Genomic DNA, 54317 nt, shown 5'->3' on the forward strand with positions numbered 1-54317 from the left:
ACAGGGATAGGGTTTGCGGCCAGTGCCTCGTTGAACTGGTTGATCAGTTCATGCTCGTTTGGCCCTTGGTTGGCTCGTATTGGTACGACGCGGTCAACCAGGACTTCGGTTGTCGCTGTCTCCAGTTTTTCCAGGGTCTCTTGAATGAATTCGTCCAGCGGCATGGCGCGTTCATCACCACTTTTGTGAATCAGATCGGTGTCGACCCATGGCGGTGCGATTTCCAGAACCTTGACGCTGGTATCGCGCAGGGCAAAACGTTGCGATAGTGAGTAGGAGTGAATCGCCGCTTTGGTCGCTGAATAGAGGGCTGTCGCGGCCAGTGGCAGATAGGCCAGTACCGAGCTGTTGTTGATGATGTAGGCATCGGGTTGGCGCTTGAGATGTTCTACAAACGCTGCGCTAACACGCACCGGGCCCAGCAGGTTGGTTTGCAGCAGCCCTACCGCCTGCTCATCGTCATAATCGCCAGAGCCTGGGTTGTCGAAAGGCATGATGCCGGCATTGTTGATGATGACGTTCAGCGAGGGATGGCGACGGATAACCTCTTGTGCGACATCCTTGATCTGCTGGGGATCATTGATATCAAGCTGAACGGTGTCGATGCCGGGATTGGAGCTGGCGATTTCATCCAGCAGCGATTGGCGTCGGCCCGCGATGATGACTTTGTTTCCACGCTGGTGGAACGCTTCGGCCAGAGCGCGGCCGATGCCCGAGGTGCCGCCAGTAATGAAGATGGTGTTCGCGCTAGTTTTCATGATTTGTATCCTTTCAATTGATTGATTAAACGCCGTAACGCGGAGCGAGTTTGTTGCTGGAGAGATGTCCGAACAGCGCCTTGCGGCTGCTTTCGTACAGCTCGAAATGCTGTATGTCCTGCATGGAGGGGATGGAGATCAGGACACCGTTGTCGAAGTCTTGAAGGGCGCCATCCACCAGATCGGTTGCTGACATCACGATGTTGGGATCAAGGTTCTCGACGGGCAGTCCCCCGATTTCCCAGAAATCGGTAGCCGTAGCTCCTGGCAGTACCGCCTGAATCTTGATGCCCTGTTCTGTCAGCTCCTTGTGCAGCGACTGAGTGAAGGCCGTGACGTAGGCTTTGCTTGCGCCATACACGCCATTCAGAATTTCCGGTGCCAGGCTGACGATTGATGAGATATTGATGATTGCGCCCTGTTGGCGAGCGATGAAGCCCGGAACTGCGGCGTAGGTCAGTCGAGTGAGTGCCGTGACGTTGAGGCTAATCATCTCGGCCATTCGCTCCACATCGCTGTCCAGCAAACGGGTGTGAGTACCGATGCCTGCGTTGTTAACCAACAGATTGATGCTGGCGTCTTCGCGCAATTTGCGTTCCACTCGCGCCAGGTCCGCTGCGTTGGCCAGGTCTGCGGGGAAGACTTCAACGCTCTGCTGAGTCTCGTTGGTGATGCGGCTCGCAAGAGCGTTCAGGCGATCACGATTGCGGGCGACCAGAATCAGGTCATAACCACGTTGAGCCAGGCGGTCTGCGAAAATTGCGCCGATGCCGGTGGATGCGCCTGTGATCAGGGCGGTGCCTTTGTATTCCTGAGTCATGGTCCAGCTCCGTTGTTTGGGTGTGGAGCCATGATGCAAAAAAATAGATTTGTCTTAAACGACGCATATGGTCATGTTTTAGGACGTCGCAATCGGAGCACAGTTATGCATCGAATCGGCTACTTGGTCACGGATGGATTTCAGGTGATGTCTCTGGCCACCCAGGCGGTTTTTGAATTCGCGAACATGGTCGCGGGCGAGCCTGTGTACCGGATTCAGAACTACTCGGTGTCAGGAGGGACCATTCGATCATCCTTGGGTATGCACATCGATACGCTGGCTTTGGATGATCCAGGGCTTGCAGATAGCTGGATGATCACAGGGACACTCACTCCGCTTACGCCTCCCGCTGCAGAGGTTCTGTCCAGCGTGCAGGGATTTGCCCAGAGCTCTAGGCGCATCGCGGGCATCTGCACAGGAGCGTTCGTCTTAGCTCAAGCGGGTGTCCTCGATAACCGACGTGCGACTACTCATTGGGCATATGCCAAGACTCTTCAAAGCATGCACCCGAGCATTGAGGTGGAAGAGGATCGAATCTTCATTGTGGACGGCCCTGTTTGGACCTCTGCAGGAATGACCGCGGGCCTCGACATGGCATTGGGGATGGTGGAGAAGGATTTGGGAACGGAGCTTGCGAAATCGGTGGCCCATAAGCTCGTAATGCACCAACGCCGATCAGGAGGGCAGTCTCAGCACTCTGAATTGCTTGCTCTGGCGCCCAAGTCTGATCGCATTCAGAGCGCTTTGGATTATGCACGTAAGCATTTGAACAGGGCACTGAGTGTTGAAGAGCTCGCGGAAGTTGTTCATCTGAGCCCAAGGCAATTCACGCGCGTCTTCACTGCCGAAACCGGTCAATCACCTGCGAAAGCGGTGGAGAGTCTACGACTAGAGGCAGCTCGGCTAATGATCGAGCAGAGTCGCCATAGCCTGGACACGGTAGCAAGGGAAACCGGGTTCAGGGATCGTCGACACATGCGCGAGGTCTTCATCCGAGGTTTTGGGGTTCCCCCGCAAGCCGTTCGCCGCGATGCTAGGCGAGTCGGATAGAAATCGCTTTCCTATCCAACCGAACGGTTCGATACTGGGATCATGTCGACCGTTTAGGTACCGAAAATGGGACGCCCTCGAAAATTCAATCGTGAGACGGTTCTGGAGAAGGCACTGCCCGTGTTCTGGCAGTACGGCTACTCCGGCACCTCTCTTCATCATCTTGAGCAGGCTACGGGCGTGAATAAGTCAGGCCTGTATTCAGAATTCAAGGATAAGGATGATCTGTTTCTGAGCGCTTTGGCGTATTACTACGCAAACCGCGGAGCACCAGAAATCCTGATTGCTCAGCCGCAAGGATGGGCAAATATCGAGCGTTTTCTTCGGCTTGGCGACCCTCAAGATAACGGGTGTATGGGCTGCTTTTCGGTCAATGCGCTACGTGAGTTTCCCGTGCTTTCCGATCAGGTCCGTCAACTGCTCGTGGATTGTCATCGTCGCCTGCTCCCGCAAATCGCTGACAACGTAAGGGCTGAGAAGACCCGACTGGCTCCAGAGATTGTTGCGGACATCATCATGGTGTTTTTCTCTGGGGTGTGCGTTGAAAGCTGCTTGCCTGCTGATGGGACTGGCGATCGGGTCAGCCACTTCATGGAAGCGTTGCGGGCTCTCTGAGCAACACCTATCACCTTTTTGAACCGAATGGTTTTTTTCTCTTGCGCCTGAGTTTGGGTCGCCCTATATTGAACCGATCGGTTCTTAATGGGGCAGTGCAAGACGGTACTTACCCGTCCTGACGGTCTGTCTTAACCCAAGCGTCGCCTGCAAGGAGAATCACCATGGCACTGAAGATCCATCCTATTAACCTCGGAAACATGCAGATGGATTCGAGCGGTCTGGTCATGTTCCGGAACCCCGGCGAGCACGTCACCATCCCGGTTCTGGGTTTTCTTATTACTGGAGGGGAGGAACCGATCCTGGTCGATACGGGGTCACGCAATGCCCAGCAGTATGAAGATTATGGACTGACGTACGAAGTGACGCCGCAAATGACGCTTGAATACCATCTGGCCCAGCATGGGTTGCGGATGAAAGACATCCGGCACATCGTCCACACGCATGCTCATATCGATCATGTCGGCATGACTGATCTCTTCCCGATGGCGACTACTGTCGGCATCTCCCGTCGTGAGCTGGAGTTCGCTGCATCCGGCATCATGGGACCGCTCATGTACACCGCGGCTGATACCAAGCATTTGATTGATCGTCTCCACACTCGAGGCGCAATTCGCCTGTTCGATGTCGACGGCACGTTCGAAGAAGAGGTTATCCCTGGCGTAGCAGTTCGACTGTCAGGGGGACACACGCCAGGCTCGATATCGGTCCTGGTCGAAACTGACGAAGGAATGGCGAATATCTGCGGCGACATCGCCTATGACATCCACGACCAATTGATTGAGCCCATTCTCGATCAAGCGTCCCATGAGCCGACGATTACAGCGAATCGTGCCATGTCCACACTGGATGAAAAGAGAGCTCTCAAGAGGGCGCTTGCAGACAGCAAATTCCTGCTTCCAAGTCACGACGCCCCTGCCTTGATCAAGGGCGGAAAAGTCGTAGGGCGTATGCTCGATGCGATTTCTAATCCACAAGCTGACGCTACAAAAGCGATCAACTATTCGCTTTTGGCTTCAGTGTGACGCATGGCTTTCATCACCTTTGCACGCGCTCGCCCTTGGCGAGCCGTGCGCTTCGGGACGGGAACACTGGTATTTGCGATGGGCGTATGCCTGTTGATCAACCGCTTACTGTGAGCACAAGTCATGGACCAGATTCTGATAACCCCTGGAATAAGCATTGCCAATGACGACAAGCAGCGTCTTGGCCCGCGGACTCGTTTTGGGCTGCTTGCTTCCATCACAGTGACTTTCCTGGCTGGATCCAGCGTACCTACGCCGTTGTATCCGATCTATCAGGACCAGTGGCATTTCACTGCGATGGGCATCAGCTTTATCTTCAGTATTTATGCCATATCAGTACTCGCCGGACTGCTAGTGTTTGGACGGCTGTCCGACTATGTCGGTCGTCGATCAGTACTGTTGTGGACGACTGTTTTGCAATTGGTGGCCATGTACATGCTGGGTGTCGCTGATGGCTTCACGGATCTAGTGCTTGGCAGGCTGATTCAAGGCGTGTCGACAGGAGCTGCTGTTCCAGCGGTAGGCGCAGCCTTGATTGACCTCAACCACAAGCGCGGCGCGGTCGTGAATGCCCTCACTCCTGCCATCGGCAGCGCTGTTGGCGCTCTGATGGGTAGCGTATTCGCACAGGCATTACCGTACCCCACTCATACCGTGTTCGCGGCGCTAGCTTTTATTTTGGCCATTCAGGGCGTTGGTCTACTCATCATGAGGGATGTCCGCGCAAGAATACCTGGGGCTGCCCGGTCACTGATGCCTCAATTCAGCATACCCGTGCATGTGCGCGGACCAATGATCATTGCATCGTCGCTGTTCGTTGCTGGCTGGGCTGTCGCCGGTTTCTTTGCTTCGATGGGGCCACGGCTAATTGAGCAGCTCTTTGCGCTACCCGCGTCATGGGCAGGAGGATTGGTGTTGGCGGCTTTCGCTGGAGGTGGGGTAGCTGCTATCGGGACATTCGTTAATCGGTCAATGCATACCCTCTCCTGGATTGGTGCACTGGGGCTGCTGACCGGTATGGCTATGGTCTTGGCCTCATTGATCACCGGTTCGCTCACACCCTTTATCTTTGGCGTTGTGATTTCCGGAGCTGGCTTTGGTGCTGGTTTTCAAGGTGGCATCAGACTGGTTTTATCCAAGTCACGTGCCGAGGAGGTCGCGGGTGTATTGTCCGTTGTCTTCCTCTGTTGCTACCTCGGTATGGGTGTTCCGGCGATGATCGCTGGGTACGCGGTAGCTAGCGGATACGGCGTCTTCGATACCGCAATAGTCTTCGCCATTCTAGTAATGAGTCTTTCATTCGTAGCGGTTTACAGGATGATGAATGGTGGCGGTAAGGTATGACGCTAGTAGAAAAGTAGAAAAGGCCACATTAAGTGGCCTTTTCTATGTGCAGCTTCTGGTTAGCGACTCCGCGACGAATGCCCCGATGTGCCTGGCAGCGGCGATGGGGTATTGCATGTGGGGGCCGTGCCCGGCATTCGGCAAGCTGAGTTCTACGGGAAATACCGGGTTCTCCGGAGCGTCGCCGAGTTGCTCTGCGGCCCAGGCAGTTGGCACCTGCGGACGAATTCAGTCCCTTTCGTGTTGGTACGACTCCTGGCTCCCGCACCAGGCCCACCCTTTCACCCTCCCAGGCGCATCTCCGAACTTCCTCACCTTCTGTTAGCGCTTAGCTTCCTTGAAGGTTGGCGCGAGCCCACTGCTCGGCGGTCGTGACGTGAATCGCCTGCTGTTCATTAAAGGTGCCCGCTTTCGGCCAGGCCACGCCTCGGCCCTGGGCAAACACGGCCCGGTACTTCTTGATGTGATGAGTCGGGTCTTTTTCCAGTTCGTCCATCAGATACGGAACCGTCCATTCGTTACGTTTGAAAGGTCGTCCAAGGACACGTTCGAGCAGCCCAGCAACTTCATCGTAAGTAACCGTGTCGCCCGAGAGGTACACGATTTCGTTGCGCAAGCGGGGCTCGAAGAAAACGATTTCTGCTGTCAGCGCTCCGATGTCATCGGGTGTGGTCAGGGTGACGCTGTTATCCAGGCCGCCCAGCGCGTTCACCGTGTCATTCTCGAAGTCCACCACTTCAAAAATGGGCTCAAACATGAAGCTGGTGAACATGCCCGTCGAGATGATGACCCACTCAGTCTTGTCTTGAGCCCTCAGCAACTCGCGGACGTCAAGCTGGGCATCGAAAAGGTCCTGCGGGCTTCCGCGTCCAATCACCTCAAAATCCACGCCGAACTGCCACGGGAAATAGCGCTTGACGCCGGATTTCAGAGCCGCAGTGGCAAGCTTCATCGGAGTTTCTCGGCCTGCAACCATCCCTGCGCAGCCAATGACGGTATCGAATTGAGCGAATACCGCCGCCAGCTGGTCGATGGAGTCGCTCACCAGATCGGCAGCGACCATCTGAATGCCGAGGCTACGAAGTTCATCGATTTCGGCCTTTTTTGCCGGGACTTGGGTGTTGATGGTGGATTCGCGCAGTAGCACGCTGACCGTTGAGCCTGGGGCTCGTTCTGCAACCCGAGCAAGGTTGCGAAGCACGGGCAGCCCAAGCTCTCCTGCGCCTAATACGAGGATCGATTGAGGGGTTGGCTGGGTGGGATGGGTCATGATTTGTCCTGGTTAAAGTTGCCTGTAAGATGGACAAATGCTTGCACGACTATGCAGCGCTCGTAAGAAGGCACACGCGTGATACCAGGGGGAAGCATGGCCGATCATGAAGCTTTGAGGCAGGCGCAAGCCATCTGCCAGACGCTTAGAGAGGATGACGATGGGGTCAGGCGTGAGGTACTTGCACATGCGGGCAGTCGCTGGTCTCTGGGCATTCTGCATGCGCTAGGTGTCTACGGCACGATGCGCCACGCCGATATCAAACGGCAGTTGCGTGGCATTACACAGCGCATGCTGACCAAGACACTGCGATCACTTGAGCGGGATGGCTTGGTCAGCCGACACGAGTTCCAAGAGATTCCGCCCCGTGTTGAATATGACCTGACTGCACTGGGGATGCAGCTGCTGGTCCGCATGTCGCCTATTTGGACGTGGGTGGTTGAAAACGTGGAGCAGATCCGCGAGGCCCGCCACAGGTTCGACAGTCAGGACGGAAAGACACCGTTCTGGCAAGAGCCTGTCCCGATGCCTGCGAGTTCGGTTACTGGCTATGACAGCCCGCTGATAGAGCAGGCTATAACAGCGAAGAGAGACAAATGATTGTTGCGGACACATCGAGAGCTCGCCTCGAAAGTGTCTGGCCCGCGATACCCTCATGGCGGCTAACGCTTCCGCTTACAACGTCCACAGCCACGTCCTGTCCACATGGCGGGGCTTAGCGCTGTAACCTGTAGATCGGATCTGTGCTCGACCAACAAGCAGATCGAGCACCTGAATTTGGTCTTCATCGGAACCCGCCCGTCCCGAAATCAGCTCGAACGGCGCCTCGTTCAATAATCCGCGGGCTATGTCCAGGCGTATCGCGTATGGTGGCCCACGTGTGCCTGTGCTGGCACAACAGTCACGTTCAACCGCTGCGCAAACCACAGTCGTACCCCGCTTGTCCCATGACTCACCTAATCTTTCGGTAGATTGGGCGGTCATTCGCTACTAATCGCCAACTACCCAGGATTTTTATGACCCTGCAGAAGCGTAACAACGTGCATATTGCTGGGGACGGAGGGGCAACCTTGATCCTGGCGCATGGGTTTGGCTGTGACCAGAGCATGTGGCGGTTGCTGGTGCCACATTTCTCCGAGAGCTTTCGCGTTGTCACCTACGATCTGACCGGCGCCGGACAGTCTGACCTGGGGGCGTACGATCATGGCAGGCACGCGTCGCTGTGGGGGCACGCAGCGGATCTTAACGAGATCATCAACGAATTTGCGAAAGGCCCCGTGATCCTGGTCGGGCACTCGGTCAGCGCGATGATTTGTGCCTTGGCCACTGTGCAGTCGCCAGAGCGGATTGCTGCACTGGTGATGATCGGCGGTTCGCCTTGCTACGTAGACAAGGGTGACTACACCGGCGGATTCTCGCCGGATGAAGTGCTGCAAATGCTGGCCACCATCGACGACAATTATCTCGGATGGGCCGGGACCATGGCGCCTGTCTTGATGGGGGCACCTGGGCAGCCGGGGCTTCACGAAGAGCTGCTGGAAAACTTTGCCCGCACCAACGCCTTTATCGCCAGGCATTTTGCCCGTGTGATTTTCCTGTCCGATCACCGGCAGGACATTTGCGGGCTGTCGACACCCACGTTGATCCTGCAATGTCCCGGCGACGTGGTCGTGCCAATGGGGGTTGGCGATTATCTGCACCGCGTGCTGCCCGACAGTCAGTTGAGCATCATCAACAACATTGGCCATTACCCGCAGTTGAGCGCGCCCAGTGCTTGCACGGCTGCAATGGATGCTTTCTTCGTAGAACGTGGGTTCAGTGATGGATGACGCCGTGCAGTTGTTCACAGCATCGTATTTCGAGAATGCCCCGTGCGGACTGGTTGTCATGGCCGTGGATGGCGCCATCATCCGCGCCAACCAGACGTTCTGCGATTGGCTGGGATACGACGCGACGCTGATGCACGCGTGCAGTTTCGACCAGTTGCTGACGGTGGCTGGGCGTGTGTTCCAAAGCACACACTGGAAGCCATTGATGGACATGCAGGGCTCTGTTGCGGAGGTTAAGGTCGACCTGCAACACCGCAATGGAACAGCCGTTGCCATGTTGCTGAATGGTGTACGGCAGGCAAGTGAAGACGGTGTCGTCTACCAGTTGGCGTTGTTCGGCATTAGCCAGCGAGACCGCAATGAGCGGGGGATATTCTTGGCAATGCAGCGCGCCGAGGAACTGCTGGCGCAGAAGGCCGCCGCCGAATCGGCTTTGCAACGCGCCCAAGTCGAGTTGGCCGCGGCCTATGAAGATGTGCAGCATCGGGCACTGCTCGCTGAACGAATGGTCGCTGTGGCTAGTCATGACCTGAAGAATCCGATGACGGCCATCAAGATGGCTACAGAGTTGCTTGCACGCGATGTCCAATCCGACCGGGGGCGTCGCCTGCTGGGCAGCATTGGCACTTCTGCCGAAAGAGCGCAGCGCATGATCGTCGATCTTCTGGATTTCGCGTCGATCAAACTCGGGCAGGGCATCGGCATCCGTCGCCAACAAGTTGATCTTCTGAAGGCCATGGACCAATCCGTGAGTGAGCTCAGGATTGTTTTTGGCAATGCAAGCATTCGTCATCTATCTCGTGGGCAAGGGACACTCGAGGTGGACCAGGACAGGTTGCAGCAGATGATCGGTAACCTGGTCGCCAACAGTGCGGCATATGGGGACCTTCGCTATCCCATCACGCTTACTACCGAGTTCTGCGGCAACGGTGTGGTTTTGGGCGTTCACAACCACGGCCCTGCCATCGCCGAGGAACTGGTGCCGAAGTTATTCGAGCCGATGACGCGTGGTAGCGACCGGCAAGATGCGCTGCGTTCGCTCGGGCTTGGTTTGTTCATCGTCAAGCAGATCGCCGAAGCTCATGGTGGCCGGGTTACCGTGACGTCCAACCCAATCTATGGCACCACCTTCATCATCCACTTGCCCTATTGATCTGGCGGCACTGCTGCACATTCCTTCATGGATTCAGCATCACCCCAAAGCCTCAGTCGTCAGTCAAACCTTTCCCCATCGCTGTGTATTCAAGCGTATGGCGCTGGCCTTTGGAGTCTTCGTAGATCATGCGCGCGGGCACCAATTCGCGCACGTCGGGCACTTCGCTCACGGAGATCACTCGGGCAATGTCCAGGTGCTGCGAGTAGTTGTACCGCTCAACCGGCGGCTGCTTGAAATCCTGCGCCACTTCATTGGCCATTGCCGTGCTGCAAAGGCCGCCAAACACCAATGCCACTAACGCTTTCATTTTCAAGTTACCTGTCTGTCGTGAAGGGGGCTTGGGGCGCCGCGAGCGCCGAGTTGCACCCAGTGTTCTGCAGGCGGATTAGTTGAGGGTTAACAGACCAGGGGCGACGTCTCAACGCGTATGTCGGACTGTTCCCAAAATGCGGCTCACGACTTCTTCTGGCTTCGCCGCGCCTTGCACTGATGCCCCGTTAGGCATAAATTCCCCCAGTCGCGGCAACCTCCGCGACCGGGTTTGGCGACCCGTACGAAAAGGCGCATCGGCGCCCCGATCACGATTGCAGGCGCTTTTTTTTGTGTCCGCAGTTTCGTGCAATGGCGGCTGTGCGTGGGAGACCTTCGGGTCTGCCGGGTTCCTTTTCCTCGGTTCGCCAACCTGCGTACAGCTGCCACCCAATCGTTTGGCGACGATTGACGTGGTGCTTCAACTGAAAAGGATCTCATGCATGTTTATCGCTATCCCTTACAGGATCCTCGCATCCGCTCTCCGCCGCTTGTCGCCGACTCCGGTCTCTCGACCTCATCGCATTTTCCCTATCCACAGTCAGTCCACCCGCGAACTGAGACAGGTGTCCCATGGCTGACCACGAGCGCCTTTCCACAAATCCAGTCCTATGCCTGGACCCTCGAGCTCCTGGGCGAGGCACTGGCTCAATACGATGAACTGCTTGAGTGTGAGCACAACCCGCAGTTGAGCGGTCGAGGTGCGGCGGGGATTCATCAGGCCATCCGCATCATCGGCCGGATGACGGCGGAGGAGTGTGGGAGGTTGATTGATTTGGCGGGGGAGGCGGGGTAGCTGTTGGAGGTGTTGTTGGCCCTCGATTGCTGGGGCCGCTTTGCGGCCCTTTCGCGGCACGAGGCCGCTCCCACACGGATTGGGTTTGAACTACCGACGGAGCTTTTCATAGGCGATCCATTCCTCACGCATTCGCCGGATCACTTGAAGTCTTTTGCACATTTGGCGGTATCTGCGGCTGTTGTAGCAGGCGAGGGCTAATGCTGCCGAGAGCATGCCTATTAGCGAAACGAGTCTCATACCCTGTTCGAAGTAACCTATTCCGCTAGCTACGAGGCACATCACCAGCATTCCAATGATCCAGCAAGTGCCCCTTGATCTACCGCGAGCCACGGAATACTGAGCATTCCCCAGGACAATTGAACACACCATCATCAAAGCGAACATGTATTCAATTTGATTGGGGTGCCTGCGAAAGCAGAGATCGGCTGCCACTCCACACGCGAATGCGATGGCGATCATCGTAAGGAGCGCACCTAACGCTTTAATAAGAAAAAAGCGTTTTATGAACTTGCCCCATGGGATTGTGAGAAACATCATTCCATTATCTCCTCAACCAATGTTATCGCCAGGTTCCGAATTTTCTCACTGCTGGCAAGGCCAATACCGTTATTGATGGATTCTCTAATAAGCTCTGTAGTCGCTTTCTGCATCTGTACGGATGTATAGCGCTTGGGCAAAACACCAAGGCGCTGCTGGAGTTTAAGCTGTTTGCTCGTTAATGATGGATGCCGAATGGAAAGTATCTCTGTCATCAGCTTTTTGCGTTGCTGGCGGCTCAGGCTTCTGCTTGATGCAAACCATCCCAGGCCAGACGCTCGCTTGCGAACTTGGAGATATTTGATCGTATTTAAAGAGGAAGCGGCAATTCCAAGCAGGGCTATAGTGTCGAGAAGAGGAGAAACAATCTTGAACCATGTTTGACCGTCTAGTTCATCATTGTCTTTTGGTTGTTTAAGCTCCAGATACACTCGAGATGCACTTATTACACACTGGAAACCGGAAGCAACTACAGCTGCACGACCAGCTACAGTTATCACAATCCCCATGCCGCCAGTGAAAACACTCACCGCTCCGCCTGACACTATCAGTAGCACCCCAATTATCAATCCTGCACATGCCAATCCCGCATCCGAAATATCCGAAATCAGCCTGGACTGCCGCGGATCCTTCACCTGCTGCTCAAGATACTGTTCAGCCGTAACCGGCCTAGGCAGTTCCTGCAACACCACCCTTTTCGGCAGCACACTGCAAATAGGCTGAAACGCCCGCAAGGTAACCGCGTTGTAATGAGTATCGATGAATACCACCCCCGCCCCAACGATGGCGGGATCGCGGTCGATTGCGGCATACAGTTTGGAAAGATCAATCGAACTTTCGATCCGCTCTCGGGCGAAAGGCTTGAACGGGTTGCCACCTAATTCCGTGATGGGCGGGCGAGGCATGACGGGTCCTGAGCGGGGCGTCAGGAGAGACCGTTGGGTCAGCCGCTAGCCCGCGAGTGAGGGACTCGCGAGCATAAGAATGCGGCATTGGTGGGTATGTCGGACTGGTCCGAAACAGCTGTCGGAGGTGGCTTGTATCGGTTTCTCGGTATTCGCAGAGACAGGGCCTAGCCCGAACGCTTACCCTCGAAACTCACCTGCGCCGCCTCCTTCAGCATTTCCCCCGCCAACACCCGGAACCTCTGGGTCAGCAGATTTTCAGGACGGTCGGATGACAGCAGCAAGTAGGTATAAAAACGTAATTCCGGTGTAAACGGTCGAATGTCGATACCGGTATGCAAGTACTCGGTCGCCACCAGCGGGCTGACCACGCTGATCCCTAGGCCCCGGCCTACCAGCGAGCACACCGTGGCGGCGTGCGTGGCGTCCAGATTCAGCACGCGTGGGTCTTCTTCGGCAAAGAGGCGGTCGAGCCGCGTGCGAGAGCCGTCCGTGTGGGAAAGCGAGATGAACTCCTCGCCCTTGAGGTCCGCCGAGGTCACCACGTCCAAGGCGCTGAGACGATGCCCCCTGGGGAAGATGCACACGCCGGGCACGTCGCAGATGATTTCGGAATGCACCCCGGCCATGTCTTCGGCCACGTAGGACACCAGGCACACATCGCAGAAACGCGTGGCTGCCCAGTGGGCCACGTTCGGAGAGTCATTGGTGTGGATGGAAATGTGGACGTGCGGGTTCTGCTGGCGAAAGCGCTGGATGATGGCCGGTAGCAGGCCGTGAGTCAGGGAGGGCACTGCACCGATGCGCAACCGGCCAGTGCCGCCACGCTTGAGGTTCTGCGCGGAGGTTTCCAGGCTTTGCAGCCCGATGAAGGCACGCTCCACGTCGGCGAAGAACTGTGCACCTTCGTCGGTAGGCACCAATCGGCCACCCACCCTCTCGAACAATTTGAAGCCATTGGTCCGTTCGAGTTGCGCGATCAGGCGGCTGACGTTCGGCTGCGAGGTATGCAACGCCTGTGCAGCGGCCGTCATTGAGCCGCTGAGCATCACTGCCCGAAAAGTCTCGATCTGCTTGAAGTTCATGGCCATATCATTTCTGCATGATGGGTTGACGTATTGTCATTTGATTGCATGGTTCGGAAATTTTATAACTAGAACCACATCGACGTCTGCCCCGACGCAGCGCGATGCACGTCGAGCACATAACGGCAAAAACACAACAAAGCCGGTGCTCCAGCCACTTTTCAGTTCTGCCCTTGTACTCATCGTTTCGCCGCACGCTTGTGCGGCGATGCAGCCAGGTAATCAGGAGGCATCATGTCGTTCTCGTATAAGAAACTAAGCGCTGCACTGGCAGTGTCGTGCATGTCGTTGGTGGCGGTGTCCGCTGCTCAAGCCGTCGATATGCCCGCCGTGCCTGCAGCTATCAAAGAGGCGGGCCACCTGCGTGTTGGCGTGCGCTGCGACCAGCCGCCCTATGGCTACCAAGACGAAAAGGGCGACTTCGCTGGCGTCGAGGTGGAAATGGCAAAACAAGTGTCGTTGTGGGCCCTGGGCGCCAAGGACAAGGTTAGCTTTACCTGCGTCACCGCGGAAAACCGCGTGCCGCAACTGCTGGGCCGTAAGGTGGACTTCCTGATCGCAACCCTCGGCGTCACCCCCGAGCGTCAACGCGTGATCGACTTCACCACGCCCTACCGCTGGGGCGCGAGTGATGTGGTTGTCAAGAAAGACAGCCCGGTGCAGAAAATTTCCGATCTCAAGGGCAAGACGCTAGCCACCCTCAAAGGCTCGGTGCAGGCCAAGTGGTTCGAAGACCACATGCCTGATGTGAAGACCCTGCGCATGAACAGCGCCGCCGATGCCTTGCAGGCCTTCCGTCAGGGCCGGGCCGATGCCTACACCCACGACGCCGCCACTCTGGTGGTGGTTGCCGACAATGACAAGGATGCCCGCCGAATCGGCGAACCGTTCCAGATCTCCGATGCCGCCATCGGGGTGCGCAAGAACGACGAGCAGTGGCGCGACTATCTGAACGCTGCGGTACTGCGTATGCGCGAAGAGCACCTGTTCCGCGGCTGGGTCGAGCAGTTCGTACCGCAGAATATCCAAAGCTATTACATCAGTGTCTTCGAGCAGGCCAAACCTGCCGAAACGCTCTGACCGGCCGCCATCATGAGTTTCGACATCCATTACTTGATGGCGCAGTGGCCCGCGTTGCTTGACGGTGTGTTGATGACACTGAAGATCACGGCGTTGGCCATCCTCTTCTCGCTGTTGATCGGTGTGCTGGGCGGCGCGGTGCGGGTCATGAAGGTGCCGGTGCTGTCGCAGGCCGTGGTGTTGTATGTAGAACTGATCCGCAATACGCCGATCCTGGTGCAGCTGTTCTTCATCTTCTACGGCTTACCCGCCGTAGGCCTGGGGTTGTCATTGTTCTGGTCGGGGGTGCTGTGCCTGTCGATCTGGGCAGGGGCTTACCAGATCGAAAATATCCGCGGCGGCCTGGCTACCGTGGAGCGCGGCATGCGTGAGGCGAGCCTGGCCCTGAGCCTCACGCCGGTGCAGTACTTCGCGCTGGTGGCCCTGCCGATCGCTTTTCGCACCAGCCTGCCCGCGATGCTCAATACCGCGATCTCGCTGCTGAAGAACTCCTCGTACTTGCAGGCCATCGGCTTGGCGGAGTTGACCTTCGTTGCGGTGGACCGAATCGCCACGGATTTTCGCGCCATCGAGATGTTCACGGCCATTTGCGTCATGTACCTGGTGCTGGTGGGTGTGCTGGCGCTGTTGACGGGGCGCTTGTCTGCCCACCTGCAGCGACCTTTCAGGCAGTGAGGCGACCATGAACTTCATTCTCGAAAACTGGGGCTTTGTTTCCAAAGGGTTGTTGATGACCCTGCGCCTGGCGCTGGTGGTGCTGTTGTTCACCACGCTGATCTCGGCCGTGCTAGGCGTGCTGGCCACGGTCAGGAACCGCGTGCTGTGGTGGACCATCCATGCCTATGTGGAGCTGTTTCGCTCCATTCCATTGATCGTCAACGTGTTCTTCATCTTCTTCGGTGCGCCGATGCTTGGCCTGGACCTGAGCCCGTTCGCTGCGGTCACCGTGGGCTTGACCTTATGGGGCAGCGCCAACGGCATCGAGATCGTGCGCGGCGGGCTGGAATCGGTGTCCCGGCATCAGTGGAAAAGCGCTTGGGCCTTGGGCCTGCGCCCGTGGCAGATCTACCTGCACGTGATCGTGCCGCAGTCGATGAAAGCCATTCTGCCGGCCTACACCGGGCTGCTGACCATCTTGGTACAAGCCACGTCGCTGGGCGCACTGGTAGGGGTAGGCGAATTCCTCAAGGTCGGCCAGATCATCATCGAGCGCGAAACCGTCATGACCGGTGTCAGCCCGGCATTCACCGTCTACGGCGTTGTGCTGCTCGTGTACTTCGTCATCTGTTCGGCTCTCACCTGGCTTAGCCGCTATCTCGAACGTCGTCTGGGTCGCCCGGCGGTACGTACTTCTATTGGAGAGGTTTCAAAATGCAAGAATCCAAAGTCAGTCGGCGCCTGAAGGAAAGCACCGCACCGGAAGTCAACGAGTACATCTATCGCCCGCGCCTTGAAGGCTTCGCCAGTGGTTTTGCGAACCTTGGCAACGTCAACAAGGCGCACATCCTGATGCTTGCCGAACAGGGCCTGATTCGTGGTGAACACGCCAGTGTGCTGGCCAAGGGTGTGCTGGACATGGAGCAGGCAGGGCCGGATGCGGTCGAGCTGGACCCATCCCGCGAAGACGCCTATTTCAACTACGAAGCGCACCTGATCGAGCAGATCGGTGCCGACATCGGCGGCCGCCTGCACACCGGCCGCAGCCGTAACGACATCCTCGCTACGCTGGATCGTCTGCGGTGCCGCGACCTGCTGATGGACCTGATCGACGAATTGATGACTGTGCGTGCAACGGCCATTCGCTGCGCCGAGATGTACGCCGAAGTGGTGATGCCCGGCTACACCCACCTGCAACCGGCGCAGCCGATCACCTACGGTTATTACTTGAGCGCGGTGGAGCAGGCACTGGAGCGAGACAGCAAGCGCCTGGTCCAGACCCTGGAATCCATGAACCAGTGCCCACTCGGCGCGGCCGCTTTCGCCGGTACGCCGTTCGACATCGACCGCTCGCGTACCGCCGAGTTGCTCGGCTTCGACGGTTACCTGGACAACGCGCTGGATGCCATCGGCTCGCGGGACTTCCTGTTCGAAAGCCTGTCGCACCTGAGCAACCTGGCGGTGTTCTGGAGCCGCGTCGCGCAGGACTACTTCGTCTGGAGCACCAATGAGTTCAACCTCATCGACTTCCCCGACAGTGTCGCCGCCACGTCCAGCATCATGCCGCAAAAGAAAAACCCGACCGTGCTGGAATACCTCAAGGGCCGAAGTGGACACATCGTCGGCTTGATGATGGGGGCCAGCGTTACGATCAAAGGCACCAACTTCTCGCACACTGGCGATGCCAACCGCGAAGGCACGCGTGGCTTCTGGGAAGCTGCCGAGGAAAGCCTGCGCTGCCTGAAACTGCTGGACCTGGTGTTGCGTACCGCGACGCCGAATATCGACCTGGCGGTGCGCCGTGCCGGTGAAGATTTCTCCACGGCCACGGGCCTGGCCGACCTGATGGTCCGTGAAGTCGACCTGTCGTTTCGCGAAGCTCACCACGTGGTCGGCGGTGTGGTGCGCATGGCCATGGATCAGGGCCTGCTGGCGAACCAGATCACCACGCAGATGGTCGATGCCTGCGCCATCGAGCAACTGGGCCATGCACTGAACCTGCCCGAGCAGAAAGTGCGCGACTGTCTGGACCCGGTCAGCAACGTGCAAGGGCGTACCTCCGCCGGCGGCCCCTCGCTGGCTTCGCTGAGGCCGAGCCTGGCGCGCGCCAGCGAGCGGTTGACCACAGAGCGCGCCGCCAACCAGCAGCGCCGCGAGCGACTGAGCGCGGCTCACCTAAATCTGCAAGCCCTGACACGGGCACAGGCGGGCTTATGAGCACGATCCTGACGGTGCGCGACCTGCACAAAAGCTTTGGCCAGCACCAGGTGGTCAAGGGCGTGGACATGGAGGTTCGCCAAGGCGAAGTGGTGGTCATCATCGGCCCTAGCGGCTCGGGCAAGTCCACCTTCATTCGCTGCCTCAACAGCCTGGAGGAGCCGTCCTTGGGGACGGTGGTTATCGGCAGTGGCGACTCGGCCAACGCCGGTGACCGCAAGGCCCTGGCCAAGTTGCGTGAAGAGGTGGGCATGGTGTTCCAGGATTACACACTGTTTCCGCACATGACGGTGCTAGCGAACATGATGCTTGCGCCGGTGAAGCTCAAACGCTCGACCAGGCAGCAAGCACAGACTCACGCGCTGGCGTTGCTCGATCGGGTCGGCCTGCGGCACAAGGCCGAGCATTATCCGGCGCAGCTGTCAGGCGGCCAGCAACAGCGAGTAGCGATCGTTCGGGCGTTGGCCATGAGGCCCAAGTTGATGCTGTTCGACGAGCCCACCTCTGCGCTGGACCCGGAAACCGTCGGCGATGTGCTGAATGTGATGAAGGGCTTGGCCGCCGAAGGCATGACCATGATTGTCGTGACCCACGAAATGGGCTTTGCCCGCGAAGTGGCCGACCGGGTGGTGTTCTTCGACGGCGGCAAGATCATCGAGATGGGCCCGCCATCGGAGGTGTTCAGCGCACCGAAGGAGCCGCGCACCCGGCAGTTCCTGGAAAGCGTCCTGCACTGATCCATACTGCATCTTCACACCCTTTTCCCACAACGGATGTGCGCCTGCCCTCAGGAAGGCGCGCCCGAGCTCCGGCAAGGAGTTTCAAATGCGTGAAGCGATCCGCAACCCCCTGGATTCACCAGGTCCACAGACCATGATCCAGATGGAAGGCGTCAACAAGTGGTACGGCAGTTTCCAGGTCCTCAAGAACATCAACCTCACCGTGCATCAGGGTGAACGCATTGTGCTGTGCGGCCCCTCGGGCTCGGGAAAATCGACCACCATTCGTTGCCTGAACCGCCTTGAGGATCACCAGGAAGGCCGGATCATGGTCCAAGGCACTGAGCTGACCCGTGACCTCCGGCAGATCGAAACCATCCGCCGTGAAGTCGGCATGGTGTTCCAGCACTTCAATCTGTTCCCGCACCTGACCATCCTGCAGAACTGCACGCTCGCACCGATCTGGGCGCGCAAGATGTCTCGTCGACGCGCCGAGGAAGTGGCGATGCATTACCTGGAAAGGGTGCGCATTCCGGAGCAGGCCCACAAATTCCCCGGCCAGCTGTCCGGTGGACAGCAACAACGCGTCGCGATCGCGCGGGCGCTGTGCATGAAGCCCAAGATCATGCTGTTCGACGAACCGACCTCGGCGCTGGATCCGGAAATGGTCAAGGAAGTGCTCGACACCATGGTCAGCCTTGCGCAAGACGGCATGACCATGCTCTGCGTGACGCATGAAATGGGCTTCGCTCGTACCGTGGCGCACCGGGTGGTGTTCATGGACCAGGGCGAGATCGTCGAGCAGGCTACGCCGCAGGCGTTCTTCGAAAGCCCGCAGAATGAGCGGAGCCGATTGTTCTTGAGCCAGGTGCTGCATTGATCCAGGGTTGTTGACGGAAGAGGCCTGCACAGGGGCTGCTGGTCAGCCCCGCTGAAGTCTGCGTAACCAGGTATCCCATGACTCCACCCGGATGGGTGGGTTGAAGGTCCTTTCGAAGTCATGCCTTTTCGTGCTCTCTGCGCGGTCATCTACCGTCCTGCCGCCGATCAGAATCGTCCGGATATTGATGTCTTTTTCCGGATCTACTTCAAGCTTGTGGCAAGGCCCCAGGAAGGCGTTGTGAACATGTTCACCTCGCTCGACACGCTGTCTGATCGCATGCACGTGCTGCCTGAACGGTTCCGGGTCTCGATAAAGCTTCCCGAGTCGATCGCGTATCTGATCAGCGGCTTGATTGATCTTGTGATTGAAGGCCTTGTAGTGATCGGCGTTCAGAAGGTTGAAATCAGCGCCTTTGACCTCGATCAGAATGACATCCATACGCGACCTGCCTGTGAAAACGACAAAATCGACTTGCCCATTATCCAGTGGAAATTCGGAGAAACAGAGATATTCGCTATCAGGCTTTGCGTAGGCTTCACCGAAGACGGACAAGTCTCGTTTGAGCAAGCGCTGGATGTCTCGCTCGCCAGCGCCTTCGACGATGAGTGCTTCGATATCTGCTTTCGAAAGCATGCCGTCTTCGATTTCAAGCCGGCGTTTGATCGTGGCGGGGTGGGGTTGCCAGGGGGAATCCACGAAAGGGTCGCGTCGAAAGCGCAGTTGGTCTGCTCGGCAAATGACTCGGCTGTTCGAAGCGCTTCTGTTATCCAACTCGTCTGAGCTACCGTCGATCATGGACAGAACTTCGGTCCGGGGGATGCTCTGCCACTGAACGCCTTGGCGAGAGCCTACTGTGACGATATCGAAGCTGTCCCGAGCAGGGTCTTCCCGTTCGTAGTGTTCGATGTAGGTTGCAGGTGGCAGGACGATCCCCAGTTCGTGGAGCGATTTGATGATGTGCTCGACGGCATTGGTGACGGACATACCATCATTTTTTTCGTCCAGGTCGGTCAGCAACACGGTGGTGTCGGTTGCTGTCCTGAAGATTCTTACCCGGCATAGGCCTCTGCGAAGCCTGGAGCTTCCTTGGGCGTAGTCATGCACGATGTCGATAATTTTCATGATGCGTCCTTGTACAGGTGATCCATGGAATTTGCTTGGCACTTCCATACGCAGGCGACTGGCAATACGCGTGCGGACGGTGGGTAGCAGTGCGTCCCCCGTGAATTCTAGAAACTCCCCTTTAGACGTATATCGGACCGCTCCCATATTGCGACTCACGGCGTCTTCCGGCATCGGGGAGTACGTCGGACTAGTCCGAGATGGTTGTCGGAGGAGGCTGGCCCCGGCTTTGCCGGTGTTCTCTGGCGAGCTCGCTCTCACAGAGATCGCGTCAGCCTACCGTCACTCACTTCAGCGATCTCGTCATACGCCTTCTGAAACTGGCCCCGGTCGCGCCTGATCAGCAGGATTGCTTGCCGACGGTCTTGGCGAAAGCCGTCGGTCCGGAGGCTACCTCACCACCTGGGCCAGGTTGCTGATGAACTGCCGCAACCATTCATGATGCGGTTTGTTGTGCCGGGCAATGTCCCAGACCATGAAGCAGCGGAACGACGGCACCGGGAAGGGCACCGGGCTCACGGTCAGGTCGGTCATGGCGGCATAGCTCTCGGCGGCGAAGCTTGGGATCGTGGCTATCACTTCGCTGTTCATCAAGGTGCTCAGTGCACCGCTGAAATGGGTGAACGAGGCGGTGACATGCCGCGCATAGCCTGCCGCCTCGAACATGTCGTCGATGAAGCCGCGGCGGCCATCGTAGGAAATTCGCACATGATTGGCGGCGAAATAGTCTTCCAGGGCGATGGGTTCGTTTGCCGCGCCATTGCGTGGGCGGTAGAGGCAGGCGTAGGACGAGGAAAACAGCACCTGTGAGGAATAGCTGGTGTTGAAGTCCTTGGGTTCGGCGCAGATCACCAGGTCCATGTCGGGGTCTTGCAGCGACTGTTTCCACAGCGAGCTGTTGCTCTGGTGGAAGGCGAAGGTCACGCCCAGGCCTTCGGCCGCTGCGGCGTTGACGATGCGCGGCGCCAGGCAGGCCTCGATATCGTCAGACAGGCCGATATTGAAGACATAGCTGGAATCATGCGGCGAAAAGTCGGGTTCTGTGCCCAGCAGGCCGGATATGGAGGTCAGGGCTTCGGTGATCTTCGGCGCCAGCTCCATGGCCTTGCGCGTGGGCTGCATGCCCGAGGCGGTGCGGATGAACAACTCGTCGCCGAAGTGCTCGCGCAGGCGGCGCAAGGCCGAGCTCACCGCGCCCTGGGTCACGTGCAGCATGGCCGAGGCGCGGGTGGCGCTGCGTTCGGTCATCAGGCAGTGAAAGGTCAGCAGCAGGTTCAGGTCGATCCGAGAAATATTACGTACGTTAATCCGGCTCATATTTCCTAATCGTTTGCCCCGTGGTCGGTGGTGTTTCTAGTCTGGTGCCCACAACAGATAACAACACATAGGTGGATCCGGTGGGCACGATTTCGCATAGCGTGGGTGAAAGCAATACCCATACCAGGGGTGGGCAGGTCGATATCCGCAAGCGCGCCATCGCGGTGGGGATCGGCAACTTCATGGAGTGGTTCGACTTCGCCGTGTACGGCTATTTCGCGGCGGTGATCGGAATGCTGTTCTTCCCGTCCAGCGCGCCTGGCGTGTCGCTGCTGTCGTCGCTGGCGGTATTCGCGGTGGGCTTTCTTTCGCGGCCTTTCGGGGCGCTGATCCTGGGGCCGATCGGTGACCGTTTCGGCCGGCGGGCGGTGCTGATCATCACGGTGTTCGGCATGGGCGTGTGTACCACGATCATCGGGTTGTTACCCACCTACGAGGCGATCGGTATCGCCGCGCCCGTGCTGTTGATCGCCATGCGCTTCGTGCAGGGGATGATGGTCGGCGGCGAGTGGTCGAGCGCAGGCATTTACATCGTCGAGAGCGCGCCGGCGAATCGCCGCGCCACGGCGGCCAGTGTGATCACCGGGACTGCCGGGCTGGCATTCCTGTTCGGCACCTTCGTCGCCGCGACCATTACCACCACGCTCAGCGACGCGCAACTGACGGCCTGGGGCTGGCGCCTGCCGTTCGTGGCCTCGATCGTCATGACCGGCATCGCCATCTTCATCCGCCGCAAGCTGGGCGATACCCCGGTGTACGAAGAGATGGTGCGCCAGCGCGATTCGGCGCAGGCGCCGAGCAAGGCCGTGCGGCGCCGGGCATTCATCACCACCTTTGCCTTTTCGGCACTGTTCGGGGTGTCGCTGTACTACTTCGTCACCTACGCCAACAACCACCTGGTCACCACCGTGGGGCTGCCGCGCAGCACGGCGCTGTGGCTGTGCAGCATCGCGCTGGTGGTGTACGTGATCGTCAACCCGCTGATTGGTCGGCTCAGTGACCGCATCGGTCGACGCAAGCTGTTACTGGGCGCCGCGGCGGCGCTGACGGTGCTGGCGTTTCCGATTTTCCTGTTGATCAACAGCGGCAACAGCGCGGCGATCCTGCTCGGCTTGATCATCCTGGGTGTGCTGGTGGCGGTCACGGCAGTGATGGACGTGGTGCTGCTGGTGGAGGTCTTCCCGGCTTCGATCCGCTCCACTGGCGCGGCGCTGGGCCACAACCTGGCACTGGCGATCCTGGCAGGCCCGGGGCCGTTCATCGCCGCGGCGCTGATCCGCATGACCGGCGACGCCAACCTGCCCGCTGCCTACCTCGCCGGAGTCTCGCTGCTGTGCCTGCTGGTGCTGTGCAAGACCTTGCCGGAAACCCGTGACAACGACATCAGCCGTTTCTAACCACAGACAGGAGTCATCATGACCCGTGTAGCAATCATCCAGGCCGCTTCCGTTCCTTATGACGCAATGGCCAGTGTCGAGAAGGCCGCCGGCATCCTGCGGCGGGTGGCGGAGCAGGGCGCACAACTTGCGGTGTTCCCCGAGGCGTTCATTGGCGGTTATCCCAAGGGCGCGGCGTTCGGCAGCGTGGTGGGCAATCGCAGTGCTGCCGGGCGCGCGCTGTACCAACGCTACGTCGAGGGTGCGGTGGCCCTCGACGGCCCGGAGCTTGCGGCGTTTGCCGAAAGCGTCGAGCAGACCGGCGTGACTGCCGTGGTCGGCATCATCGAGCGTCATGGCCGGACCCTGTATTGCACCGCTGTCACTCTGGCGCCGGGCCGTGGCATTGCCGGTTATCACCGCAAGCTCATGCCGACCGGGCAGGAGCGCCTGATCTGGGGCTTCGGCGATGGCTCGACCATTGAGCCGGTGCAGACCGACTTCGGTGTGCTCGGCAGCGTGATCTGCTGGGAGAACTACATGCCGGCGCTGCGCCAGGCCATGTATGCACAAGGAGTGCAACTGTACTGCGCACCGACTGCCGACGATCGACCGTCGTGGGCCAGTTCCATGGTGCATGTGGCGCTGGAAGGCCGAGTGTTCGTGCTCTCTGCCTGCCAGGCGATTCGCCTGGGCGAGTATCCGCAGCAACATCGTGAAGCGTTCGGGCTGGACTTCGCCGACGACGACTACGTGATGCGCGGAGGGAGCATGATCGTCAGTCCGCTGGGTGAGGTACTGGCGGGGCCGGTGTTCGATTGCGAGACCGAGTTGTACGCGGATCTGGACATGAGCCAGTTGAGCCAGGGCAACCTCGACTTCGATGTGGTGGGCCATTATGCGCGGCCGGATGTGTTCGAGCTGAAGGTCAATACCGCGCCGTTGCGGGCGGTGAGTTTCGACCGCTGAGATCGCCGGCGCCGCTTTGCGGCCCAATCGCGGGACAAGCCCGCTCCCAGAGATACGTGCGCTGAATCCAGTGTCAGCGCACGTATCTGTGGGAGCGGGCTCGTCCCGCGATTGGCCGCGATTGTATCGCCCTGTATCCCATCCCTGATCCTGCGTACTTGCATACAAATCCCTCCCTCCCCGGATACGCCCCCGATACACGCTGACGTTCAAATGGCTCCACCCGAACGAACGGGGCCAGGTGCCCGGTTCATCGGCTCTCGCCCTAGGGGCAATGAACCCAGCGGTACGACCGCACTGACATCCGGAGAAATGCCATGTCCCATACCCCGATTTCCACCAAGGCTCGCATCGGCCTGTTCGCCATCGCCCTGGCAGGCGGTATCAACGTCACCAGTTCCGCTTTCGCTGTTGAAGCACTGCCGCAGGGCTACCAGCTTGCGGCCAACGAGAAGGCCCCTGAAGGCAAGTGCGGGGAAGGCAAATGTGGCGCCCAGGGCAAGGCCACCCAGGCCGAAGGCAAGTGTGGCGAAGGCAAGTGCGGTGGCCAGGCGAAAGCCACTGGAGCCGAGGGCAAGTGTGGTGAAGGCAAATGCGGCGATGCCTCCTTCGCCCGCACCGACACCGACCACGATGGTCGCGTTTCGCGTGCCGAGCTGCTGGCCGTGGCGCCGAAGGCTAACGCCGAATTCGATGCGATCGATGCCAACCACGATGGCTACCTGTCCGAGGCGGAGGTGTATCAGTTCCGCAAGCATCAGTTCGACGCCAACGGCAAGCCGTTCCCATCCGACCTTTACAGCCGCCTGAGCCAGGCCAAGCAGTAACGGCCATTCGCGCCCTTCCCGCACCCTTGGTCGGGGAGGGCCGTGCGCAACGTCCTGATCGCCCAGAAGGAGATGCACCGTGATTACCCCTCTGACAACCACGCTCTACACCGCCCGTACTCACACCAGCGGCGGCCGCGACGGCCGCGGTCGCTCCAGTGATGGTGCGCTGGACCTGCCGCTGAGCCCGCCCGGCTCCGGACGTCCAGGCACCAACCCCGAGCAATTGTTTGCCATCGGCTGGTCGGCCTGCTTCATCGGCGCATTGCGTCGTGCGGGGCAGAAGTTCGACATCCGCCTGCCCGAGGGCGTGGCGGTGGAGGCTGATGTGGCGCTGGGCAATACCGCCGATGGCGGCTTTGCCCTGGCCGCTCAGTTGACGGTGCACTTGCCCGGGCTTGCCCAGGAGGACAAGCAGAAGATGGTGGCCGAGGCGCACCAGATCTGCCCGTACTCCAAGGCGACGCGGGGCAACATCGAGGTGGGGTTCGTGATTGTGTGAGGTGGTCGGAGCCCGTCAGGTGCGTACCACTGCCGGCACCACCCGCACGTAGATCAGTTCGCTCACCAGTTCTACCAGTGTCTGGGTAATCACCGCCGCTGCCGCCAGCACCCGCAAGTCTTCCGGCAAGGCCAGCGCCAGCGGCAGTACCACCAGCGAATTGCGGGTCGCGGCGCTGAACGTCACCGCTCGTGCTTCGCGCGCCTGCAGTCGGAACAGCCGCGCCGAGAGCAGCCCCAGCAGCGGTGCCAGCAGCGCGAACCCGACATACACCGGAATTACCGGCAACAGGCGCTGGAAGTCGCCCAGCACCACGGCGATCTGCGAGCCGATCACGGCAATCAGCACCAGGGCCATGGCCGGCACCGGCATCCACGCCCAGGCGTCGTTCCAGCGGGCGATGGCCTGCGAGCGGCGCGCGCCGGCGCTGGTGAGCACGGCCATCAGCATCGGTACCGCGATCAGCAGCACGAACGCCTCCACGAACGGCTCGATGGACAGTGCCACCGGGTTGTGCGTGCCGAGCATCAGGGCCAGGTACAGCGGCAGCAGCGCCAGTTGCACCAGCAACAGCACTGGCGTGGCGGCGAGGATCAGGCGCGAGTCACCTTTGCCGATGTGGGTGAACACCACCACATAGTCGATGCAGGGCGTGAGCAGCACCAGCAGTGCACCGATCAGGATCGCCGGATGCTCGACCAGTCCGCGCGTGGCCGCCCACACCAGCATCGGTACCAGCACGAAGTTGGCAAGCAACAGCGCGCCCATGAAGCGGCGGTTGCCCAGCCCCTGACGCAGGTCGAGAAAGGGGATCTGCAAAAACATCGCGTACATCAGCACCGCAATCGCTGGGGTCACCAGCGCTTGCAGGTGGCTGGCGGTGTCGGGGGCGAGCAGGCCTGCAGCGATGGCCAGGACCACGGCAGCGAAGTAGAGGGGGATCTGCTGGGTTTCAAGTTGCTCTCGGGTCACGCGGCGGTCCTGTGGGCGAGTATGGGGCGATGGCCGCTCAGGATAGAGGCTGTCGGGCCCCCTGTGCCAGGGCTTGCCGGGTCGCGCCTACAGGTCCGCGATCTCGGGTTGTGGGCGCTTGGCACGCGCTGCGGGTTGCACTGGGGTGGGCTCGGCGAACCAGAGCGGCCAGGAGCTTTGCTGGCGCCCACTGACCTCGACGCAGGGGATCAGCTTTTCGCTGAGCACGTGCGTCTGCCCGACCGACACCGCCGTGCGGTATTTGCGGCTGTGGATGCATTCACGGTCGCCGAACTCGCAGCGGTTCAGTTGCGTGCCGCCGCAGGGCCCATTGGCCAGGCCCTTGGGGCAGGTTTCCGGGCAGATGTACAAGGTGTCTTCGAGCCGGCATTGCCCGCAGGTGTCGCAACCGACCAGCGGCCGCTTGAGGCTGCGCTCCACGCTGTGCAGCACGCGCGCCGCTGCCGGTGTCGACCACAGCGCGCGGCGCACGCTCCAGCCGAATGCCTGGCTCAACAGCGTTTCGCGGCTGAACAGTTGATGGTGCATGGCCGACAGCAAATGGTAGCGAGCCTTTTCCGTAAACGACGCCTGGACCTGGCGCTGGCCCTGCTGCCAGTGATACCCGGGCGGGTGGAAAGTGACCGGTGCCATGCCGGGCATCCGCCAGGCGGCGTCCCAGGCGCTGCGCCATTGCTCGAGGCTGTTGATGCGTGGCAGCCAGTCTTCCAGGGCTTGTTCCAGTTCGAGAAACTGTTCGAGTTCGTGCACGCCGGAGAGGTTGATCCCTGCGTAACCCAGCAGGCGCAGGCCGATGATCTGCAGGGCCAGGCGCTCGGTGGCGCGCTGCCGGGCGTGGGCCTTGGACACCGCTGCCTCGGCGGCGAGCAGCGCGCGCATCGCGGGGCTTACGGTGACACCCGCCACATGCTCGAGCATCCCGGCACGGCCATCGGTCAGCCCCATGATGCAGGCGAGCATAGGCCGAGGCGTGGGCTGGCGCTGCATCCAGTGCATGGCCTCGCGGTATTTCTGGAAGTCGAAGCCCAGTTGCAGGATGAAGAAGTCGACGCCGGCGGCGAGCTTCTTTTCGGCCTTGAAGTACTGCGCGCCGCCTTCTTCCTCGCGGTATTTGAACGGGTTCAGTGCTGCACCGAGTAGCCAGTCGGGGCGCGCCTGGCGCACGATCTGCAGGGCTGCGACGGATTCGAGGTAACGCACCGGACGCTGGCCCGGCATGTGGCCGGGCAGGCGGTCGCCGGTCAGCAACAGGAGCTGGTCCAGGCCAGCGGCGTCCATGCGCGGCAACTGGGCGAGCAGGTCCTGGCGCTCGCGGTCCTTGCCGGAGAAATGCAGCAGGGTCGGGACCGGTGTATCGAAGCTGCGGCAGGCATCGAGCGGCGACATGTCGAGCGCACTGCCGACCCGATCGGCGATGGACACCGCCAGTGGCCAACCGCACAACTGCGCACGCGCCATGATGCTCTCCAGTGCCGCGAAGCGCTGGGCAGAAGGCTTGGGGACGAACTCCATGATGCAGACGAAGGATTGGTCGTTCAGGGCTTGTCTGAGCAGGCTCATGGCGGGTACCGGGTGCGGGCAGGATGGCAGTGTGGCTGGATTGGGGCGCAGTGGGTTGTCTGCAAGCGTACGGCATTGATCTGAAACAGACACGCGGCGCGGTTTACATCTGGATACAAGCCGGGCTTTGTCATCGAGCTGGTGGGCTGCTTGGATGCTGCGCTCTGTGGAGCGAATCTGGTTTTGGCGGTGACCTTTTCGCGGGCAAGCCCGCTCCTACAGGCCCCGCGGCCCTGAAGACTGTGGAGTACCTGTGGGAGCGGGCTTGCCCGCGAAAAGGTCACCGCTGTCCCGGCCTCTTTCCCCAAACCTCGATAAATGGAGTTATTGATGAAAACCCTGGTAATCGGCGCCAGCAAAGGGCTGGGCAAGGCTTTGATGCAAGGCCTGGGCAACCCCGGTGACACCCTGATCGGCGTCGCCCGCGCCATCCCCCCGCATGTCCCCGTCGTCGCTGGTATCGACACCCGCTGGATCGAAGCCGACCTCGCTCACCCCGCAGCCGCCATCGCCACCATCACCGAGGCTGTGGCTGATCAAGGCATCGACACCCTGATCTACAACCTGGGCATCTGGGAGCCCCTGGCCTTCGACCCTGCCTACGATTTTCTCGACGACCAGGACGCTCAGATTGAAACCATGATCGGTTGCAACATCACCGCGACCATCCTGCTGATCAAACGTCTGCTGCCTCTGTTGCTGCAAAGCCAGCACCCACGCATCCTGCTGACGGGCTCGACTTCGGGCCTGCCGCGCAGCGGGCGCCCGGAGGTGACGTTCGGTGCCAGCAAGTTCGCCCTGCAAGGCATCGCCGACGCCCTGCGTGAGGGCTACCGCGATCGGCGTCTTGGGGTGACCTGCCTGAACCTGGGCTATCTCAATACCGAGGATGGCCTGGAGGTGCCGGTTGCAGACGCTGCGCAGCGTGGCGAGGGGGCACTGATACCGGTGCACGATGTGGTGCAGGTGGTCAGGATGGTCCTGTCACTGTCGCCGGCCAGCTTTGTCAGGGAGCTGAGCTTGCCGGCGATTCTGGATGACAGATTCTGAGATTAGCGGTGAGTGCTTCGCGGGCTCGCCTGCGCAGAACTCACCACTGACTCATCGCTCGATCGTCAACGCGACACCTTGGCCACCACCGATGCACAGCGTCGCCAGGCCCTTCTTCGCATCGCGCTTGATCATCTCGTGCAGCAGGGTCACCAGCACCCGGCAACCCGAGGCGCCGATCGGGTGGCCAAGGGCGATGGCGCCGCCGTTGACGTTGACCTTCGCCGCATCCCACGCCAGCTCCTTGCCCACAGCCAGGGCCTGGGCAGCGAAGGCCTCGTTGGCCTCGATCAGGTCCAGGTCGGCCAGCTGCCAGCCAGCCTTCTGCAGGCAGCGTTGGGTCGCCGAGACCGGGCCGATGCCCATGATCGCCGGGTCCACACCGGCACTGGCGTAGCCGGTGATCTTGGCCAGCACTGGCAGGCCCAGGGCCTTGGCCTTGTCGACGCTCATCAGCAGCACGGCAGCGGCGCCGTCGTTGAGGCTCGAGGCGTTGCCGGCGGTGACGCTGCCGTCTTTCTTGAAAGCTGCGCGCAGCTTGCCCAGCGATTCGGCGCTGGTGCCCGGGCGAGGTTGCTCGTCGGTGTCGAACACCAGCGCATCGCCTTTTTTCTGCGGGATGTGAATCGGGGTGATCTCATCCTTGAACCGACCGCCTTCGATAGCGGCCACCGCCTTGCGCTGGGACTCGGCGGCAAAGGCATCCTGCTGTTCGCGGGTGATGGCGTACTTGTCGACCAGGTTCTCGGCGGTGATGCCCATGTGATAGTCGTTGAAGGCGTCCCACAGGCCGTCGGTGATCATGGTATCGACCAGTTGGCCGTGGCCCATGCGCTGGCCGGTGCGGGCCGACGGCAGCACGTAGGGCGCCAGGCTCATGCTCTCCTGGCCGCCGGCGATCACCACCTCGGCGTCGCCGCAGCGGATTGCCTGGGCCGCCAGATGCAGGGCCTTGAGGCCCGAGCCGCAGACCTTGTTCAGGGTCAGCGCCGGCACCGCGTGGGGCAGGCCGGCCTTGACCGCGGCCTGGCGGGCGGGGTTCTGGCCGGCGCCTGCGGTCAGCACCTGGCCGAGGATCACCTCGTCGACTTGCGCGGGGTCAAGGCCGGTCTGCTCCAGCAGGCGCTTGATCACCGCAGCGCCGAGGTCGATGGCCGAGACATTGGCCAGGGAGCCCTGGAAACTGCCGATGGCAGTGCGGGTGGCGGCGACGATGGCGACTTCGTTCATTGTTGTTCTCCGGAAGGCGAAGTGGATCGCGACAGCATCACTGCCCGGGGCTCATTTGAGAAGTTTGTTTTTCTTTGTGATTGATCGGGTTTGCAAATGAATAGGGTGTCTGTGCCGGCCTCATCGCGGGGCAAGCCCGCTCCCACAGCCCCCGATGTATTCGGGGGCAGCGACGTACTTGTGGGAGCGGGCTTGCCCCGCGAAAAGCACACCGCGGTGCCTGGCACGGGCTACGCCCGTGTTCGCGGGCAAGCCCGCTCCTGCAAGAAGCGAGTCGCTTTCGGATTCGGGTTTTGCTCGGGCCCTTGACCCCGTAATATGTGTCGGATGACTTGCGGGGGTAGTCTCACCCTCTGATCAATCGGAATCGCCCCTGCGGCGTTTCCCCAGCATAAACCTGACGAGGTACAGACATTGGCCATCATTCATCCCAAGGTACGCGGTTTCATCTGCACCACGACTCACCCGAAGGGCTGCGAGCTCAACGTCCGTGACCAGATCGAAGCCACCCGCAAGCTGGGCGTGCGCGAGGATGGTCCGAAGAAAGTCCTGGTGATCGGCGCCTCCAGCGGCTACGGCCTGGCAGCACGCATCACCGCCGCCTTCGGCTTCAAGGCCGACACCCTGGGCGTGTTCTTCGAGAAGCCGGGCACCGAGACCAAGGCCGGCACTGCAGGCTGGTACAACGCCGCCGCCTTCGACAAGTTCGCCAAGGCCGAGGGGCTGTACAGCAAGTCGATCAACGGTGACGCCTTCTCCGACGAAGCCCGCGCCAAGGTGATCGAGCTGATCAAGAACGAGATGGGTGGCAAGGTCGACCTGGTCATCTACTCCCTGGCCTCGCCCGTACGCAAGCTGCCGCAGACCGGCGAGCTGATCCGCTCGGCGCTCAAGCCGATCGGCCAGCCGTACAAGTCGACCGCCATCGACACCAACAAGGACACCATCATCGAGGCCAGCATCGAGCCGGCCACCGAGCAGGAAATCGCCGACACCGTCACCGTCATGGGTGGCCAGGACTGGCAGCTGTGGATCGACGCCCTGGCCGGCGCCGACGTGCTCGCCGAAGGCGCGCGCACCGTGGCCTTCAGCTACATCGGCACCGAAATCACCTGGCCGATCTACTGGCACGGCGCCCTGGGCCAGGCCAAGCAGGACCTGGACGAAACCGCCCTGCGCCTGGACAAGAAGCTGGCCGATGAAGTGAAGGGCGGCGCCAACGTCGCCGTGCTCAAGTCGGTGGTCACCCAGGCCAGCTCGGCCATTCCGGTGATGCCGCTGTACCTGTCGATGGTCTTCAAGATCATGCAGGAGAAAGGCGTTCACGAAGGCACCCAGGACCAGCTGGACCGCATGTTCCGCGACCGCATGTACCGCGCCGATGGTGCTCCGGCCGAAGTGGACGAAAAGGCTCGCCTGCGTCTGGATGACTGGGAACTGCGCGACGACGTGCAGGACGCCTGCAAGGCCATGTGGCCCAAGGTCACCACCGAGAACCTGTTCGAACTGACCGACTACGCCGGTTACAAGAAGCAGTTCCTCAACCTGTTCGGTTTCGAGCGCGCTGACGTCAACTACGACGAAGACGTGGCCACCGACGTACGGTTCGACTGCGTCGAGCTGTAAGCAAGCCCTTGACCGCGCAGCCGTTTGTCCCGGTTGCGCGGTTCCCTCCGTGGGCTTGTTAACATTCTGCAACAAATCCTCAGCTGGCTCTTTGCTATGGCCGCTTTCTCCCTGATCTATACAGCAGCTATTGGTCCGGCAATCTCGCCTGGGCCGGGGAGGCAGCATGCGCGCATTGCAAAAACTACAAGAACGGATCCGCCAGAAGGGTCTCAAGCGTACTTTCAAGACCCTGGTCGAACGCTACGTATTCTTCCACTGGGAATTGCTGTGGATGGAACGCGACTTGGTCACTCCCGTGCCGCCTCACAAACTCAAGGAACATCCGCCGGTCACCTTGGTGGAAATCACCACCGCCAATGCCGACGCCTTTGCGCGCTATTTCGGCGATCGCGTGGAAACCATGCGCGAACTGGCCGCTGATGGCCATACCGGGCACATGTACCTGGACGAGCACGGTGACGCGGTGGCCTTCATCTGGGCGAGCGTGGTCGACTACCACGACAAGCACTATTACGGCTGCACCTTCCCGGTGAAGCCTGGCGAGTTCTTCGAGTTCGGCGGCGAGATGACCCGGCGCTACTTTGGCAGCGAGTTGTCGGTCACCGCTCAGGTCGAGCTGTGGAACGCCATGCATGCCAAGGGCTGCCGCAAGGTGGTGGATGTGGTGGAGACGCACAACGTGCCGGCCATGAAGCTGCACCTGCGCATGGGCTATCACGAGCAGGGGCGGGTGATGCATGTGTATGGCCTGTTCGGGCGCTGGAAGCTGTTCCGCGAAACGCGTTATGAAGGTTCGCGGCTGGAGGTGCTGCGCAAGCCTGGAGTGGCGCGGGCGTTGCCGATCACCTGAGGCCGGTACAGCCAGCGAAAAATTTGCTAGCGTGGGCGGATGACAAAAAATGCCGCCCGCCTCCCGGCGCGACGGCGCAGGGAGCCCACCATGAGCAGCCTGACCCAACCTGCGACTGCCTTTCGCCATGAAGCCGCCGACGGCTACAGCCTCGGCGGTTTCCAGTGGCGCCACGCCGAGCCCGACCCCCAGCGCCCGCTGGTGATCATCAACGCGGCCACCTCGGTGCGCTGCCGCTACTACGCTCGCTTTGCCGACTACCTGTTCGCCCACGGCTTCGATGTGCTGAGCTACGACTACCGTGGTATCGGCGAGTCTCGCCCGGCATCGTTGCGTGGTTTCCAGGCGTCGTGGAGCGACTGGGGCTGCCTGGACTTCGAGGCCATCCTGCAGCGCGCCACCAGCGAATTCCCCGGGCAGCCGGTGAATGTGGTGGGGCACAGCTTCGGTGGCTGGGCAACCGGCCTGGCGCCCTCGGCCGGGCAGGTGCGGCGGCTGGTGATGGTCGGGGCACAGTTTGCCTACTGGCGTGACTATGCGGCCGAAGGGCGCTGGCGGATGGTGGGCAAGTGGCATGTGGTGATGCCATTGCTGACCCGGCTACTGGGCTATTTCCCCGGCAAGCGCCTGGGTTGGATGGAAGACACCCCGGCCGGGGTGGTGCGTGACTGGAGCACGCCGGCACCGCGCTATGAACATCGGCCCAGTGGACGGCTGCTGCAGGCGCGGCCCTTCGCCCAGGTTCAGGCTGCGGCCCTGGCGGTGAGCCTGAGCGACGATCCCTTCGGCACCGTGGCGGCGACGGAGCGGTTGCTGGGCTATCTGGACCATGCCCAACCTCGCCATCTGCGCGTATCGCCTGTTGATATCGGCGAGCAGGAGGTCGGGCATTTTGCGTTTTTCCATGATCGCTTTCGGGCGAGCCTGTGGCCGATAGCGCTGGAGTGGTTGCGTGATGGTGTGCTGTCGGAGGGGATGCCGGGGCAACGCCTGAGCTGATCGGGCTCAGATCACATGCCCGTACAACACCGCCAGCAGACCTGCCAGGGCGCAGGCAATCAGCACTTCCAGCATACTCCTGCGCAACACCAGTAGCCCCACCGCCGCTAGCAGCGCGATCCCCAGCGCCAGCCCGTCGATCCCGGCAGCGAACCCATGCGGCCAGAACACGTGATAGGCGAAGAACAACGCGAGGTTCAGGATCACCCCCACCACGGCGGCGCTGATCGCCGTCAGCGGCGCAGTGAAGTGCAATTGCCTGCGTGTGCGCTCCACCAGGGGGGCACCGATCAGGATGAACAGGAACGAGGGCAGGAAGGTGAACCAGGTGACCAGGCATGCCGCCAGGGCTCCAGCCAGGAATGCCTGGTCGGCACCGAACTGTGCCTGCACGTAGCCGCCGACGAAGCCGACGAACGCCACCAGCATGATCAGCGGGCCGGGTGTGCTTTCGCCTAATGCCAGGCCGTCGATCATCTGTGTGGGCGTCAGCCAGCCGTAATGATCGACAGCCCCCTGATACACGTAGGGCAGCACCGCGTAGGCTCCGCCGAAGGTGAGCAGTGCTGCCTTGGTGAAGAACCATGCCATTTGAGTGAAGCTGCCTTGCCAGCCGAACAGCAGCGTCAGTGCGGCCATCGGCAGGCACCACAGCGCTGCACCGCAGGCCAGCAGCCCGAACAGGCGCGGCCAGTGCAGGCGGGTATGGGCTGGCTGGGCCAGTGGGGCTTCGTCGTTGGGGGTTTCAGTGTTGGCACGAGTGGTCTGAAACAGCTGCGGCCGCCAGCGTCCGCCGAGATAGCCGACCAGCCCCGCGCCCAGCACGATCAGCGGAAACGGCAGGCCCAGCCCGAACAGGGCGACGAAGGCTGCCAGCGCGATGCCCCACAATGCCGCGTTGTGCAGCACCCGGGAGCCGATGCGCCAGGTCGCCTGCACGACAATGGCGGTGATCGCGGGCTTGAGGCCATAGAACAGGCCGACGACCAGAGGTTGCTGCCCCTGGGTGATATAGACCCAGGACAGGCCAATCAGAATGAACAGCGAAGGCAGGATGAACAGTGTCCCGGCAATGATCCCGCCCCAGGTGCGGTGCATCAGCCAGCCAAGGTAGGTGGCCAGTTGCTGGGCCTCGGGGCCTGGCAGCAGCATGCAGTAGTTCAGGGCGTGGAGAAACCGCGACTCGCTGAGCCAGCGGCGGCGTTCGACGATTTCCCGGTGCATCAGGGCGATCTGCCCGGCCGGGCCGCCGAATCCGATGAAACCGAGCTTGAGCCAGAACAGCATGGCCTGACGGAAGGGGATGCTAGGCGCTGGAGGCATTCGGGCAAGTCCTTCGGGCAACAAAAGGGCGGTCGGCGAAATCATGCTGGGCGCTGCTTTGCAGTACAAGGCCGCGCCGGCATCGTCTAGCTGCCGGAGCGGCCCTGGCGTCGTGAAGCGGGCGAAAATCAGTCGAGCGAACGCTCGCCGACCCCGGCGGCCGCTTCGCGAGCAGCCTTGCTTCAGGCGTTGCGGGTCAGCGGCTGCCCTGCGAACTGCACGCCAGCCAGGCCGTGCTTGATCAGCGCGCGAATGTTGCCATGGTCGCTGCCCTCGGGGGTGGCGAGCACGCTGCGGTAGTGTTCGCCAAAGGCCAGCAGCGCTTCCTCATCGCTCAGCCCTTCCAGCAGGGCCAGGCCCAGGGTCTTGCACGAACCTTCGTTTTGCCCGGCTGCGTTTTCCACGCCGCCGTTGTTGAAGGCTTGGGGCTGGTAGCTGTAGTTGGCGGCGATGAAGCCCAGGGTGTCGGCAAAAACGTGTTCGCCGCTGGCGAGGCTGTTGCGCAGGGTGTTCAGGTCAGTCACGGGGTTTTCCTTGTTCGAACGCCGCTTGCTGCTCGGCGCTGGCTTCTTTCTGGTATTGGGCTTTCCACTCGGCGTAGGGCATGCCGTACACCGCTTCGCGGGCGTCGTCCAGGCTCAGCTCGACCTGGCGCTCGTCAGCGGCGGCCTTGTACCACTTGGACAGGCAGTTGCGGCAGAAGCCGGAGAGGTTCATCAGGTCGATGTTCTGCACGTCGGTACGCTTTTGCAGGTGATCGACCAGGCGCCGGAACGCGGCGGCTTCGAGTTCGAGCTGTTGTTGCTCAGTCATGGGGCTTACCTCAGGTCATGCGGTTCTTCAGATGGCGGCCACCGTTGATGACTACCTGGCTGCCGGTGCTGTACTGGCTTTGCAGCAGGAACATCACCGCCTCGATCAGCGGCTGCGCACCCGGTTCGAATTCCAGCAGGGCCTTTTTCAGGGTCTGCCGGCGGTACTGTTCGTCGCCGCCTTCCTTCAGGATCAGCAGGCCCGGCAGGATACCGTTGACGCGCACCTTGGGCGCGTACTTTTCGGCGAACGACAGCACCATGTTCTGTAGCGCGGCCTTGGTTGCGGCATAGCCGATATGGCTCTTGCTGCCGCGTGAGGAGGTTTCGTCGCAGATGTGGATGATGTCGGCCTTCTCGACCTTGGCCAGGTGTTCGCCCAGCGCCAGGTTGAGGTGGTAGGGCGCCTCGACGTGCAGGCGGAACATGGTGTCGAGGCTCTGCAGGTCGTCGTCCAGCCACAGCGAGGCGTTGTGGATGATCGCGCGCAGGCCATCATAGTTGTGCTGCAGGTGTTCGATCAGCGCCAGGCGGTCGGCCTCGCGGGTGAGGTCGGCCTGGAACTGGATGATGTTCGGGTGTGCGGCCTGCGCATGAAGGCTACGGCTGGCGCTGACCACCTGATGGCCGGCCTTGGCCAGCGCCTGGGCCAGGGCCAGCCCGACGCGCTGGCTGGCTCCGGTGATGAGGATAGGGCTGTTCATGTTCGGGGCAGTCTGTTCGTCTGTTCGTTCGTGCCCCAGCATACCCGAACTGCGCGGGCTTGCGAGCCCGCTCCTCAGCGGCTGCGCAACCCTTCGCGGCGCCGTGACGCCGGGCGTGCCGGGGGATTGAGCCAGCCGGCCAGCAGGCGGGTGGACAACGGAATGAACAGGTAAACCATCAGCGGCGTCAGCACCAGGGTGCTCAGCAGTACCCGGGGCAGCAGGTCCAGCGGTGCCAGCCAGTGGCCGAACAACAGGTTGAACAGCAGCGACACCGGGAAGAACGCCAGCCAGATGGCGGTAGCCTGCTTCCAGCGCGGCGGTTTATGCACCGTTTCGGTGCCGAACCAGGCGTCGATGCCGCTGAAGCGCCGCTCTTCGGGGCGCTCGAACAGGCCATCGCCACGCTGCAGCCAGGCGCGTCGCGAGGCGGAATGTTCCCAGGCGTGTAGGGTCCGTTCGTCGTTGAAGCGAAAGATGATCTGGAAGGCATCGCTGTCAGCGGGCGGCGCGAGGATGCCCGAGCCCAGGTAGCCGGGGAAGTCGGTGGCCAGTTGCTCGCCTTCATGGAGCCAGGCCAGCAGGTCCTGGTAGCGTCCATTGGCGGCGCGGCGCGACACCATCAGGGTGACGGGTGCGGTAGACATCGTGTATCTCCTTACGACGGGGCTGGCGGGTAGCCGGCCCCTTGGCCTGTGCCCGGGGTGGTGGGCGACGCAGGCGTGGATGCAAGAATCGGGCGCGGATTATCGCGTATATTTCGTGACCGGTCAGTGTTGTGACCGCAAGGTTGCGCTGACCCCTGGCCGATACCGGCGTAGAATGGCCGTCACATATCTACGAGACAGAGTTGTCACGCTCATGAAAGAGCCACAAGCGAGTGCCCTGATCGCACATGGGCTGGTGCATCAGGAGCTGTTTCCGATCCGCGAAGTGTCGCGCCTGACTGGCGTCAACCCGGTGACTCTGCGTGCCTGGGAGCGCCGCTATGGGCTGATCCAGCCGACCCGCACCGAGAGTGGCCATCGTCTGTATTCGCAGGCCGACATCGACGCCATCGACAGTATCCTGGGCTGGCTGCGCCGTGGCGTCGCGGTGAGCAAGGTCGGCAGTATCCTGGCGCGTAGCCAGGGTCCGGCGGAGGGGGCCTGGGCCGGAAGCACGGTCGGCGACCGCTCACGCTGGCAGGCCCAGGTGCGCGAGGCCGTGCGCCAGTTCGATGCCGCGCAGTTGGGGCGGTTGTTCGAGCAGGTGTTTGCCAGCCATGCGCTGGAGCAGGTCTTCGGTGAGGTGTTCATGCCGGTATGGCAGGCCCTGCGCGCCAGCCAGGCGGGGTATGGGCAGGCCAGCGAGTGGTTGTTCCTCGACCAGTTCCTGCGCGCGCGGGTGCTGTTGCGCCTGCAACTGGCACGTGCGCCCAAGAGCCGCCGGATACTGCTGTCACCGTTGTCGGCAGAATGCCAGGAACTCGAGTTGCTGGTGGCGGGGCTGCTGCTGAGCAGTGACGAGGTGGCGGTCACGGTGCTGGCGTCGGGGCAGCCTGTCGAAGAGCTGGCGTTGGTCTGCGAGCGGTTGGCGCCGGATGCACTGGTGCTGTTCGACAACCATCGCCCGGCCAATGACCTGGACAAGCGCCTGGCACGCCTGGCGCAGCGGGTGAACTGCCCGCTGTTCCTGGCGGGCGAGACCGCCGAAATGGCTCAGGACAATCTAGAGGGCGGGCCGGTAGGCTGTCTGGGCGCCCACGGGGTGTCGATGAAACAGCGGTTGCGCCAGTTCCTCGCCGGTCAGATCGATACCTGAGCGTGCAACTCTGGGTGCGCCTTGCGGTGGGCCTGGAGAATGTACTCACGCAGGCGGTCGATTTCGTCGTCTGGGCTGTGGCTGAGGTCGTAGGCCGCCAGGTCCGGACCGATGCGGCGGCGCAGCCTGCCGTGCAGCCCGATCGGCTCGATGCCCGGTGGGGCGAAGAACAGCTCGAAGTGGCTGGGCGCCTGGGCCTGGCCGTTCACTTGCAGCAGTACCCCTTTGAACGAGATATCGCGCACCCACAGCTCGCTCTGGGTGCCGCGGGCGTCGACCAGTGCGGCCGGCTGGTCCAGCGAGAGGCGCCAGGGCCGCAGCATCGGGCCGTCTTCGTAGATTTCCGGTGAGCCCAGTTGCAGGTGCAGGGCGTGGAACTCGTCTTCTACCAGTTGCAGGGGAATGCTGATCTGCTGGTTGTTGAATTGCGCCTGCAGGGTGACCTGCTCGTTGGCCACCAGGCGGGTGAGCAATTGCTGCAGACGACGGTCGCCATTGACCAGCAGGCTCGAGGTGGGGTCGGCCAGGTTCAATTGGGGCGTGTGCTGCATGTCCTGAATGAAATCCAGCTCATCCTGAGTAAGGAGGGCGTCTGCTTGCATGATCGGACTCGGGTCGGGCGTCGTCGGTGGGTTCTTCATTGCCATGGACTGTGCCCGGGGCGTTTGGTTCAGGTCATTGGACGGATGGTTGCCCGGCCAGTCGGGTGTGTGCGTCGGCCAGCTCGCGTTCGAGTTCGACCTGACGGCTGACATCCTTCTGGATGCCGATGAAATAGGTGCGTTGATCAGCCTCGTTGTACACCGGGGTGATCGACAGTTCGTTCCAGAACCCACTGCCGTCCTTGCGGTAGTTGCGCAGTACCTCGCGACACGGCCGGCCTTCGGCCAGGGCCTTGCGGATGCGGGCGCGGCCCAGTTGGTCGCGATCGTCGCCCTGGAGGAAGCGGCAGTCCTGGTAGAGGATCTCGTCGCGCGCGTATCCGGTGAGGCGTTCGAAGCCTGCGTTCACGTAGATCAGGATGGTGTCGTCACCTTCCTGTTCGGCGACCACGATGCCGTCGTTCGACGCGTCGATCATGGCGTGTAGCAGTTGCGCGTTGATCATGTTCCTTGCCATGGGAGTCAAGTGGAGCGGCCTTTTGCCACTGTTGAATGGTAGTATCCTACGTTTTCACTCAGTTTCGGAATCCTCTCCTGATGAAAGTCGCCATTATTTCAGGCTCGGTGTATGGCACCGCCGAAGAAGTCGCCCGTCATGCCGAATCCTTGCTCAAGGCTGCCGGGTTCGACGCCTGGCATGCGGCGCGTGCCACCCTTGAGGATCTGCGCGGTTTTGCGCCGCAGGCGCTGCTGGCGGTGACCTCGACCACCGGGATGGGTGAGCTGCCCGACAACCTCATGCCGCTGTACAGCACGATTCGCGATGTACTGCCGGGCGAGTGGCGCGGTTTGCCGGGCGCGGTGCTGGCCCTGGGCGATTCGAGCTATGGCGACACCTATTGCGGCGGGGGCGAGCAGATGCGCGAGCTGTTTGCCGAGCTCGGCGTGCGGGAAGTGCAGCCGATGCTGCGACTGGATGCCAGCGAGACCGTGACCCCGGAAACGGACGCAGAGCCCTGGCTGGCAGAGCTGGCGCAGCTGCTCAAGGCGTAAGCCGCGGGGGCTGCGCGATCTTCTTGCGAGCAAGGTTTCTTCCAGGGGGGGGAGTGGCGATTCGCCGCTCACCCTCCTTTGCGCTCCTGCACCAACGCCAGCCACGCCTGCGCCGCTCGCGACAGGTACGCTCCGCGCCGCCAGATGAACGCGATGTCCCAGCGCAGGTGGCCAGGCTCCACCAGCGGCACTCTCACCACCCCATCACGCTCCAGCCCACGTGCCACCACGCTGGGCAGCAGTACCACGCCCTGTCCTGCGGCCACCAGTGCGGTGAGGAAATCCGCCTGGCCGCTGCGCCCGCCCTCCTTTGGGGTGAAACCTGCCTGCTCGCAGGCGCTGAGCAGTTTGTCGTTGAGCATGAAGCTGCGGTGGTACAGCAGGAACGGCGTATCGGCCAGCTGGCGCAGGGTCACTCCGTCGCGTTCGGCCAAGGGGTGGTTGTCTGGGAGCAATGCATCGAGCGGTTCGTTGCAGAAGGGTTGATAGTCGAAGGCCGGGTCGCTCGGGGTGACGCTGCCACCCAATTCGAGCTCGCCACTCCTGACTCCCTGTTCGACGATCCGGCTGCCGCCTTCGACCAGGTGCACGGTGATGTTCGGATAGCGCCGCCGGTATTCGGCGAACAGGCTGGCGAACAGGGCCTCGCCGCCGACCACCGGCAAACCCAGGCGCAGTTCGCCGCGGGCCATCTGGCTCAGGTCGTCGAGTTCGGTCAGCAACTCATGGCGCTGGCGCAGCAGGGCCTCGCCGCGTTCGAGCACGATGCGTCCGGCGGCGGTGAGATGCAGATGCGAGCCCTGGCGCTCGAGCAGGGGTTGGCCGAGGTCTTCCTCGAGCTGGGCCACTTGCTTGCTCACCGCCGACTGGCTGATGTGCAGCGTGTGTGCGGCCTGGGTGAATCCCCCTCGATGAACCACTTCGATGAAGCTGCGCAGTTGCTTGAATTCCATTGACTGAATTCCAGATTGGAATGGATGGCAGTCTAACAATTCGCTTTTGGCCTTGGCAGCGGCTTTTTAAAATGGGCCCATCCCGAGGACACCCATCATGAAAGCCATCGTATCGAATGCGTTGCCCCGCCTGCTCGCCGAGCTGTGCGTGCTGTTTGTGCTGTATCTGGTTGGCGGCCAACTCGTCGCCTGGCTTGGCTGGCCGATCCCGGCCGGGGTCATGGGCATGGCGCTGTTGCTGGTGCTGTTTGCCGTGGGAGCCGTGAAACCGGGCACGTTGCAACGTGGCGCCGGTTGGTTGATGGCGCAGATGCTGCTGTTCTTCATCCCGGCGCTGATGAGCCTGCTGGACTACGGCAGCCTGATGCGCAGCGAGGGGTGGCGCATCCTGCTGGTGATCGCCTTGAGCACCCTGGTGGTGATGGTGGTCACGGCGCTCACGGTCGAACTGGTCTGCCGCTGGAGCCTGCGCCATGAAGCTTGAACCGATGTCGCTGTTCTGGCTTGCGCTGACGGTGGCGGCCTATCTGTTCAGCCGCTGGCTGTATGGGCGCACTGGCCGTTATCTGCTGTCGCCGCTGGTGCTGGTCCCGGCGCTGCTGCTGGCGGTGGCGGTTCCGCTGCACACCGCCTACGCCGAGTATGCCCGCAACACCCATTGGCTGATCGGCGTGCTGGGGCCGGTCACCGTGGCCTTCGCCGTGCCGATCTGGCAGCAGCGGGCGATGCTGGCGCGACATTGGCCGGCGCTGTTGCTGGGGATGCTGGCGGGCAGCCTGGCGTCGATCTCCAGTTCCTGGGGGCTGGCGCACCTGCTGGCGCTGGATGAGTCGGTCAGCCTGTCACTGGTGCCGCGCTCGATCACCACGCCGTTCGCCATGCCGCTGGCCCACGACCTGGGCGGTGTGCCCGAGCTGACCGCGGTGTTCGTGATGTTCACCGGTGTGCTGGGGGCTGTGTTCGGCGGCCTGCTGTTGCGGGTGTTGCCGCTGCGTACGTCACTGGCGCGCGGCGCACTGTTTGGAGTCGGTGCCCATGGCGCCGGCGTCAGCCGCGCCCATGAAGTGGGCGGGGAGGAAGGCTCGGTGGCGGGGCTGGTGATGGTGCTGACCGGCCTGCTCAACCTGTTCGCCGCGCCATTGCTCGCCTGCCTGCTATGACCGTTCGTGCCAGTGTCCTGCAAGGTCATCAAGCTGGCTGCCAAGGTAAGTTCCGCCGTTCAAGGCGCTGACTAGACTCAGCCTCGACATAGAGAGCACATGCAAGTGCCGAGGTGACATGCAATGAGCGCAGCCTTGCCCTATACCGTCAACACCTGATCAGCGGGACGATTCCGATGCCTTTGGCCGAAATTCCATTGTGCGTCTGGCGTACCCGGGGACAGAGTTTTTCCTTCCGGGGCCAGAGCATCCGTTACTGGACAGCAGGGCAAGGAGAGCCCTTGCTGCTGTTACATGGCTTCCCTACCGCCAGCTGGGACTGGCACTACCTGTGGGCACCCTTGGCGCAGCGCTTTCGCGTCGTGGCCTGCGACATGCTCGGCTTCGGCGATTCGGCCAAGCCTGCCGACCACGAGTACAGCCTGATGGAGCAGGCCGATCTGCAACAGGCGCTGCTTGACCACCTGAGAATCGAACAGCCGGTGCACCTGCTGGCCCACGACTACGGTGGCAGCGTCGCCCAGGAGTTGCTCGCGCGCCATCACGAAGGGCGTGCCGACATTGCCAGTTGTGCGTTTCTCAACAGCGCGCTGTTCCCCGAGCTGTGTCCGTTGCTGCTGGTGCAGAAGCTGCTGCTCAGCCCGCTGGGCTGGCTGGTGGCGCGTTCGTTCGGGCGGGATGATCTGGTGCGCAATGTCAGCCAGGTCTACGGCCCTTGCACCCACCCCAGCGAAAGCGCGCTGGACGATTGCTGGAGCCTGATGGTGTCAAACCGCGGGACGCGCATCCTGCACAAGTTGATGGCCTATGTGCCGGAGCGTCAGGCACAGCGGCAACGCTGGATTGGTGCACTGCAGACGGAGGGCGTGCCGTTGCGCCTGATCAATGGCGCGGTGGATCCGCTGTCGGGGGCGCACATGGTCGAGCGCTACCGGCAACTGGTGCCTGACCCCGATACCGTGGTGTTGCAGGGGATCGGCCACTATCCGCACACCGAAGCGCCGGTGCAGGTGCTGCGTCATTACCTGGCGTTTCGCGAGCAGCCCCTGAGCTATATACCGCAGCGGGTTGCCTGGTCCTGAACGCGGCGATCATCGCCTTGTGTTATCGCCTGCCATTCAGCGTCACTGCGCTTGATTGTCCGCTGCCGATGGCTGGCGGACACTCCAGGTATCCCAATTCTTGCCTGGAGCCTTGAGCATGAGCGAGCCGGTAAATCTGCAAGACCGCGTAGTGATCGTCACGGGGGCCGGCGGTGGCCTGGGGCGGGCCCACGCGCTGCTGTTCGCGGCCCGTGGTGCACGTGTGGTGGTCAACGACCTGGGCGGCTCGACCCATGGCGAAGGCGCCAGCGCATCGGCGGCCGACCGGGTGGTGGAGGAGATCCGCGCCGCAGGCGGTACCGCGGTGGCCAACCATGATTCGGTGGCCGAGGGGGCGCGTATCGTCGAGCAGGCGCTGGACAGTTTCGGGCGGGTCGATGTGCTGGTGAACAACGCCGGCATCCTGCGCGACAAGACCTTCCACAAGATGGAGGACGCCGATTGGGACCAGGTCTACCGGGTCCATGTCGAAGGCGCCTACAAGGTGACCCGCGCCGCCTGGTCGCACCTGCGCGAGCAGAACTGGGGACGGGTGATCTTCACCGCCTCCACGTCCGGCATCTACGGCAATTTCGGCCAGGCCAACTATGGCATGGCCAAGCTCGGCCTCTATGGGCTGACCCGCACCCTGGCCATCGAAGGCCGCAAGCATGGGATTCTGGTCAACGCCATCGCGCCCACAGGGGGCACGCGCATGACAGAAGGCCTGATCCCGCCGCAGGTGTTCGAACGTCTCAAGCCTGAGCTGATCAGCCCGGTGGTGGTGTACCTGGGCAGCGAGCAGTGCCAGGACACGGGGCAGTTGTATGAAGTGGGCGGTGGCTGGGTCGGCAAGGTCCGATGGGAGCGAAGCCTTGGCGTTGGATTCGACCCCAATGGCGGGTTCACGCCGGAACAGGTGGCCGAGCATTGGGCGCAGATCGGCGACTTCGAGGGGGCGACTCATCCGCAGGATACGTTGCAGGCTTTGCAGCAGATGATGGCGAATCTGCAGAAGCACCCGCTGGGATAGTGGGTTTCGAGCGCAAAAAAAGGCCGCTGCATCGGCAGCGGCCAATCGAGACGTCAGATCAAGGAGCTTCAAAATCAACGTCGTTCACACGTGGCGGCCCGAACGACGGGGGAGTGCCTTTCGCGCCAGCCAGTGAAGACAGAATAAGCCGCTGATCCCATGGGAAAAATAGCCCTGGGTGACATTCACCTTTACGTTTCGGGTAAAAGTGCGCCAAAAACAGTCAGGCCGCATCACGACAGTGCAGGGCCTTGAAACCCCGGTCCATCTCAGGCTTCGTAGCCCATCCGCCAACTGACGGTGCGCGCCGCGCTCAGCAATTGCCGGGCGGCCGGGCCATCTTCATCGGCATGGAAGATCGACGTCGGGCCAACGACCGTCATCACCGCTGCAATCTGGCCCATGGCGTTGAACACCGGCGCCGACAACGCATCCACCCCCGGCATCAGCAAACCGTGAACATGGTGCAGGCCGCGTGTGCGGATCTGCGTGAACAGGTCCACGTAGTGCTCGACCTGTTGCCCCCGTGCGGCCAGTTCGCGGTCGCGCAACTCGATGGTTTCCCGCTCTGGCAGGTGAGCGGCGAATACCAGCCCGGTGGATGAACTCAGCAGTGGCAGCACCGAGCCGATCTGGGTCACTACCGTCACGGCGCGCACTGCAGGCTCGATGTTCACCACCGTTGCGCCCTGGTTACCCCACACGGCGATGAAGCAGCTCTCGTTGAGCGCGTCGCGCAGTTGCGATAGCGGCAGGGCCGCGACCTTCAGCACATCGATGCTGCCCAGCGCCGCCATCCCCACGCGCAAGGCTTCGCGCCCGAGCCCGTAGTGATTGGTCGCCGCATCCTGCTCGGCGAAACCACTGGCGATCAAGGCCTGCAGGTAGCGATGAACCTTGCTGGCGGGCATCTGCACATGTTCGGCCAGGCGCGACAGCGAGGTGGAGGGCGACAGTTCGGCCAGCGCCTTGAGGATGTCGGTGCCGACTTCAGCGGAACGGACCTTCTGTTTGCTGTTGTCAGCTGCAGTTTTGTCTCTGGACATCGTAAGACGCTTCCGGGATTCATTCTGGCCGACTTTATAGCTTGACGCCTCTTGCCGAGCAAATTACGTTACTCGTAATCGGATTACGATAAATATAAATTCAGATGTGCTGTGTGTCCCCTGGCAGTGGTCGGTCCATCCGCCGATTCGGGGCTGCAGCTCTCTGCCGTCAATGGCTCCACCGAGCCTGGAGGCCCCGATGACCCGCGACACCTCCCCCGAACTCAGCTACCTGAGCGGCTTCGGTAACGAATTCGCCAGTGAAGCCTTGCCCGGTGCGCTGCCGGTCGGGCAGAACTCTCCACAGAAAGCACCCTATGGGCTATACGCCGAGTTGCTGTCGGGTACCGCCTTCACCATGGCGCGCAGCGAACTGAGGCGCACCTGGCTGTACCGTATCCGCCCCTCTGCGTTGCATCCACGCTTCGAGCGCCTGGCGCGTCAGCCCCTGGCCGGCCCGCTCGCTGCGGCGAACCCCAATCGCCTGCGCTGGAACCCGCAGCCAATCCCTTCCGACCCGACCGACTTCATCGAGGGCTGGTTGCCCATGGTGGCCAATGCGGCCGCTGACAAACCGGCCGGGGTGAGCATCTATATCTACGGCGCCAATCGCTCCATGGAGCGGGTGTTCTTCAATGCCGACGGCGAGTTGCTGCTGGTGCCACAGCAGGGGCGACTGCGCATTGCCACCGAACTGGGCGTGCTGCAGGTCGGGCCGCTGGAGATCGCGGTGATTCCGCGCGGCATGAAGTTCCGCGTCGAGCTGCCTGATGGCCAGGCACGCGGCTACATCGCCGAGAACCACGGCGCGCCGCTACGCCTCCCTGACCTGGGCCCGATCGGCAGCAATGGCCTGGCCAACCCGCGCGATTTCCTCACCCCGGTCGCGCACTACGAAGAACCCCAAGGCCCGGTGCAGTTGGTGCAGAAGTTCCTTGGCGAGCACTGGGCCTGCCAACTGCAGCATTCGCCGCTGGACGTGGTGGCCTGGCACGGCAGCAACGTGCCGTACAAGTACGACCTGCGCCGCTTCAACACCCTCGGCACGGTCAGCTTCGACCATCCGGATCCCTCGATCTTCACCGTGCTGACCTCGCCCACCAGCGTGCACGGCCTGGCCAACATGGACTTCGTGATCTTCCCGCCGCGCTGGATGGTGGCCGAGAACACCTTCCGTCCCCCGTGGTTCCACCGCAACTTGATGAACGAGTTCATGGGCCTGATCGACGGCGCCTACGATGCCAAGGCCGAGGGCTTCCTGCCGGGTGGCGCATCGCTGCATGGGGTGATGAGCGCCCATGGGCCAGACGCCGAAACCTGCGACAAGGCGATCGCCGCCGAGCTGGCGCCGCACAAGATCGACCACACCATGGCCTTCATGTTCGAGACCAGCCAGGTGCTGCGTCCGAGCCAGCAGGCCCTCGAGAGCCCGCAACTGCAGGCCGACTACGACAGTTGCTGGGCAACGCTGCCAAGCACCTTCAATCCGAACCGGAGATGACCGATGAACCAGACCGCCATTGCCCGTAGCTGGGTCGAACACGCCAACGGGCACCGCGACTTCCCGCTGCAGAACCTGCCGCTGGGCATCTTCAGTCGCCCGGGCCAGGCACCACGCTGCGGCGTGGCCATCGGCGACGCCATCCTCGACCTGGAGGCCGCACTCGCCGCCGGTGTGTTCGAGGGCGCGGCCAAGGCTGCTGTCGAGGCTACCCGCGGCGGCGCCCTGAACGCCTTCTTCGCCCTCGGCCGCCCCGCCCGGGTGGCCCTGCGTGAGCGCTTGCAGGTTCTGCTCGGCGAGCACAGCGAGCATCGGGCCGTGTTGCAAGCGGCGTTGCATCCGGCTGGCGAATGCACCCTGCACCTGCCGGCCCGGGTCGGTGACTACACGGACTTCTACGTCGGTATCGAGCACGCCAGGAACGTCGGCAAGCTGTTCCGCCCAGACAATCCGCTGCTGCCCAACTACAAGCACGTGCCGATCGCCTACCACGGCCGCGCCTCGACCTTGCGCCCGTCCGGCACCGATGTGCGCCGCCCCAAGGGCCAGACGCTCCCGGCCGGGCAGACCGAGCCGAGTTTCGGCCCGTGTGCGCGGCTGGACTACGAGCTGGAGCTGGGTATCTGGATCGGTCAGGGCAATGACATGGGGCAGCCGATCGCGATCGGTGATGCAGCCGAGCACGTGGCCGGCTTCTGCCTGCTCAACGACTGGTCGGCGCGTGATATCCAGGCCTGGGAGTACCAGCCGCTGGGGCCGTTCCTGTCCAAGAGCTTCATCACCAGCGTCTCGCCGTGGGTGGTGACCGCCGAGGCGCTGGAGCCGTTCCGCTGTGCGCAACCCGCACGCCCGGAAGGCGATCCGCAGCCCTTGTCTTACCTGCTCGACAAACGTGACCAGGCCGGCGGCGCCTTCGACATCGAACTGGAAGTGCTGTTGCTGACCGAGCGCATGCGTGATGAGGGCGTGCCGGCGCACCGCCTCACCCTGAGCAACACCCGCAGCATGTACTGGACCGTGGCACAGATGGTGGCGCACCACAGTGTCAACGGTTGCCAGTTGCAAGCCGGTGACCTGTTCGGCTCGGGCACGCTGTCCGGGGCTGTGCCGGGTTCGTTCGGCAGCCTGTTGGAGATCACCGAAGGCGGCAAGCAACCGGTGCAACTGGCCAATGGTGAGGTGCGCAAGTTCCTCGAGGACGGCGACGAAATCATCCTGCGTGCGCGTTGCGTGCGCGATGGTGTTGCCAGCATCGGTTTCGGCGAATGCCGTGGCACGGTGGTCGGGGCCAACTGAGGGGGCAGGGCGATGGAGCTGTTCACCTACTTCCGTTCCACCTCCTCTTACCGGGTGCGCATCGCCTTGGCACTCAAGGGCCTGGATTATCAGGCCCGGCCGGTCAACCTGCTCAAGGGCGAGCACCGTGCTGCGGACTACCTGGCGCTCAACCCCCAGGGGCGGGTGCCCGCGCTGCGCACGGACAGCGGCGAATTGCTGGTGCAGTCGCTGGCGATCATCGAGTACCTGGAAGAGCGCTTCCCCGACACGCCGCTTTTGCCCCAGGGCGAGCACGCTCGGGCACAGGTGCGTGGGGTCGCGGCGATCATCGGTTGCGACGTGCATCCACTGCACAACGTCAGCGTGCTCAACCAGTTGCGTCAGCTGGGGCACGATGAAACCCAGGTCAACCAGTGGATCGCCCACTGGATCGGCCAGGGGCTGGCGGCAGTGGAGCAACTGATCGGCGACCAGGGTTTCTGCTTTGGCGATACGCCGGGGCTGGCGGATGTGTACCTGATGCCGCAGTTGTACGCGGCCGAACGGTTCAATGTGGATCTGGACGACTACCCGCGTATTCGTAGGGTCGCCGCCCTGGCTGGGCAGCATCCAGCCTTCGTCAAAGCGCACCCGGCGAACCAGCCGGATACGCCCTGAGCACGGCGTCGGCCTTTTTGCGGGCAATCCCGTTCCCACTGCGCCGACGCTGCTTCGCACCCCTACAACAAAAACAACCCGGTACCTTGCGATGCACAACCAGATAGCCAGCTTTCGCGCGGCCCTCGATGGGCGTCCTGTGTCTTCCTACCAATGGCGCCTGCTGGCGCTGCTGATCCTGTTGTTGGTGACCGACGGTTATGACGCCCAGGTGCTGGGTTACGTGATTCCGGCCCTGGCCCAGGACTGGGGCCTGGAGAAGGCGGCGTTCGGACCGGTGTTCAGCGCCAACCTGCTGGGGCTGACACTGGGCTCGCTCGCCGTCACCCCACTGGCCGATCGCTTCGGCGTGCGCAGGGTGCTGCTCTGGTGCGTGCTGCTGTACGCGAGCCTGACCCTGCTGATGGTGTTTTCCACCTCGTTGAACAGCCTGATGCTGGCGCGCTTTTTGTGCGGTATCGGCATGGGCGGGGCGATGCCCAGTGCAATGGCGCTGATGGCCGACTATGCGCCGCCGCGCCTGCGTACCTTGATGGTGACCCTCGCGGCCTGCGGTTTCTCCCTCGGCGGCGCGGCGGGTGGCTTCGTCGCGGCAGGCTTCATCGACAGGTTCGGTTGGGAGGCGGTGTTTCTGGCCGGTGGCGTGGCGCCGCTGCTGTTGTTCCCCTTCCTGGTGATGTTCCTGCCCGAGTCCTTGCCCCGGCTGTTGCGTGATGCACCTCCCTACGCCCGTCTGCAACGCCTGGCAGCGCGCGTGCTACCCGGCTGGCAAGTGCCTGCGGCACAGCGTGCAGTGGATGAGCCGGCGGCAGACAAACTGACCGTATTGGGCTTGTTCCGCGATGGCTTCGCCCGGCCGACGCTGCTCATCTGGGGGACCTTCTTCGTCAGCCTGATCCTGCTGTATTTCATGATCAGCTGGCTGCCGTCGCTGTTGCTGGAGAGCGGGCTGGCGCTCAAGCAAGCCAACCTGGTGACTTCGCTGTTCCTGTTCGCCGGGACCTTCGGCGCGATCTGCCTGGCCTGGTGCGCCGATCGCATGGCCAACAAGGCCAGGTTACTGGCGGCGGTCCTGGTGGGCGCTGCGGTCTTTAGCGTGCTGGTGGGCTTGAACCACGCCGATCCGCGCTGGCTGGTGCCGAGCGTGTTCGCTGCAGGTTTCTGCATCATCGGCGGACAACTGACACTCAATGCCTTCGTCAGCAACTTCTACCCGGCTCAGGTTCGTGCGACCGGCGCCGGCTGGGCGCTGGGCGTCGGGCGCTTCGGTTCGATCCTCGGGCCGTTGTTCGGCAGCCTGCTGCTGGCCATGCACATGCCGGTGGAGTGGATTTTCTTCTTCTGTGCGATTCCGGCAGTGATCGCGGCCCTGCTGATCAGCCAGGTGCGTGCGCCGGGCAAGCAGGCCGATGCGCAGGCGGCCAAGGTCGATGCACTAGTGGATTGAACGGTTTGTCGAAGGCAATTGGGCGAGGCGCTCGCCCAGCTTGAGGCGTTGCACCGGATCGTCGCTCAACAGCAGTGCGTGCTCCAGGTCGAAGCGTTCGGCCTGGGGGCAGTCCAGGTGCTGGTAGAGGGTGGCGCGGGCCAGGTAGTCGGAGACCTGCACTGGCCCCAGTTGCATCACCCGTTCTGCATCGATCAGCGCAGCCAGATCGTTGTCGTTGCTGCTGTGCAGTTGGCGCAGGTTGCGCGACAGGCGCTGCAGCATCTGCATCGGGCTGGCGCTGTGCAGGTGTTCAGCGGTCAGGGTCATGTGCGGGCCGTATTGGCGGTTGAGTAGTTCGCGGCAATCCGCGGGGTACAGGCGTCGACCGCCGCAGGGGTCGAGCAGGTGATCGGCGCCCGGTACGCGCAACAGGAAGTGGCCAGGGAAGTTCACCCCCTCAAGTGGGATCGACAGGCGTTGGGCCATCTCCAGTGCGAGGATCGCCAGCAGCAGCGGCTGGCCTCGACGGCGCTGCAGCACCTTGTCCATCAGCGCCGCTTGCGGACGTAGCGGATGGTATTCGTCTTGCTGGAAACCCAGGGCGTTGAGTTGGCGCAGCAGTGGCTGGGCGAGTTCGCCGACGGGCAGCATTGGGAGGCGCGCATTGATTTCCCGGTGCAGGTCGTGCAATTGCGCAAGACAGGCGGCGGGATCGACCTCGCGATCATGCTCGGCGGCGATCCAGAGGGTGGCTTCCAACAGGGCGACCGGAATGCGGTCGAGGCAGGCCAGGCAGGCTTTACGTGGGTTCATCGGACTTCTCCACACACACTAGATTTTTAGCCCCGGCGCACCGATTCGTCCAGTGGTCCGCCCAGGCCCTGGACAGTCGCCGGCTGCCTATACTGATGTGAGCACCTTGTGGGGAGCCCGTCGATGTTCGCGCTCATGCAAAGCACACGTACCCAGTCCCTGCACCTGTGGAACGACCCCGCCACTGGCTTGAAAGCCGTGGTGGCGATTCATAGCGAGCAACTGGGGCCAGCCATGGGGGGCTGTCGCTACTTGCCGTACGCCGACGATGAAAGTGCGATGAGCGATGCCATTCACCTGGCCCAAGGCATGAGCTACAAGGCTGCCCTGGCCGGGCTGGCGCTGGGCGGTGGCAAGGCGGTGATCGTGCGCAACCCCCATGTGGAAAACCGCGCGGCGCTGTTCGAGGCGTTCGGGCGTTTCGTCGACGGCCTGCAAGGGCGTTTCATCACTGCCGTGGACAGCGGCACCTCGACACTGGACATGGACTGCATCGCCCAGTCCACCCCTCATGTCACCAGCACCACCGCCTCGGGCGATCCCTCGCCGCACGCGGCCATGGGCGTGTTCGCCGGTATTCGCGCCACCTCGATGGCACGGCTGGGTAGCGACAATCTCGAAGGGTTGCGCGTGGCGGTGCAAGGGCTGGGCAATGTGGGTTATGCACTGGCCGAGCAGTTGCATGCGGCAGGGGCAGAGTTGCTGGTCAGCGACCTTGACCCGGGGCGGGTGAGGCTGGCGGTGGAGCAGTTCGGGGCACATCCGGTGACCAACGATGCGCTGATCAGCACGCCCTGCGATATCTTCGCGCCCTGTGGGGTAGGGCCGGTGCTCAACGGCCAGAGCGTGATGAAGTTGCGTTGCGCGGCGGTGGCCGGCGCCGCCAATCATCAGTTGACCACCTTGCAGGTGGCCGATCAGCTCGAGAGCCGCGGTATTCTGTATGCCCCGGACTACGTGATCAATGCCGGTGGGCTGATCTACGTGGCGTTGACCCACCGAGGCGCTGACCTGAGCACCATCACCGCGCATCTGGCGCGTATCCCTACGCGTCTGACCGAGGTATTCGCCCATGCCCAGGCCGAGAAGCGCTCGCCTGCGCGTGTGGCGCAGATGCTGGCGGAGCGGCTGTTGTACGGTTGAGCGAGCGCTGACTCCAGCATCCACGCCCCGATGTACAGGAGCCGCAGACGCTGCAGCAGGTGCCTTATTCCGCTGTCTCGCCTTCGAGCAGCTCGGCCAGCGCATCGGGCTGGCTCTTGAATGCCCGGGCGAACACGTCGCGGTTCTTGGCCATGTAGATGCCCGCTTCTTCGACTTGCTGCTCGCTCAGCGACGGCACGGCCTTTTGCAGTACTTCGGCCAGCCGTTCGGCCAGCTCGAGCATCTTGTCGTGACGGTCTGCTTCGGCCTTATCCATGAACAAGCGCTCCGGGTCGCGGCTGCTGCGGTACACCACTTCGACGGCCATTCATCACCTCTGTGCCTTTTGTGTATGTGGGTTGGACGACAACTGTATCTTTATACAGTGTCGAGCATAGCGGATTCTTTGGCAATCGGATAGTGGCGTTATGATTTACCCCGATGCACGCGCCGAAGCTTAGGCTCTGCCTGAAAAGCCTTGATACTCGGTGATGCTGCGTTGAAAACAGCCTCGGAATGCTCATTTACAACCCGTAAACTCCGCTTCCTCGGCTGTTTTCGCCTTGCCTGACCTTCGTCTCAAGACTTTTCAGACAGAGCCTAGCCCATAGGTGCCTTGCGGCAATCGGTCGCCTTCCAAGTACAGGGCCTGGCCCTTTAACTGCATGTCACAAGCGTCACATCGGTGGCGCATCATCCTTCATGTCGTATCGAGGAATCCTGCATCGTGAAATCCAAATGGCCAGAAAAGCGGCGCAAGGGCCTGCATGCGCCCGCCGACGCACTGGGAAATCTGTTCGTCGAGTCGTTCCACTACCTGGCCCTGTTCGGCATCGGTGCGATCACGGCCTATGCCGCCGTGGCGACCTTCATCGAGATGCTGGAGAAGGGTGGCATCAGCGTCGATGACATCCTGCTGCTGTTCATCTACCTCGAGCTGGGAGCCATGGTGGGGATCTACTTCAAGACCAACCACATGCCGATCCGCTTTCTGCTGTACGTGGCGATCACCGCGCTGACACGCTTGCTGATCGGCGATGTCTCGCACCACAAGGCGCCGGATGTTGGCTTGCTGTACGTGTGTGGCGGCATCCTGCTGCTGGCCTTCGCGATCCTGGTGGTGCGCTTTGCCTCGTACCGCTACCCGTCGACACGGGCGATCGATGCCAACGGCAAGGATATGGACGACGGCAAGGTCTGACCCATCCGGCAGCGACTTGGGCAAGCGGTGGCGGCTTGCCCTGCCTTATGGATAAATATTTAGTTGAAAGGGGTTTTGATAACCAATCGTTCTGCAAGATTTCTCCGCGTCACGCCACAAGCCTATACCGGAGATCACGCAGGACGCCGCAATGCCCCATTACCTCGACGATGCCCAGCGCGAAGACGTGCAGCATCTTCAGTGCACCTTCACCGGCCGTACCGAATGGCCGACCTGGCTGTTGCTGGCGGTGGTGTATGGCGGCTGGACGGCGCTGCTGCCGCTCAGCCATGCGCTGGGCGTGTGGCCGACCACCCTGTTGCTGATCCCGCTACTGGTGCTGTGGCTGTCGTTGCAGCACGAGTTGCTGCACGGGCACCCGACCCGTTTTCCCTGGCTGAACAAGTTGCTCGGCTACGCGCCCTTTGCCCTCTGGTATCCCTACACCCTGTATCGCGACAGCCACCTGATTCATCACCGCGATCACGACCTCACCTTGCCGGGCCTGGATCCTGAAAGCCGCTACCTGAGCGACCGGCACTGGCAGCGCAGCACCCGGTGGCACAGAGGGGTGCTGTGGCTGGGCAAGACGGTCCCCGGACGTGTGCTGGTCGGCGCGCCGCTGGGTCTGTTCGGGCTGGCCCGGAAGGAGCTGGCGCGGCTGGGGCGCGGTGATCGCCAGGCCTGGCTGATGTGGCTGACCCACGGCCTGTGCAGCGTATTGCTGATGATGTTGGTTGCGCGGTTCAGCGCACTGTCGGTGCTGCACTACGTGTTCCTGGTCAGCGTGCCGGCCGTTGGCCTGGCGATGCTGCGTTCGTTCTACGAGCATCGGCCGCACCCGCTGCCAGAGCAGCGCACGGTGATCAACGAGGCCGGGCGCCTCTGGTCGCTGCTGTTCCTGAACAACAACCTGCACCTGGTGCACCACGATCTTCCGGGCCTGCCCTGGTACTTCATCCCGCGTGTCTACCAGCGTCATCGCGCGCAGTGGCTGGTGCGCAGCGGGCACTTCCTGGTGCCGGGCTATGGGGCGCTGCTGCGTCGCCACGGCCTTGCGCCGATCGACAGCCCACGTCACCCCTTCGCCTGAACAGGAGCCATGCCATGACCCAGGGATTCGTCGACCTGTCGATGTACGTCGCCCCTGAGCGTATCAACCAGGCCAGCGCGGCCTGGCTGCAGCGCATTCTGTTGCTGCTCGATGCGCGGGGTGAAGCGGTGGGTGCGCAGCCGTTGCTG

At 61.9% G+C, this 54317-nt stretch carries 57 protein-coding genes and 1 pseudogene (2 of these 58 running past the window's edge); 36 read left to right on the forward strand and 22 right to left on the reverse strand.

The genetic code is table 11. From position 1 onward, the window contains the following. On the reverse strand, window positions 1–758 hold the 5' portion of the coding sequence (locus ACNFHO_RS16350) for an SDR family oxidoreductase (RefSeq protein WP_063542985.1). The gene continues 7 nt to the left of window position 1, outside the view; the window shows 758 of its 765 coding nt (coding positions 1–758); the start codon lies at window positions 756–758; its stop codon lies beyond the left edge, outside the window. A gap of 25 nt (window positions 759–783) precedes the next feature. After that, window positions 784–1578 carry an SDR family NAD(P)-dependent oxidoreductase gene (locus ACNFHO_RS16355; RefSeq protein ID WP_063542987.1) on the reverse strand — a complete coding sequence of 265 codons (795 nt, stop codon included), beginning with the start codon at window positions 1576–1578 and terminating at the stop codon, window positions 784–786. 105 nt (window positions 1579–1683) lie between these two features. On the opposite strand from ACNFHO_RS16355, the gene ACNFHO_RS16360 reads away from it, so the two are divergent. The 4 genes from ACNFHO_RS16360 to ACNFHO_RS16375 all read left to right on the forward strand — a co-directional run bounded on the left by ACNFHO_RS16360 (window position 1684) and on the right by ACNFHO_RS16375 (window position 5612). Next, complete coding sequence (locus ACNFHO_RS16360; protein ID WP_151925797.1) at window positions 1684–2628, forward strand: GlxA family transcriptional regulator; 945 nt, start codon at window positions 1684–1686, stop codon at window positions 2626–2628. Between the two features lie 66 nt (window positions 2629–2694). After that, the gene (locus ACNFHO_RS16365) at window positions 2695–3243 is read left to right on the forward strand and encodes a TetR/AcrR family transcriptional regulator (RefSeq protein WP_416766862.1); all 549 of its coding nucleotides are present in this window, start codon (window positions 2695–2697) and stop codon (window positions 3241–3243) included. 164 nt (window positions 3244–3407) lie between these two features. Next, window positions 3408–4268, forward strand: a complete 861-nt coding sequence (locus tag ACNFHO_RS16370) for an N-acyl homoserine lactonase family protein (protein WP_416766863.1) — start codon at window positions 3408–3410, stop codon at window positions 4266–4268. A gap of 123 nt (window positions 4269–4391) precedes the next feature. Further along, complete coding sequence (locus ACNFHO_RS16375; protein ID WP_416766864.1) at window positions 4392–5612, forward strand: MFS transporter; 1221 nt, start codon at window positions 4392–4394, stop codon at window positions 5610–5612. Window positions 5613–5940: 328 nt separating this feature from the next. Here ACNFHO_RS16375 and ACNFHO_RS16380 read toward each other — a convergent pair whose 3' ends face one another. Continuing rightward, a complete protein-coding gene (locus ACNFHO_RS16380; protein WP_416766865.1) occupies window positions 5941–6882 on the reverse strand; it encodes an aromatic alcohol reductase in 942 nt (313 codons plus the stop codon). A 96-nt stretch (window positions 6883–6978) separates the two neighbouring features. Between ACNFHO_RS16380 and ACNFHO_RS16385 the strand changes: the two genes are divergently transcribed. From ACNFHO_RS16385 to ACNFHO_RS16395, 3 genes are all read left to right on the forward strand, one after another. Next, complete coding sequence (locus ACNFHO_RS16385) at window positions 6979–7482, forward strand: winged helix-turn-helix transcriptional regulator (protein WP_063542999.1); 504 nt, start codon at window positions 6979–6981, stop codon at window positions 7480–7482. 416 nt (window positions 7483–7898) lie between these two features. After that, window positions 7899–8711, forward strand: coding sequence for an alpha/beta fold hydrolase (locus ACNFHO_RS16390; RefSeq protein WP_416766866.1), 813 nt, complete (start codon window positions 7899–7901; stop codon window positions 8709–8711). Then, window positions 8704–9864 carry an ATP-binding protein gene (locus tag ACNFHO_RS16395; protein ID WP_416766867.1) on the forward strand — a complete coding sequence of 387 codons (1161 nt, stop codon included), beginning with the start codon at window positions 8704–8706 and terminating at the stop codon, window positions 9862–9864. The genes ACNFHO_RS16390 and ACNFHO_RS16395 overlap by 8 nt, the downstream gene beginning before the upstream one ends. Before the next feature lie 52 nt (window positions 9865–9916). Here ACNFHO_RS16395 and ACNFHO_RS16400 read toward each other — a convergent pair whose 3' ends face one another. After that, window positions 9917–10174 (reverse strand): DUF2790 domain-containing protein, encoded by a 258-nt coding sequence (locus ACNFHO_RS16400; RefSeq protein ID WP_063543005.1) that lies wholly within the window; start codon window positions 10172–10174, stop codon window positions 9917–9919. Between the two features lie 575 nt (window positions 10175–10749). Between ACNFHO_RS16400 and ACNFHO_RS16405 the strand changes: the two are divergent. Beyond that, a pseudogene (locus ACNFHO_RS16405) lies at window positions 10750–10972 on the forward strand (hypothetical protein). Window positions 10973–11508: 536 nt separating this feature from the next. Here ACNFHO_RS16405 and ACNFHO_RS16410 read toward each other — a convergent pair. Together ACNFHO_RS16410 and ACNFHO_RS16415 are read right to left on the reverse strand one after the other, a co-directional pair. Continuing rightward, window positions 11509–12417, reverse strand: coding sequence for an NAD synthetase (locus ACNFHO_RS16410; RefSeq protein WP_416766868.1), 909 nt, complete (start codon window positions 12415–12417; stop codon window positions 11509–11511). A 167-nt stretch (window positions 12418–12584) separates the two neighbouring features. After that, window positions 12585–13502 carry a LysR substrate-binding domain-containing protein gene (locus tag ACNFHO_RS16415; RefSeq protein ID WP_063543015.1) on the reverse strand — a complete coding sequence of 306 codons (918 nt, stop codon included), beginning with the start codon at window positions 13500–13502 and terminating at the stop codon, window positions 12585–12587. 234 nt (window positions 13503–13736) lie between these two features. On the opposite strand from ACNFHO_RS16415, the gene ACNFHO_RS16420 reads away from it, so the two are divergent. From ACNFHO_RS16420 to ACNFHO_RS16445, 6 genes are all read left to right on the forward strand, one after another. Then, complete coding sequence (locus ACNFHO_RS16420; RefSeq protein WP_081255202.1) at window positions 13737–14582, forward strand: transporter substrate-binding domain-containing protein; 846 nt, start codon at window positions 13737–13739, stop codon at window positions 14580–14582. A gap of 12 nt (window positions 14583–14594) precedes the next feature. Beyond that, window positions 14595–15257 carry an amino acid ABC transporter permease gene (locus tag ACNFHO_RS16425; protein WP_063543017.1) on the forward strand — a complete coding sequence of 221 codons (663 nt, stop codon included), beginning with the start codon at window positions 14595–14597 and terminating at the stop codon, window positions 15255–15257. Window positions 15258–15264: 7 nt separating this feature from the next. After that, complete coding sequence (locus tag ACNFHO_RS16430) at window positions 15265–15984, forward strand: amino acid ABC transporter permease (protein ID WP_063543019.1); 720 nt, start codon at window positions 15265–15267, stop codon at window positions 15982–15984. Beyond that, window positions 15954–17456 (forward strand): argininosuccinate lyase, encoded by a 1503-nt coding sequence (gene argH, locus ACNFHO_RS16435; protein ID WP_063543021.1) that lies wholly within the window; start codon window positions 15954–15956, stop codon window positions 17454–17456. The genes ACNFHO_RS16430 and argH overlap by 31 nt, the downstream gene beginning before the upstream one ends. Next, entirely contained in the window at window positions 17453–18193 is a 741-nt protein-coding gene (locus ACNFHO_RS16440) for an amino acid ABC transporter ATP-binding protein (RefSeq protein WP_063543023.1), read from the forward strand. Before argH ends, ACNFHO_RS16440 begins: the two co-directional genes overlap by 4 nt. 88 nt (window positions 18194–18281) lie before the next feature. After that, complete coding sequence (locus ACNFHO_RS16445) at window positions 18282–19055, forward strand: amino acid ABC transporter ATP-binding protein (RefSeq protein WP_416766869.1); 774 nt, start codon at window positions 18282–18284, stop codon at window positions 19053–19055. A gap of 42 nt (window positions 19056–19097) precedes the next feature. On the opposite strand, the gene ACNFHO_RS16450 is transcribed toward ACNFHO_RS16445, so the two are convergent. After that, window positions 19098–20180 carry a Shedu immune nuclease family protein gene (locus ACNFHO_RS16450; RefSeq protein WP_416766870.1) on the reverse strand — a complete coding sequence of 361 codons (1083 nt, stop codon included), beginning with the start codon at window positions 20178–20180 and terminating at the stop codon, window positions 19098–19100. Between the two features lie 390 nt (window positions 20181–20570). Beyond that, window positions 20571–21497, reverse strand: a complete 927-nt coding sequence (locus ACNFHO_RS16455; RefSeq protein ID WP_416766871.1) for a LysR family transcriptional regulator — start codon at window positions 21495–21497, stop codon at window positions 20571–20573. 80 nt (window positions 21498–21577) lie between these two features. Here ACNFHO_RS16455 and ACNFHO_RS16460 point away from each other — a divergent pair, with 80 nt between their 5' ends. The 4 genes from ACNFHO_RS16460 to ACNFHO_RS16475 all read left to right on the forward strand — a co-directional run bounded on the left by ACNFHO_RS16460 (window position 21578) and on the right by ACNFHO_RS16475 (window position 25171). Beyond that, on the forward strand, window positions 21578–22894 hold the full coding sequence (locus tag ACNFHO_RS16460) for an MFS transporter (protein ID WP_054893542.1): 1317 nt from the start codon (window positions 21578–21580) through the stop codon (window positions 22892–22894). 18 nt (window positions 22895–22912) lie between these two features. After that, window positions 22913–23842, forward strand: a complete 930-nt coding sequence (locus ACNFHO_RS16465) for a carbon-nitrogen hydrolase family protein (RefSeq protein ID WP_416766872.1) — start codon at window positions 22913–22915, stop codon at window positions 23840–23842. Window positions 23843–24159: 317 nt separating this feature from the next. Further along, window positions 24160–24669, forward strand: coding sequence for a hypothetical protein (locus tag ACNFHO_RS16470; RefSeq protein ID WP_065863316.1), 510 nt, complete (start codon window positions 24160–24162; stop codon window positions 24667–24669). Window positions 24670–24751: 82 nt separating this feature from the next. After that, window positions 24752–25171 (forward strand): organic hydroperoxide resistance protein, encoded by a 420-nt coding sequence (locus ACNFHO_RS16475; RefSeq protein WP_063546643.1) that lies wholly within the window; start codon window positions 24752–24754, stop codon window positions 25169–25171. A gap of 15 nt (window positions 25172–25186) precedes the next feature. Here ACNFHO_RS16475 and ACNFHO_RS16480 read toward each other — a convergent pair whose 3' ends face one another. Together ACNFHO_RS16480 and ACNFHO_RS16485 are read right to left on the reverse strand one after the other, a co-directional pair. Further along, on the reverse strand, window positions 25187–26143 hold the full coding sequence (locus ACNFHO_RS16480) for an arsenic resistance protein (protein WP_416766873.1): 957 nt from the start codon (window positions 26141–26143) through the stop codon (window positions 25187–25189). A gap of 87 nt (window positions 26144–26230) precedes the next feature. Continuing rightward, entirely contained in the window at window positions 26231–27724 is a 1494-nt protein-coding gene (locus ACNFHO_RS16485) for a methylenetetrahydrofolate reductase C-terminal domain-containing protein (RefSeq protein WP_416766874.1), read from the reverse strand. Between the two features lie 330 nt (window positions 27725–28054). Here ACNFHO_RS16485 and ACNFHO_RS16490 point away from each other — a divergent pair, with 330 nt between their 5' ends. Then, complete coding sequence (locus ACNFHO_RS16490; RefSeq protein ID WP_416766875.1) at window positions 28055–28774, forward strand: SDR family NAD(P)-dependent oxidoreductase; 720 nt, start codon at window positions 28055–28057, stop codon at window positions 28772–28774. A gap of 51 nt (window positions 28775–28825) precedes the next feature. Here the strand turns inward: ACNFHO_RS16490 and ACNFHO_RS16495 are convergent, their stop codons facing one another. Further along, on the reverse strand, window positions 28826–30004 hold the full coding sequence (locus tag ACNFHO_RS16495) for an acetyl-CoA C-acetyltransferase (protein ID WP_054893536.1): 1179 nt from the start codon (window positions 30002–30004) through the stop codon (window positions 28826–28828). A 414-nt stretch (window positions 30005–30418) separates the two neighbouring features. Between ACNFHO_RS16495 and fabV the strand changes: the two genes are divergently transcribed. The 3 genes from fabV to ACNFHO_RS16510 all read left to right on the forward strand — a co-directional run bounded on the left by fabV (window position 30419) and on the right by ACNFHO_RS16510 (window position 33482). Next, window positions 30419–31630 carry an enoyl-ACP reductase FabV gene (gene fabV / locus ACNFHO_RS16500; protein WP_054893530.1) on the forward strand — a complete coding sequence of 404 codons (1212 nt, stop codon included), beginning with the start codon at window positions 30419–30421 and terminating at the stop codon, window positions 31628–31630. A gap of 166 nt (window positions 31631–31796) precedes the next feature. Then, window positions 31797–32483: an N-acetyltransferase gene (locus ACNFHO_RS16505; protein WP_416766876.1), complete on the forward strand. Its 687-nt coding sequence runs from the start codon at window positions 31797–31799 to the stop codon at window positions 32481–32483. Between the two features lie 90 nt (window positions 32484–32573). Beyond that, on the forward strand, window positions 32574–33482 hold the full coding sequence (locus ACNFHO_RS16510) for an alpha/beta fold hydrolase (protein WP_416766877.1): 909 nt from the start codon (window positions 32574–32576) through the stop codon (window positions 33480–33482). Between the two features lie 6 nt (window positions 33483–33488). Here the strand turns inward: ACNFHO_RS16510 and chrA are convergent, their stop codons facing one another. From chrA to ACNFHO_RS16535, 5 genes are all read right to left on the reverse strand, one after another. Beyond that, the gene (gene chrA, locus ACNFHO_RS16515) at window positions 33489–34805 is read right to left on the reverse strand and encodes a chromate efflux transporter (protein WP_416766878.1); all 1317 of its coding nucleotides are present in this window, start codon (window positions 34803–34805) and stop codon (window positions 33489–33491) included. 182 nt (window positions 34806–34987) lie between these two features. Then, window positions 34988–35329 carry a HopJ type III effector protein gene (locus ACNFHO_RS16520; protein WP_063543063.1) on the reverse strand — a complete coding sequence of 114 codons (342 nt, stop codon included), beginning with the start codon at window positions 35327–35329 and terminating at the stop codon, window positions 34988–34990. Beyond that, the gene (locus tag ACNFHO_RS16525; RefSeq protein WP_063543065.1) at window positions 35322–35618 is read right to left on the reverse strand and encodes a DUF1244 domain-containing protein; all 297 of its coding nucleotides are present in this window, start codon (window positions 35616–35618) and stop codon (window positions 35322–35324) included. The genes ACNFHO_RS16520 and ACNFHO_RS16525 overlap by 8 nt, the downstream gene beginning before the upstream one ends. 10 nt (window positions 35619–35628) lie before the next feature. Beyond that, complete coding sequence (gene folM, locus ACNFHO_RS16530; RefSeq protein WP_414154815.1) at window positions 35629–36321, reverse strand: dihydromonapterin reductase; 693 nt, start codon at window positions 36319–36321, stop codon at window positions 35629–35631. Between the two features lie 74 nt (window positions 36322–36395). After that, entirely contained in the window at window positions 36396–36968 is a 573-nt protein-coding gene (locus tag ACNFHO_RS16535; protein WP_054893523.1) for a hypothetical protein, read from the reverse strand. 214 nt (window positions 36969–37182) lie between these two features. Between ACNFHO_RS16535 and ACNFHO_RS16540 the strand changes: the two genes are divergently transcribed. After that, entirely contained in the window at window positions 37183–38124 is a 942-nt protein-coding gene (locus ACNFHO_RS16540; protein WP_416766879.1) for a MerR family transcriptional regulator, read from the forward strand. Here ACNFHO_RS16540 and ACNFHO_RS16545 read toward each other — a convergent pair. Both ACNFHO_RS16545 and ACNFHO_RS16550 read right to left on the reverse strand, forming a co-directional pair. Continuing rightward, entirely contained in the window at window positions 38109–38726 is a 618-nt protein-coding gene (locus ACNFHO_RS16545) for a PilZ domain-containing protein (RefSeq protein ID WP_054893521.1), read from the reverse strand. The two genes, ACNFHO_RS16540 and ACNFHO_RS16545, sit on opposite strands and share 16 nt — an antisense overlap. A gap of 73 nt (window positions 38727–38799) precedes the next feature. Then, window positions 38800–39231 (reverse strand): PAS domain S-box protein, encoded by a 432-nt coding sequence (locus ACNFHO_RS16550; protein WP_063543075.1) that lies wholly within the window; start codon window positions 39229–39231, stop codon window positions 38800–38802. A 92-nt stretch (window positions 39232–39323) separates the two neighbouring features. On the opposite strand from ACNFHO_RS16550, the gene ACNFHO_RS16555 reads away from it, so the two are divergent. After that, window positions 39324–39779 (forward strand): flavodoxin, encoded by a 456-nt coding sequence (locus ACNFHO_RS16555; RefSeq protein WP_054893519.1) that lies wholly within the window; start codon window positions 39324–39326, stop codon window positions 39777–39779. A 68-nt stretch (window positions 39780–39847) separates the two neighbouring features. Here the strand turns inward: ACNFHO_RS16555 and ACNFHO_RS16560 are convergent, their stop codons facing one another. Then, entirely contained in the window at window positions 39848–40732 is an 885-nt protein-coding gene (locus ACNFHO_RS16560; protein ID WP_416766880.1) for a LysR family transcriptional regulator, read from the reverse strand. Between the two features lie 97 nt (window positions 40733–40829). On the opposite strand from ACNFHO_RS16560, the gene ACNFHO_RS16565 reads away from it, so the two are divergent. From ACNFHO_RS16565 to ACNFHO_RS16580, 4 genes are all read left to right on the forward strand, one after another. Next, window positions 40830–41216, forward strand: a complete 387-nt coding sequence (locus tag ACNFHO_RS16565; RefSeq protein WP_065863298.1) for a CidA/LrgA family protein — start codon at window positions 40830–40832, stop codon at window positions 41214–41216. Continuing rightward, window positions 41206–41892: an LrgB family protein gene (locus ACNFHO_RS16570; protein ID WP_054893516.1), complete on the forward strand. Its 687-nt coding sequence runs from the start codon at window positions 41206–41208 to the stop codon at window positions 41890–41892. The genes ACNFHO_RS16565 and ACNFHO_RS16570 overlap by 11 nt, the downstream gene beginning before the upstream one ends. A 176-nt stretch (window positions 41893–42068) precedes the next feature. Continuing rightward, window positions 42069–42974, forward strand: a complete 906-nt coding sequence (locus ACNFHO_RS16575; protein ID WP_063543083.1) for an alpha/beta fold hydrolase — start codon at window positions 42069–42071, stop codon at window positions 42972–42974. Between the two features lie 118 nt (window positions 42975–43092). Continuing rightward, window positions 43093–44007: an SDR family oxidoreductase gene (locus ACNFHO_RS16580; RefSeq protein ID WP_063543085.1), complete on the forward strand. Its 915-nt coding sequence runs from the start codon at window positions 43093–43095 to the stop codon at window positions 44005–44007. A gap of 269 nt (window positions 44008–44276) precedes the next feature. Here ACNFHO_RS16580 and ACNFHO_RS16585 read toward each other — a convergent pair whose 3' ends face one another. Then, entirely contained in the window at window positions 44277–45053 is a 777-nt protein-coding gene (locus ACNFHO_RS16585; protein WP_054893513.1) for an IclR family transcriptional regulator, read from the reverse strand. A 199-nt stretch (window positions 45054–45252) separates the two neighbouring features. On the opposite strand from ACNFHO_RS16585, the gene hmgA reads away from it, so the two are divergent. The 4 genes from hmgA (at window position 45253) to ACNFHO_RS16605 (ending at window position 49936) form a co-directional block, all read left to right on the forward strand. Further along, a complete protein-coding gene (gene hmgA, locus ACNFHO_RS16590) occupies window positions 45253–46554 on the forward strand; it encodes a homogentisate 1,2-dioxygenase (RefSeq protein ID WP_416766881.1) in 1302 nt (433 codons plus the stop codon). A 3-nt stretch (window positions 46555–46557) separates the two neighbouring features. Beyond that, window positions 46558–47850, forward strand: coding sequence for a fumarylacetoacetase (gene fahA / locus ACNFHO_RS16595; protein WP_416766882.1), 1293 nt, complete (start codon window positions 46558–46560; stop codon window positions 47848–47850). Window positions 47851–47862: 12 nt separating this feature from the next. Then, the gene (gene maiA, locus ACNFHO_RS16600) at window positions 47863–48489 is read left to right on the forward strand and encodes a maleylacetoacetate isomerase (RefSeq protein WP_416766883.1); all 627 of its coding nucleotides are present in this window, start codon (window positions 47863–47865) and stop codon (window positions 48487–48489) included. Between the two features lie 91 nt (window positions 48490–48580). Beyond that, complete coding sequence (locus ACNFHO_RS16605) at window positions 48581–49936, forward strand: MFS transporter (RefSeq protein WP_372821488.1); 1356 nt, start codon at window positions 48581–48583, stop codon at window positions 49934–49936. Here ACNFHO_RS16605 and ACNFHO_RS16610 read toward each other — a convergent pair. Beyond that, window positions 49925–50731, reverse strand: a complete 807-nt coding sequence (locus tag ACNFHO_RS16610) for a SirB1 family protein (protein ID WP_054893508.1) — start codon at window positions 50729–50731, stop codon at window positions 49925–49927. The two genes, ACNFHO_RS16605 and ACNFHO_RS16610, sit on opposite strands and share 12 nt — an antisense overlap. A 123-nt stretch (window positions 50732–50854) precedes the next feature. Here ACNFHO_RS16610 and ACNFHO_RS16615 point away from each other — a divergent pair, with 123 nt between their 5' ends. Further along, on the forward strand, window positions 50855–51874 hold the full coding sequence (locus tag ACNFHO_RS16615) for a Glu/Leu/Phe/Val dehydrogenase dimerization domain-containing protein (protein ID WP_416766884.1): 1020 nt from the start codon (window positions 50855–50857) through the stop codon (window positions 51872–51874). Between the two features lie 64 nt (window positions 51875–51938). Here the strand turns inward: ACNFHO_RS16615 and ACNFHO_RS16620 are convergent, their stop codons facing one another. After that, window positions 51939–52202: a YebG family protein gene (locus ACNFHO_RS16620; protein WP_416766885.1), complete on the reverse strand. Its 264-nt coding sequence runs from the start codon at window positions 52200–52202 to the stop codon at window positions 51939–51941. A 399-nt stretch (window positions 52203–52601) separates the two neighbouring features. Here ACNFHO_RS16620 and ACNFHO_RS16625 point away from each other — a divergent pair, with 399 nt between their 5' ends. The 3 genes from ACNFHO_RS16625 to ACNFHO_RS16635 form a co-directional block, all read left to right on the forward strand. Further along, window positions 52602–53075: a phosphate-starvation-inducible protein PsiE gene (locus tag ACNFHO_RS16625; protein WP_416766886.1), complete on the forward strand. Its 474-nt coding sequence runs from the start codon at window positions 52602–52604 to the stop codon at window positions 53073–53075. Between the two features lie 151 nt (window positions 53076–53226). Then, window positions 53227–54168 (forward strand): fatty acid desaturase, encoded by a 942-nt coding sequence (locus tag ACNFHO_RS16630; RefSeq protein WP_416766887.1) that lies wholly within the window; start codon window positions 53227–53229, stop codon window positions 54166–54168. A gap of 14 nt (window positions 54169–54182) precedes the next feature. After that, window positions 54183–54317, forward strand: partial view of a phosphate/phosphite/phosphonate ABC transporter substrate-binding protein gene (locus ACNFHO_RS16635; protein ID WP_416766888.1) — the 5' portion only. Its footprint extends 657 nt past the window's final position; only the first 135 of its 792 coding nucleotides appear in the window; it begins with the start codon at window positions 54183–54185; its stop codon lies off the right edge, out of view.

The sequence above is a fragment of the Pseudomonas sp. NY15374 genome, assembly GCF_048068255.1.
In the GTDB taxonomy this organism is placed as follows: domain Bacteria; phylum Pseudomonadota; class Gammaproteobacteria; order Pseudomonadales; family Pseudomonadaceae; genus Aquipseudomonas; species Aquipseudomonas machongensis.

Excerpts from the sequence above, each read along its gene's own strand:
- ACNFHO_RS16355 (WP_063542987.1), bottom strand. The coding sequence starts at position 1,578 with ATGACTCAGGAATACAAAGGCACCGCCCTGATCACAGGCGCATCCACC.
- ACNFHO_RS16360 (WP_151925797.1), top strand. The coding sequence starts at position 1,684 with ATGCATCGAATCGGCTACTTGGTCACGGATGGATTTCAGGTGATGTCT.
- ACNFHO_RS16365 (WP_416766862.1), top strand. The coding sequence starts at position 2,695 with ATGGGACGCCCTCGAAAATTCAATCGTGAGACGGTTCTGGAGAAGGCA.
- ACNFHO_RS16370 (WP_416766863.1), top strand. The coding sequence starts at position 3,408 with ATGGCACTGAAGATCCATCCTATTAACCTCGGAAACATGCAGATGGAT.
- ACNFHO_RS16375 (WP_416766864.1), top strand. The coding sequence starts at position 4,392 with ATGGACCAGATTCTGATAACCCCTGGAATAAGCATTGCCAATGACGAC.
- ACNFHO_RS16380 (WP_416766865.1), bottom strand. The coding sequence starts at position 6,882 with ATGACCCATCCCACCCAGCCAACCCCTCAATCGATCCTCGTATTAGGC.
- ACNFHO_RS16385 (WP_063542999.1), top strand. The coding sequence starts at position 6,979 with ATGGCCGATCATGAAGCTTTGAGGCAGGCGCAAGCCATCTGCCAGACG.
- ACNFHO_RS16390 (WP_416766866.1), top strand. The coding sequence starts at position 7,899 with ATGACCCTGCAGAAGCGTAACAACGTGCATATTGCTGGGGACGGAGGG.
- ACNFHO_RS16395 (WP_416766867.1), top strand. The coding sequence starts at position 8,704 with ATGGATGACGCCGTGCAGTTGTTCACAGCATCGTATTTCGAGAATGCC.
- ACNFHO_RS16400 (WP_063543005.1), bottom strand. The coding sequence starts at position 10,174 with ATGAAAGCGTTAGTGGCATTGGTGTTTGGCGGCCTTTGCAGCACGGCA.
- ACNFHO_RS16410 (WP_416766868.1), bottom strand. The coding sequence starts at position 12,417 with ATGCCTCGCCCGCCCATCACGGAATTAGGTGGCAACCCGTTCAAGCCT.
- ACNFHO_RS16415 (WP_063543015.1), bottom strand. The coding sequence starts at position 13,502 with ATGAACTTCAAGCAGATCGAGACTTTTCGGGCAGTGATGCTCAGCGGC.
- ACNFHO_RS16420 (WP_081255202.1), top strand. The coding sequence starts at position 13,737 with ATGTCGTTCTCGTATAAGAAACTAAGCGCTGCACTGGCAGTGTCGTGC.
- ACNFHO_RS16425 (WP_063543017.1), top strand. The coding sequence starts at position 14,595 with ATGAGTTTCGACATCCATTACTTGATGGCGCAGTGGCCCGCGTTGCTT.
- ACNFHO_RS16430 (WP_063543019.1), top strand. The coding sequence starts at position 15,265 with ATGAACTTCATTCTCGAAAACTGGGGCTTTGTTTCCAAAGGGTTGTTG.
- argH (WP_063543021.1), top strand. The coding sequence starts at position 15,954 with ATGCAAGAATCCAAAGTCAGTCGGCGCCTGAAGGAAAGCACCGCACCG.
- ACNFHO_RS16440 (WP_063543023.1), top strand. The coding sequence starts at position 17,453 with ATGAGCACGATCCTGACGGTGCGCGACCTGCACAAAAGCTTTGGCCAG.
- ACNFHO_RS16445 (WP_416766869.1), top strand. The coding sequence starts at position 18,282 with ATGCGTGAAGCGATCCGCAACCCCCTGGATTCACCAGGTCCACAGACC.
- ACNFHO_RS16450 (WP_416766870.1), bottom strand. The coding sequence starts at position 20,180 with ATGAAAATTATCGACATCGTGCATGACTACGCCCAAGGAAGCTCCAGG.
- ACNFHO_RS16455 (WP_416766871.1), bottom strand. The coding sequence starts at position 21,497 with ATGAGCCGGATTAACGTACGTAATATTTCTCGGATCGACCTGAACCTG.
- ACNFHO_RS16465 (WP_416766872.1), top strand. The coding sequence starts at position 22,913 with ATGACCCGTGTAGCAATCATCCAGGCCGCTTCCGTTCCTTATGACGCA.
- ACNFHO_RS16470 (WP_065863316.1), top strand. The coding sequence starts at position 24,160 with ATGTCCCATACCCCGATTTCCACCAAGGCTCGCATCGGCCTGTTCGCC.
- ACNFHO_RS16485 (WP_416766874.1), bottom strand. The coding sequence starts at position 27,724 with ATGAGCCTGCTCAGACAAGCCCTGAACGACCAATCCTTCGTCTGCATC.
- ACNFHO_RS16490 (WP_416766875.1), top strand. The coding sequence starts at position 28,055 with ATGAAAACCCTGGTAATCGGCGCCAGCAAAGGGCTGGGCAAGGCTTTG.
- ACNFHO_RS16495 (WP_054893536.1), bottom strand. The coding sequence starts at position 30,004 with ATGAACGAAGTCGCCATCGTCGCCGCCACCCGCACTGCCATCGGCAGT.
- ACNFHO_RS16505 (WP_416766876.1), top strand. The coding sequence starts at position 31,797 with ATGCGCGCATTGCAAAAACTACAAGAACGGATCCGCCAGAAGGGTCTC.
- ACNFHO_RS16510 (WP_416766877.1), top strand. The coding sequence starts at position 32,574 with ATGAGCAGCCTGACCCAACCTGCGACTGCCTTTCGCCATGAAGCCGCC.
- chrA (WP_416766878.1), bottom strand. The coding sequence starts at position 34,805 with ATGCCTCCAGCGCCTAGCATCCCCTTCCGTCAGGCCATGCTGTTCTGG.
- ACNFHO_RS16525 (WP_063543065.1), bottom strand. The coding sequence starts at position 35,618 with ATGACTGAGCAACAACAGCTCGAACTCGAAGCCGCCGCGTTCCGGCGC.
- folM (WP_414154815.1), bottom strand. The coding sequence starts at position 36,321 with ATGAACAGCCCTATCCTCATCACCGGAGCCAGCCAGCGCGTCGGGCTG.
- ACNFHO_RS16535 (WP_054893523.1), bottom strand. The coding sequence starts at position 36,968 with ATGTCTACCGCACCCGTCACCCTGATGGTGTCGCGCCGCGCCGCCAAT.
- ACNFHO_RS16540 (WP_416766879.1), top strand. The coding sequence starts at position 37,183 with ATGAAAGAGCCACAAGCGAGTGCCCTGATCGCACATGGGCTGGTGCAT.
- ACNFHO_RS16545 (WP_054893521.1), bottom strand. The coding sequence starts at position 38,726 with ATGCAAGCAGACGCCCTCCTTACTCAGGATGAGCTGGATTTCATTCAG.
- ACNFHO_RS16550 (WP_063543075.1), bottom strand. The coding sequence starts at position 39,231 with ATGATCAACGCGCAACTGCTACACGCCATGATCGACGCGTCGAACGAC.
- ACNFHO_RS16555 (WP_054893519.1), top strand. The coding sequence starts at position 39,324 with ATGAAAGTCGCCATTATTTCAGGCTCGGTGTATGGCACCGCCGAAGAA.
- ACNFHO_RS16560 (WP_416766880.1), bottom strand. The coding sequence starts at position 40,732 with ATGGAATTCAAGCAACTGCGCAGCTTCATCGAAGTGGTTCATCGAGGG.
- ACNFHO_RS16565 (WP_065863298.1), top strand. The coding sequence starts at position 40,830 with ATGAAAGCCATCGTATCGAATGCGTTGCCCCGCCTGCTCGCCGAGCTG.
- ACNFHO_RS16570 (WP_054893516.1), top strand. The coding sequence starts at position 41,206 with ATGAAGCTTGAACCGATGTCGCTGTTCTGGCTTGCGCTGACGGTGGCG.
- ACNFHO_RS16575 (WP_063543083.1), top strand. The coding sequence starts at position 42,069 with ATGCCTTTGGCCGAAATTCCATTGTGCGTCTGGCGTACCCGGGGACAG.
- ACNFHO_RS16580 (WP_063543085.1), top strand. The coding sequence starts at position 43,093 with ATGAGCGAGCCGGTAAATCTGCAAGACCGCGTAGTGATCGTCACGGGG.
- ACNFHO_RS16585 (WP_054893513.1), bottom strand. The coding sequence starts at position 45,053 with ATGTCCAGAGACAAAACTGCAGCTGACAACAGCAAACAGAAGGTCCGT.
- hmgA (WP_416766881.1), top strand. The coding sequence starts at position 45,253 with ATGACCCGCGACACCTCCCCCGAACTCAGCTACCTGAGCGGCTTCGGT.
- fahA (WP_416766882.1), top strand. The coding sequence starts at position 46,558 with ATGAACCAGACCGCCATTGCCCGTAGCTGGGTCGAACACGCCAACGGG.
- maiA (WP_416766883.1), top strand. The coding sequence starts at position 47,863 with ATGGAGCTGTTCACCTACTTCCGTTCCACCTCCTCTTACCGGGTGCGC.
- ACNFHO_RS16605 (WP_372821488.1), top strand. The coding sequence starts at position 48,581 with ATGCACAACCAGATAGCCAGCTTTCGCGCGGCCCTCGATGGGCGTCCT.
- ACNFHO_RS16610 (WP_054893508.1), bottom strand. The coding sequence starts at position 50,731 with ATGAACCCACGTAAAGCCTGCCTGGCCTGCCTCGACCGCATTCCGGTC.
- ACNFHO_RS16615 (WP_416766884.1), top strand. The coding sequence starts at position 50,855 with ATGTTCGCGCTCATGCAAAGCACACGTACCCAGTCCCTGCACCTGTGG.
- ACNFHO_RS16620 (WP_416766885.1), bottom strand. The coding sequence starts at position 52,202 with ATGGCCGTCGAAGTGGTGTACCGCAGCAGCCGCGACCCGGAGCGCTTG.
- ACNFHO_RS16630 (WP_416766887.1), top strand. The coding sequence starts at position 53,227 with ATGCCCCATTACCTCGACGATGCCCAGCGCGAAGACGTGCAGCATCTT.